The organism is Streptomyces pyxinicus (genome assembly GCF_024753135.1).
Lineage (GTDB): Bacteria > Actinomycetota > Actinomycetes > Streptomycetales > Streptomycetaceae > Streptomyces > Streptomyces pyxinicus.
The window spans coordinates 1-49,307 of record NZ_JANUGP010000042.1 but is presented as its reverse complement, the minus strand read 5'-3'; the positions used below and the strand labels follow the sequence as shown (position 1 = coordinate 49,307).

Below are 49,307 nucleotides of genomic sequence, written 5' to 3'. Positions count from 1 at the left end.
CCCTTGGCGCGGGCCTGCGCCGCGTCGTCGGTGATCTTCGCCAGCGCCGCCGCGTGCTCGGCGCGGGCCTTGATCTGCTCTGCCTTCGCCTTCGCGGCGGCCTCCCGGACGGGGGCCTGGTCCTCGAAGCGCTGGCGGCGGTCGCCCAGCCACTGGGTCATGCCGCGCAGGGCGGCAACCGCGATGCCGATGGCGACCACCATCGCGCCGCCGGCTCCCTCACGGCTGCTGCCCCCGGCGTCGCCCTCACCGTCGTCCGGGGCCTCCGACCGCATCACGACGGGGGCCGCCGAGGTGCGGGCGCCGGGCGGGCGGGGAACCGGCGTCGGCGGGACGGCCGGTTCGGGTACGGCGAGTACCGGGCGAGCGGGCGGCTCCTCGTCGGAGTCGCTCGCCGCCGGGGGCGGGGAGGCCGGCGGGTCCGGGGGCGCCGCCGGGGCGGGCGGCGCCGGGGGCCGGGGCGGTCCCGGCGGGGGCGGCGGAGGAGGCGGCGGGGCACCCCCGCCGGTCGGCCGGAACGGGATCACCCGGCCTTCGTCGTCGCTCATGAACCCTCCAAGGGGGTTGACAGACGGTGACCGCCTCGCGTACGCGCGCGCGTGTCCGCGCGCCCGCGTGTCCGCGCGTCCGCATTACGCGCGCGCGAGGCGGTCACCGCCGGGTTTGAACAGTGGATTGATTGACCCGGGTGGTCACCCTTCGTAGCGGGAGACCCAGGTGGAGATGGTGCGGGCGAGGTCGTTCCACGCCTCGGCGTCGCCGTTCTTCTCGCGCTCGGCGGCGACCGCGCGGGCCCGCTCCATCCACGACTCCGCCAGACCGCGCGGGCCGCGCTGGGCCCGCTCGGTCTGGCGCTTCTCGAAGTGGTCGAGCTGGTTGGCCGCGCGCCGCTCAGCCTTGGTCTGGGCGGCCACCGGTCAGGCTCCTCGCCGCAAACCGTCGAAGACGTCCCCGAAGTGGGACTTCTCCGGCGGCCCGGGGGCCGTGTCCGCCGGCGGGGACTCGATCGCCTGCTTCGCCTTGCCCTTGGCGAGGGCCTTGCGCTGGCGCTTGGTCTCGCGCTTGACCGGCAGGTCCTCGTAGGACTTCTGGAAGCGGCCGTTGAAGCTGATCAGGTCGGCAATTGCCTGCTCGACGTCGTCGGCCGCCTTGAACAGGGGGTTCGAGACGTACCAGGCCCGGAGGCGGGCCTGGCCGGGCAGGTCGCCCTCGATGGAGTCGTACTCCTTGACCTCCGCCTGCACCTCGCGGGCCAGGCGGCGCAGGTCGTCGACGATCGGCAGGAGCTGCGCCCGGCGCTGCTCCAGGTGCGTCGCCCGGTCCGCGGGGGACTGGAGCATGTCGGGGGTCCACTTGCTGGCGGCGCTCATGTGGAGGGTCCTTTCGTGTACGTGGGGAAGGGGAGCGGGTCCGGCCCGCGCCGACCGCCGTGCCGCATCAGCGGACGGCGCGGATCTGGTTACGGACCCACTCGGGGTCCAGGCCGCCGAACTCGGCGGCGAGGGCGGTGGGCGACGGGGTCTCGCCCGCCCCGATCAGCTCGGCGGCGCGGGCCCGTACGGCGGTGCGCTGCTCGGCGCTCGGGGCGCCGGGCCTGCTCTTGCCGGTGCGCTTACCGCCACCGGTACTGCCGGGCTTACCGCCACCGGTAGAGCGCGGCTTACCGCTACCGGTAGAACCGCCGTTACCGCTCGGGCTACCGCTACCGGTACCGCCGGGATTACCGCCCGCGTTACCGCTACCGGTAGGAGGCCGGTTACCGGTGCCCTCACCGCTTGCGGTGTCGTCCTCCGGCTCGTCCTCGGCGTCCTGCTCGGCGCCCTCCTCGTCGGCGGTGGCGTGGTCGTCCATGAGCTTGTGGACGCGCCACACGACCGCGACGAACATCAGGCAGACGGCGATGATCAGGAGCTGCTGGTCGTCGGCCTCGGGGGTGGCGAGGTGGTACGTGATGTTCGCGCCGAGCATCAGCAGCAGCGCCGGGTACACGTCCTTCTCGCGCTTGAAGGCGACGACGCAGTAGATGTCGATGCACACCGGCAGCAGCGGCGACCACGGGCCGAAGCCGACCATCATCGCCAGCTTGTACTCGCCGCTGGCGGCGAGCCCGATCGCGGCGAACAACGCCATCCAGACCATCAGGTCCCAGAACGTCTTCGCCCAGCCGATCCTGCGCTGGGCCCACGACTTCTTCCTCGCCGCCGCCCTGCGGGCCCGGTCCAGCTCGTCCTCGGCCCGGCGCTGGAGCTTCTCGGCGCGGGCGGTGGCCTCGACGGCGTCCTTCATCACCTCGGCCTTCTCCCGCTCGGCGCCAGCCACGATCTCGCGCGCCGCCCTGCGGGCCTCGGTCTCGGCGTTGCGCCGCAGCTCCGCCAGTTCGGCGGTCAGCGCCGCGCGCTGCTCCTGGCGGCGCCGCTCGTGCTCCTCACCGAGCTGTCGGAACTCCGCCTCCGTCTCGGCGCGGGCCGACTCGACCTCCTTGCGGTAGTCGTCCAGCTCGGCCTGGATGGCCGCGCGCCGCTCGGCGAGCTCCTCGTTCAACTCCAGCAGCGCGGTGCGGCGGGCGAGGCCGGTCTCGGCGGCGACCGCCGCGTGCGCGGCCGCCGTCTGGTTCGCCTGCTCCTGGGCCTCCCCGAGGATGCGCGCCGCGTCCGCCAGGGCGGTGCGGTACGCGGCCTCGGCGGAGGACCGGCGCAGCGCGGCCAGCTCGACCGCCTGCCGCTCCGCCTCGGCGAGCAGCGTGCGGGCCGCCTCCTCGGCGGCCGCCACCGTCTCCTTCGCCTCCCGCTCCGCGGCCGCCACGGTCTCGGCGGCCTCGGTGCCGGCGGCGTCGAGGCGGTCGGCGGCGGCCTGGTCGGCGTCGGCGCGGACGGCGTCCGCCCCGAGCCGGGCCCGGTGCAGCCGCTGACCGGCCTCCTCGGCGACCTCGACCAGGACCCGCCGGGCGTCGGCGGCCGCCGCCCGGCGGATGGTGCCAGCCGACTTCTCGGCGGCGGCGATCAGGCGGGCCGACTCCTCGGCGGCCTGTTCCCGGGCGAGGTCGAGGGTGTCGGCCGCCCGTTGGACCAGGTCGGCCGCCCGGTCGCGGGCGTCCGCGATCCGGGCCTCGGTCTCCTCCCGCACCTCCGGGCTCGGCGGCACGGGTGCCGGTGCGGCCGGTCGGCGCTGCGGCGGGGGTGTCGTCGTCTTCGCCGGCGGCTTCGCGGCCGCCGTCTTCTTCCGGGTGCTGCGGGTGCCGGTTCGGGCCGCCACGCCAGCTCTCCTTTCATGCGGGTGGCCGCCTCCCGGCGGCCACCTGGTGTGCGGGGCGGTCCGGCTCAGCTCCGGTGGAGACGAGCGGACAGGCGGTCGACCTCGCCGCGGACGCGGATGCCGACCCGGAGGATCTGCTGGCGGAACCGCAGGTCGCCGCTGTAGTGCAGGCGGGCGTCGGCCCGGCGGGCGGGTCCGTTGACGACGTAGGCCAGGTGGAAGCCCAGCCGCGTCATCTGCGGTCCGCGAATCGCGGACGCCACCTCGGTGACCGCGTACAGGACGAAGGCGTAGGCGAAGATGCTCGCCGCCGCCGTCCGGCGGGTGGCCCGGGCGCGGAGGTTGCCGATCGGCCCGTGGGCCAGGGCGATCTCCACCAGGTTCTGGTGGACCTCCCAGTCGACCGGGGACCAGGAGACGACGTCGCCGTGCTCCTGGCGGAACCGCTCGATGGCCAGGACGGGCCTGCTGATCAGGTCGGTGCTGCTCATGCGGTGACCTCTTCTCCGCCCCGGATCAGGGCCTCGCGTGCGGTGAGGATCTGGGCGGCCGCCGCCTCGGGCAGGCCGGTCGGGTCGATCTCCTGCAGGAGCTGCTCGGCGCGGGCCCGGCGCAGGATGTGGAGCTGGAGGTCGTCGACGACCCGGTCCAGGTGGTCGAGCGTCCGGGCGCGGTCGCCGTGGACGACCTGGAGGGCGAACAGGGCGGCCGCGGTGTGCACGGTCGCGGTGTCGACGCTGTCGGCCTTCGCGCGCAGCTCGTCGAGCTCGCGGGTCCGGACGATGCGGATCGGGAGACGCAGCTTCACCGTCGGCCCCCGATCCCGGACATCGCCTGGCCGTGACGCCGAAGGTCGGCCTCCGCCTTCCGCCGGGCCTCTTCCGCCTTGCGCACCGCCTCGTCGGTCTGGGCGCTCATGCCGCCCACTCCGTGTACTCGTCGCCGCCGGCGTACGCGTCGAAGTCGACGTCGACCGCGGCGACCAGGGCCTCGATCTGCTCGACGGTGATCTGCGAGCTGTCGATGATGATGCGCAGGCTGACGTTGCCCTGGCACATCGTCCCGGCGACCCGGAAGCCGGTCTTGGTCCGGGTGATGCCGCTGTTCTCCAGCTCCTTGACCAGGGCCGGGAGCAGGTGGGCGGCCTCCTTGCGGACGACCAGGTCGGCGAGGATCTCGCCGGGGCGGACGGTCACCTCGACCTCGATGCCGAGCTTCACGAGGTTCTGGACCTCACCGAACACGCTCCACGCCTCGGCGACGACGTCCTCGACACCGTCGGACACGGCCTTGGGGCGGATCGGGGCGGCGGTGGTGACTGCGATGATGGTCATGCGGATCGATTCCTTTGCTGGTAGATCCGTGGACCCCCGGCACATATGGCGTCTCCAGCGCCGTGTCGGGGGTCGCGTCGTTCAGGGACGACGCGGTGAGCGGACAGGGACTCGCACCCGTGGCCCCACCCCTGGGGCCCTCTGTAGATCCGCTCTCGGGCTGCCGTGCGGCCAGCCCCCCGCTCAAGACCCCACCGGCAACTGCCGGCGGGAGGGTCGTCTCGTCGTGATGACGGCGGGGGCGCCGCGCCCGAAGTTCAGGACTCTCTGTTGAGTTCTTCTCGCCGGTACACCGGGCTCGGTACAGCTCCGAGGAGGTCCGGTGTCGCCGCTCTTGCTGGTAGTACGGGCGCTGAAAACAGCGCTGACGTGCATGTATAGCCGACGCGACGGAGCGTTTTAGGGCGCTAAACCGACCGCGTACCGAAACCATAGGACTCCACTCCGCAGCGAGTCAACCACCTTGAACAGTTGCGGTTTAGTGGGGTAAACATGGAGCACGAAGGGAGGCACGGATGGAAAAGGAACGGCCCGACGCTGCTCCGCTGACCGAGCTACAGGAACAGCTCCACGCAGCGTTCGACGTCGCTTTGTCCCAGCTCAAGGAGCTGGCGGACCCTCTGCAGAGGGCGAAAGCCGCCCACACCCTCGTCGGCCGCGCGCAGGAATACGGCAACGAGGTCCAAGCGGTGCGCAACGAGGCCATGAACGAAGTTCTGCGAGTTGGGGAGCTGAACAGCACCCAGTTGGCCGGCGAACTCGGCATCAGCAAGGGCCGGGTGAGCCAGCTGGCGAAGGGCGCTCCGCCGGAGCGCCTGTTCCTGGGGTCGGGCAAGGTCATCGTGGCGCTCGCCGAGAAGCTCGAACACGGCAAGCTGCACGACGGCCGCGACAAGCGGGTGCAAGGCCCCGTGATCGCCACGGAGGACTTCCAGACCTACGAGCACCTGCGGGAACTGGCCGAGGACGTCGGCCTGGAGATCACGTTCGAGCGGATTCCGCTCGGCGGCAACGTGCGGCTGAACCGGAACAATCTGGTCGTCATCTGCGGGCCCCGGCTGTCGCCGCTGATCGAGCAGATCCTCGAAAGCGACCCCCACCTGCGGTTCGACAAGGACGACGAGGGCTGGTTCCTGACCGACCGGAAGACCGGTGAGGTCTACCGGTCGCCGATGGACCACGGGGGGAACAGCGACATCGCGTACTTCGGCCGGCTCCCGCGACCTGACGGACAGGGCACGTTCCTCTACATCGCGGGCATCCACGCCCGCGGCTCCGGTGGCGTCGTGCACTGGCTCAACCACGAGCTGGCGAACGTGCACCGCGAGCTGAAGGCGAAGCGCTTCTCGACGCTCATCTCCAGCACGTTCGACCCCGACACGCTGGAGATCACCTCCAGTAAGCGCATCACGCCGTTCTACCGCCCGGAAGGGGCCTGACGTGCAGGTATCCATGGCATCGACCCAAGGTGTGGGCACCGCGAACGAGGACATCGTCCACGTGAGCCCCACCGGAGTGGTCGTACTGGACGGCCTGTCCGCCCCGAAGGATCTGCCCATGGGGTGCATCCACGGCACCCCATGGTTCGTCCGACAGCTCGGCACCACCCTGATCAACCTGATCGGCGACGACGAGGTGTCCCTCCGGGAAGCCCTCCGTGTCGCCATCACCGAGGTCAACGACCTGCACCGCGACTCCTGCGACCTGGACCAGGAAGCGGTGCCGGCCTCGACCGTGGTGATGGTCCGCGAGCGCGGCGACGCCCTCGACTACCTGGTGTTGTCCGACAACGTCCTGGTGCTCGACCTTGGAGCCGACGGCATCCGTACGGTCGTTGACAAGCGGGTCGAAGAGGTCGCGGCCGACGAGATGCGGGCCGCTCTGCAAGGACCGACCGGCACTCCTGAGCACGCGGCCCGTGTGTCCCAGCTCGTCACGGTCCAGCGGCGCCTGCGGAACAAGCCCGGCGGCTACTGGGTCGCCGCCACCGACCCGGCGGCCGCCGACGAAGCGATCACCGGCTCCGTGGATCTCGCGAGGGTGCAGCAGGCCGCGCTGCTGACCGACGGCGCCAGCCGCCTGGTCGACTCCTTCGGTGCCCTCACCTGGCACGACCTGCTGACGCTTCTGCGCACCGAGGGCCCGGCCGCGCTGATCGCCCGCACCCGGGAGGCGGAGCTCGAAGACCCGGTGGGGGAGCGGTGGCCGCGGTTCAAGCGCTCGGACGATGCCACCGCGGCGTACGTCAAGCTCGGTCAGCCGGTCTCTCTCTCCTCCGCCGCGCAGCGGCTGGAGCGCGGGAAGTCCACCGGATCGTCGTGGGGGGCGGGTGAGCGGTCCGACGGCCATGCGGCCGGGTTGACCGAGGCGCCGCCGGAGGTCGCGGCCGCACTGGGCATCGAGGCCGGCGCCGAGGTGATCCGCCGGACGCGCGTCTACCGCGACCGGCACGGCATCGTCGCTCACTCGACGTCCTGGATTCCTCGGGAGTTCGCGCTGGTGGCTCCGGACCTCCTGCGTGGTGAGCGCCTGCAGGGCGGCACGTCGCTCGACGTCATCGCTCGTGCCACCGGCCGCCAGGCCGTGGAACGTGATGACGAGACCGGTGCTCGCGTCGCCACCTCGGAAGACGCGGTGCTCCTGGAGCTGGTCGACGGCGGCGTGCACGCGATCCTCGTCCTGACCGCCCTGTTCCGCGACCGCGACGGGCAGGCGCTGGAGTACGGCGTGGACCTCGGCGCTCCCGGCCGGACTCGCGTCGAGACCTCGGGCGTGGCCCTGTGACTCGTCCTCGCGCGCCCCGATGCGTCCTGATGGCGGGCCTTCCGGGCTCGGGGAAGACCACGCTGGCTCGTGAGATGGAGCGGCAGGGCTTCGTCCGCATGTGCCCCGACGAGCAGGTCTGGCAGGAGCACGGCCACTACGGGCGGGACTTCCCTCGCGGCGAGTACCGGGTCAGGGAGCGGCCCGTCCTCGACCGAATCGCCGCCGAGCTGCAGGCCGCACTGAGCGCTGGTCAGGACGTGGTTGTCGACCATGGCTTCTGGACCGTCGAGGAGCGGGAGCAGTGGCGCGCGCTCGGCGAGCTGGTCGGCGCCGACGTCCTGCTCGTCTACCTGCCCGGCGACCACGACACCCTCTGGCGACGGATCGACGAACGGAACCGGGCCACCTACGAGGACCCGAACTCCATGTACTTCACCGAGGCCGATCTCCGGCGGCACAGCAGCCGCTTCGTCCCGCCGGGGCCCGACGAGGCGCACCTCGTCTACGACGGCCGCCCGGCAACGGTCCTGACTGCCCTGGCCGGCGGCGACACTCCGCAATCCACCCGCTAACCCACGCTGATCGGCCGGAAGGAGGCAAGATGGCCCGCGAAACGCAAGCAGGCCCCCGGAGGGGCCTGCGGGTCGCGCTCGCCGGTTGTGGTGGTCGGCGCCGCGATCAAGCACCTGTCGAGGAGGTGCCTGCGATGGTCAGCAGGCTACGCGTGCCCATGGTCAGTGGGCCAGCGGGACACGGCGACACGCCGCCGGCGGCCCGCGCTTCCCGTGTGGCGGGACGCCTTCGCAAGTTCTCTCCCGGAGAACGGGATCTCGGAGTATCCGCGCCGGAAACCCGGTACAACACCACACCGGCGTCGTGCACGATCACCGGATGCACCGGCTTCTACCAGCTCATCGCCGGTTTCCCCAACCGGCGGAAGGACTCCACCATGGTCGCCATGACTGCCCGCGCCCCGTAACGCCGAGAGCCGCCCCTGCGCCAACAGGAGCGGCTCTCGACCTACACAACTTGACTCAGGTTCTGGCCTCACGAGCCCACAGCTTCTGAGTCGTACGTCGGCTGATGCCGGGTTCCCGACCCTGTCGGGCCCGGTCACCATCAGCCAGGGTAACCGCCTACCCGGGTTCTACGCAGCACCGCTGATAGGCCCGTCCGGTTACCTGGTGATGATCACCGACGTGCGACTCTCTACCCCGATTGGGAGAGATCGCACCCCATGCACCGCCCCCTCCGGCCCGCCTCCGCGAAGCCCGCGACGGTAACCGTCGCGGCCGCGTACGAAGGCGCCGTGACTAAGACTTCTGAGCTGAATCGCGCCGTGAGCTGCGCAAACGATGGTGTCCGCTTTGGCACGTACAACGCCTGGGTGACTAGCACCCCGGCGCCCACGCGCGTCTTCCCCGCCCTGTCCGCCCCGGCCGCGCCGGCGGTGGCCCGATGAGCACTCCCAAGCGCCCGAAGGCCCCGGTGGCGACCCCGGACCAGGTGGTCGAGCTGTACGGGCCCGACAACGACGGCTGGTACGACACCCGGGTCAAGGACTGGATCGCCCTGTGCGAGGACCTCAAGGACGGCGAGGTCCGCGGCTACCTGGTCCTGCGCGGCCTGGTGGTCGACAAGTTCAAGAACCACGTCCGCGTGCTCACGCTCCGGAAGCTGTGCGAGCTGATCCCCGGCCCGGGCAAGAGCAAGGGCCCGAGCAGCCTCACCCGGGTCCGGGGCATCCTCGACGGCCTCACCAAGGTCGGCCTGGTGACCACGCCCGAGGGCCAGCCCATCAAGACGTCCTCCCGTGAGAGCGCCCTCATGAAGCCCCTGCGCCTGCGCATCAACGATGACGCCCCGGTCGACTACGCGGGCTGGCGGAACTCCGAGGACAAGCTCAAGGCCCTCGGCATCGCCCTCGCCGAGCTCGTCGAGAAGGACGCCGACGAGGCTGACCAGGACGCCTCGAAGGCGGGTCGGAAATCCGACCCGGATGGGGAAGCGGGTCGGAAATCCGACCCGACGGGTCGGAAATCCGACCCACGGGGTCGGGAATCCGACCCGCTCACGGGGGGTGACCAGCAGGAACGCGATCTTCCTCTGGTGTCTTCCTCTGGATCTTCTCTCTCTCCCTCCGCAGGGGACGCAGCGGCAACGTCCGTCACACCGGACACCGAGACGGGAACGACGAGAGAGACGGCTGCGCCGGAAGACAACCCCGCTCCGGCTGCTGCTGGTGTCCCGGCTCCGCGCGACGGCCAGGCCGACGACGAGCAGCGCTCGGAGCTGCTGGAGATGCTGCTGGGCCTGCCCGGCCGGATGCACCGCGACGACGCGGCGGACCTGCTGCCGCTGGCCGTCGACGCTCTGGCGGAGGGCTGGACGGCGTCCCGGCTGCGGGACCACCTCGTTCGCCGGTGCGACCCGGAGCGCGCCTACGACGTGACGGCGATCTACCGCAAGCACCTCAAGCGGCTCCCGGCGGCCCCGGCCGGGGTGGGCGGTCACCCGGCGGCGGCCGCGCCGGCGTGCTCGAAGTGCAACGGGTCCGGCCTCGCCGAGGACCCGGAGACCTTCCTGCCGATCGGCCCGTGCGAGTGCCGCATGGCCCCCGCCTTCGCCGTCGCGTCCTGAACCGCCCGGCCTTCCCCGAACAGCAGCAGCGGCCGGAAACCTTGCCCGGCCCGGCCGCTGCCCGAATCTCGCGAACGGAGATCCACCCATGAGCGTAGCCACCGCCCCCGCCCCCTCCGGCGAGGACATCGACCCGCGCGACTTCGAGCGCCTCCCCCCGCAGGACCTGGAGGCGGAGCAGTCCGTCCTGGGCGGCATGCTGCTGTCGAAGGACGCGATCGGCGACGTCGTCGAGATCCTGCACGGCTCGGACTTCTACCGGCCGGCGCACGAGGTCGTGTTCCGGGCGATCCTCGACGTCCACGGCAAGGGCGAGCCCGCCGACCCGATCACGGTCGCGGCGCACCTGACCAAGACTGGCGAGCTGACGAAGATCGGCGGTGCGTCCTACCTGCACACGCTGGTCCAGCAGGTGCCCACGGCGGCGAACGCCTCGTACTACGCCGAGATCGTCTACGGGGCCGCCGTCGCCCGGAACCTGGTCGTGGCGGGTACGGCCATCGCCGCCAGCGGGTACGCCCGCGACGGCGAGACCGACGAGCTGGTCGAGCGGGCGCAGGAGCGCCTGTACGGCGTGGTCCGCCACCGCGGCGACGAGTCGCTGATGGACGCCTCGGAGGGCATGGACGAGACCTTTGACGACATCGAGGCGGCCGGGAAGCGCAAGTTCGGCGAGCTCACCGGCGTGCCGACCGGCTTCGCCGACCTCGACACCCTCACCCTCGGCCTGCAGCCCGGCCAGCTCATCCTGATCGCGGGACGCCCGGCGATGGGCAAGAGCACCCTCGGCCTGGACATGGCCCGTGCCGCCAGCTTGAAGCACGGGCGGACCAGCGCCTTCTTCTCCCTGGAGATGGGCCGCAAGGAGCTCCACATGCGGCTGCTGTCCGCCGAAGGCTCCGTCGCCCTGCACCACATCCGCTCCGGCCAGCTCGACGACGCGGCCTGGACCCGGATGGCCAAGGCCAAGGCCCGCGTCGACGCCGGGAACCTGCTCCTGGACGACTCCCCGGAGCTGACCGCCATGTCGATCCGCACCAAGGCCCGCCGGCTCAAGCAGCGCGGCAAGCTCGACCTGGTCGTCATCGACTACCTCCAGCTGCTCCAGTACGGCGGCGGCCGCCGCCCGGAGTCCCGCCAGCAGGAGGTCTCCGACATCTCCCGCCAGCTCAAGCTGATGGCCAAGGAGCTGGAGGTCCCGGTCATCGCGCTCTCGCAGCTCAACCGCGGGCCCGAGCAGCGCACCGACAAGAAGCCGCAGGTCTCCGACCTGCGCGAGTCCGGCTCCCTGGAACAGGACGCGGACGTGGTGATCCTGCTGCACCGCGAGGACCAGTACGAGAAGGAGTCGCCCCGCGCGGGCGAGGCGGACCTGATCGTCGGCAAGCACCGCAACGGGCCCACCGCGATCATCACGACCGCCTTCCAGGGCCACTACAGCCGCTTCGTGGACATGGCGCAGACCTGAAATCGAACGAATGTACGTTTTTGGCTCATCCTCTGCGGTCCCGCCCGGCGGGCCGCGAGGATGAGCCTCCGACGATCACCGGAGGGGAACCGATGACCAGCAGCGCCGACGGCCAGGAGCCGGAGAAGACCTACGCCACCACCGTCCGCCCCGCGAAGCTGCCCGACGTCGTGGTAGTGCCGAGGGAGCTGGTGGACGACGCCAAGCTCTCCCTGGCCGACCTCGGCCTGTGGGTGAAGCTCACCGGCTACACCCGCGTCGAGGCCGACCTCGACAAGTTCGTGGCGTGGCTCCTGGCCGGCCCGTTCGGCAGCCGGGTCGACGTCGACGAGGCGGGCCTGCGCGCCGGGGTCCAGCGGCTCATCGACGCCGGGTACGTCACCGTCGACACCGCCGGGGCGAAGAAGGCGCGGGCCGACCGGGGGGCGGCCGAGATGAACATGTTCCCGGTGTACCCGCCGCGGAGCTGAGCCCGCGACACTGACCGGTCCGGGTGGCAGGCTGCCGCCCGTCTAGTCACACAGACCGCCCCCGGCGCACCTCCGCGCCGGGGGCGCCGTGCGTTCCGGGTACCCCGGGTACCCGGGGTACCCACCGCCGGCCCGCCCGGCGCCCCGCGTTCCGGAGCCTGTTAACAGGCCGTTGCGCCCCCGTACAAGGGTGATGGGTGCGGCCGCTACCGCACCCATCACCCCAGCTCAGAGCCCTTCCTTGACCCACCATCGCGCGGACGATCTTGACCCCCTCGCGCTGGAAGCGGAGCGGTGACCTTGATTCGGGACGGCCCGATGGCCGGAAACAGGCAGGTCATGCGCCGGACAACACCCGCGAGTAATGAGCGCAAGGGCCTGTTAATAGCCCAGAGGGAGGGAGGCGCGGCCCGTCACCCATTCGGGTGACGGGCCGCGCCGTGGGGCTGACTCTGGGAGGAACGTGCAGGTCAGTACCTAGAAAGGAGCCCTTCGGGCACGACCTTCCAAGCCCCATCGGCTCCGCCGATGAACACAGACGCGCTTCGCGCGGCGACTACAAGAGCAGGGCGGCGTGTCCCTGTGTGGCCGTGTGCGGCTCTCGGGGGCTGATCGGCACTCCCCGACGGCGGTGGCCGGGCAGGCGCTCTGTGCCCCCTTCACGCCCCGTCTCGGGTCTGTTTCGCATGATCCCCGGGTGGGGTGCGTCGACATTCGGCCAGGCCACGGCGATGTTTGGCCTAGATCATCCGCATATGGGACGTTCACCCGGTGAACGCGTCGCCCGGCTCGTCCGCGATTCGCGGACACGGCCGGCGCGGTGGCAGGCTCTCCGGCCATGGCGAAGAAGATCGACCCCGAGGCCCGGCAGCAGGTGCTGGAGGCCGCCGAGGCGCTGCTGAGGGCGAAGTACGGCGGCGGCCGCGACTGGCACGACCCGGCCCGCGTGATGCACGCCGTACGCGCGGCCGCCGACCGCTACGGCCTCGACGACGCCGAGCAGGCGGAGGTGCCGGCCGACGACGTCCTCGCCGCGCTCACCCAGCTCGACGAGGCCCGCGCCGCGCTGGACACCTTGGAGCGCGACCTCACCCGGGCCGCCCGCCGGCGCGGGGCCTCCTGGCAGCAGGTCGCCGACTCCCTCGGGCTCGCCAGCCGTACGAGTGCCGAGAGCCGGTTCGTCCGCCTGGAGCGCGATGCCGCCACCTACCGCGGCGACCGGTACCCGCAGAAGCAGCGCGCCGAGCGGGCCCGCGACCGTGCCGGGGAAGCCTGGTGCCGGGCCAACGCGCCCCGGTTGCGCGCCGCCGTGTGGTCCCTGGCCTGCCTGAACGACTCCTGGGAGCCCCTGTCGCGCACCGCGCCCGCCGAGAAGCTGGTCTCCTGGCACCGCGAGCTCGACGGGCCCGGCCTCGCCGCCCGGCTGAACGCCCTGCGCCACGTCCTCGACTCCCCCGGCGTCGAACCGCCTGCCGTCGCCGCCGCCGCCCGCACCGAGGTCCTGGAGGTCTTGGCCGACCTGCGCGCCGCTCGCCACGGCGTCGAGGCCCCGGCGGGCGGTTGGACCCATTGACCCCAACGGGTCCGCCCTCGTGACACGCGCGCACGTAGGACGGTTCCACGAAGTTCCACGAAGTGTTCCTTTCGCAGGTCAGCGGCCTGCACCTCGTACGGCGGGCGGAACCGCGGTGCCGTCCGCCCGGGCCGCTCGTTGAGCGAGCATGAGCGACTTCGAGCAGTGGATGACGGCCGTCGAGGCGACCCCCGGCCCCGGCGAGGACCGCCTCGACCTGCTGCGGGACGGCGAGGGGATCGAGGGCCTGGACGAGAGCGAACAGGCGGCGTGGGTGCTGCGCGTGATGGTCGACTACACCCGCGAGCCCCAGGGGTGGCACGCCCGCGTCCTGGTCGGCCTCGCCGGACCGGAGTGCGCGGGGCCGGCCACCGGCTTCGGCCGGTTCAACGACACGGTCGTCGCGGTCATGGACCAGGCGCAGGCCCTCGCCGACGCCACCCGGCGGCCGGTCAAGGTGATCCACGGCGTCAGCGGCAAGCCGGACCGCTTCCTGCCCGCCCTGGCCAAGCACGCCCCCGGCCTGCGCGGCGTCGACTCTCCGGTGTGGGTCGCCTTCCCCGAGCCCCTCGCGGCCCCGGCGGCGCCCTAGGTCGGACCTGTTGGGTCTAACAGGTCCGACCGCCTCCGAGCTGTGCTCCGGTCATCCCCGGGCCGGGGCGGGCAGGTGGTGGTGGACGACGTCGGCCGGGAGGCCGCGGCCGGTCAGGATCTCGGCGAGCGCGTCGGCGACGACGACCGCGCGACGCTGGCCGTCCTCGTCGCCGACCAGGACCCGCAGCCGCAGGTTGCGCGCGGCGTTGGCGTCGAGCAGCGCCCGGGCCTGGTCGCAGGCGCGCTCCAGGACCGTGAAGGCCCGGGGCGAGGCGAGGACGTGCTGGACGGCGTCCGCGTCGGTGCCGTCGCGGCCGCGCAGGCCCGGCTCGTCGGCCGGGTCGTCGAGCGGGACGCCGCGCAGGTCGATCAGCAGGCACCCGGTGGTGCTCTGCGGGACGCCCCGGGCGAAGCCGAAGCTCTCCACCGTGATCCACGGGGACTCGCTGCTGCTGTAGTCGAACGCCATGGCTGGCTCCTCTGCCGGTCGGGGATGGCGCTCCCACGATCCCGTCCGGCGTCCGGCGGCGACAGGGGATCGGCCGTGTTGCCCGTTGCCTCTTCGGCCGCCGGTCGGACCTGTTAGGTCTAATGGGTCTAAACGGCCTCTACCTGGCCTTCCTCGTCCGGGCCCTCCAGGGGGCGGACGGGTCCGAACCGCGCTTCGGACTCCTTGACGATCCGGCCGGCGGGGACGAGGTCTCCCAGCTCGATCGCGAGCACGGCGCGTACGAACGCGGCGAGCGTGAGGGTGCCGTTGCGCAGCTCGAAGCAGCGCAGCACCCCGTCCGAGAACGCGGGACGGTGGCGGCACCCGGCGTGGACGCAGTAGCCCTCGACGGCCAGGGCGAGCCGCCGGAACGCGGCGTCCTTCTCCGGGGTGCACTGCGCGGGGCAGCCGAGATGGTCCAGCGTGATCCGCAGGTGCGCGGCGTTCGCCTCCGCCTTGCGGATGGTCAGCCGTCCGCCGCCCGGCGTGACGTAGCGCCCGGCCTCGACCGGGGCGTACGGGTGGATCAGCGGCAGCTTCACCTCCGAGCCGTGCAGGACGGGCAGTCCGTCGTATTCGATGTACGGGCCGGCGGCGCCGCGGTCCTCGGTCATGTAGCCCTCGTCTCCCCCGGCCGTTCGGCGGGCTCGTGGTCCTGGTCCTCGTCGTCTTGGTGGTCATCGGCGGGCCAGCGGCCGAACGGTCCGGCCCGGCCGGGGCCGGTGGCGCCGAGCTGGGCGGCGCCGCCCTTGAGGCGGTGGTGGGCCCGGATCACGGGCGGGGCCCCGCAGCCGGCGAGGCCGTGGCGGGCACGTTCCGCAGCAGCGCGGCGGTCATCGCCAGGAGCGTCTCCGCCTCGGCCCGGTCGTAGAGGAAGTCCTTGGTGACCGGGTCGTTGTGCATGGCGCCGGACGTCTGGCTGTAGAGAGCGTCCTGGATGCGCCACCAGCGTTCGGTCTGGTTGCACTGGTTGGCGAGCTTCTTCGACCCGGGCCTGTCCCAGTCCACGTTGTGCTGGACCCACTCCAGCGCCCGCCGGACCTCCAGGATCGACGCCCGGATCTCCCCCGTGGTCAGCAGCCGCTGCGCTTCCCGCAGCAGTCGGCCGACCTCGGCGCGCTGCGGGTCGCCGAGCGGGTAGGGCACGGCCATCTCGAAGGCCGCGGACGGCCCGAGCTGTGCGACCTGCTGTTCCCAGGTGCTCTTGGCGAGGGTGATGTTCTCCGTGGCCTGGGCGCACCCCGGGTACCCGGGCGCCTGCGGCAGGGTGGCGTTGAGGTCGATCTCGAACCGCACGTCGCCGGTGCGGGCCTCCTCGATGGCGTGGACCTGCAGCGACGTCAGCGGGAACACCAGGTTCACCCGGTGGACCGTGACGACGGGGGTGTACGCGAGGTTCGCCGTGATGCGGCCGAGCCGGGATCGCTGCGCCGGCGCGGCGTCGAAGCCGAACAGCTCCGCCTCCAGGGCGAGGATCTTCCCGGCCTCGTCGAACGGCGACACCCCGACGGCGAGCTGAACACTCAGTTCGTGGCCGCCCAGCGTGCGGCGCAGCCACGTCTGGTCACTGCTGACCGCCGTGGTGAACCGGATGTCGTCGAAGCGGAGTTCCTGCATGGCTCCCCCAAGGGCGTGAACGAACCGCCGATTCTGCCGGTCCGGTCGCCGCTCCACCGCCGGTTCCCCATGGGACTCACCCCCGCGCGCGTGCGTTGGACGGTCTCATAGGTTCCACGGATGTTCCTTTCCGCAGTTCAGGGCGCTGCACCCTGGTCTCACGGCGGACAGGCGAAGGCCCCGCTCGCAGGGCGGGCGGGGCCGGGTTGGACCTGTTGGACCCAATGGGTCTACAGCGGGGCGAGACGGGCGGCGCGGTCCAGGGCCCGCAGCAGCTCGGGCTCCCACCCGGCGCGCGGGGTGTCGTAGGCGAGCAGGCCGGAGGCGGAGAGCACGTCGAGCTGCACCTGGTGCTCGATGCCGAGCCGCCACGCCTCGCGCAGGGCCTCGCGGGCCCCGTCGCGGGCGGCGCGGCCGGCGGTGGCGGTGGAGCGGGCGTCGGGCAGGGCGGCGAGCTGGCGGCCGGCGTTCTCGAGCTGGCGCATGAGCGCGGCGGCCTTCTCGGCGTCCGGGCGGGGCGGCACGAGGTGGAGCTCGGGGGCAGCGACGCCTCGGCGCAGCTGCTCCATCCGCTCCGGGAGCGGGCTCCAACCCTCGGTGCCGCCGAGTTCGGCGTTCACCTTGGCGACCGCCGCGGCGTAGGCGCGTTGGGCACCACGCGCTTGCAGGGTGGTTCCGGCGGGCCGGTAGTCCGGGCCGCTCTCCTCGTCGGCGTTGCCGCCGTGGTTGCCGCGTACGGACACCCAGACGGCGTCGGCACTGCCGGTGACGTCGGCCATCAGCAGGCGCCGAACGAGGAACCAGCGGGTGAGGGCGGCCCGGGTCGCGCGGCGCAGCGGGTAGACCTCGACCGAGACCGGGTCGTCGGGTCGGGCGTTCTGCGGGCGGCGCACGATGCGGACCTCGGTCAGGGCGGGGGAGAGGTCCTCCAGGCGCAGCGCGCACAGCTCGCCGACCCGGGAGCCGGTGTCCAGGGTGACCGAGGCCATCGCCAGCATCCGCACCCACCGGGGGTAGCCGCGGGTGAGCAGGCCGCCCTCGGCGGTCCAGTGGGTGCGCCGGCCGATGTAGTCGGCCACCGTCTGCAGGCTGGTGCGCATCCGCTCGCGCCGGTCGACGTCGACCGGCTCCTTGCGCGGCTGCTCCTCCTGCTGGCGCAGGTGGAAGACCTCCAGGCCCAGCTCGCGCTGGAGCAGCACCATCACCCCGGAGCGGACGTTCGCCGTGGCCTCGGAGGTGGGCCGCTTCGCTCCCCGGTCGCGCAGTTCACCGGCGAGGGCCAGGCGCTCGTACGCCGTGAGCGCGTCGCGGTCGAAGACGTCCGCCAGGTCCGCGTCGACGTCGAGCGGGTGGTCGGCGTGCTGGAGGGCACGGACCAGCTCACGGGCGTGGGCGCGGATCTGCCGTTCGCGGGCCTCGGACGGCGCGGCGGCGCAGGCGGACTCGACCGCCTCCCGCAGCTCGGGCACCTCGTCGAGGACGTCGGGCTTCTTCTTCACGGATCGCACGGTAGCCACGTCCGGACAGCCGCACGGACCGAACGAGGAATTAGACCCATTAGGACCAACAGCCCCAACCGTCTCTGACGTGCAACGGGAAGGGCCTCGCCGGACGTGCGGCGAGGCCCTGGGGGACGCGTGGTCAGCCGACCGGCGGGCCGGTCTTGAGCTTGGCGTTCGGCCGGGCCGGGAAGCGGTCGCCGTCGTTGTACTGGGCCTCCGCCTCCTCGACGGCCGACTCGATCGCGGCCTCCACGAACGCGGAGAGGGAGACCGGCGGGATCTCGACCTTCGGGTTGCGCTGCAGGGCGACGACCGTGTCCCGCAGCCGCTCCAGGAGGTCGTTGCCGACGTAGGCCGGCACCTTGCTCTTGCCGCCGGGCGCCTGGCCGCCGCCGCCGATCAGCTTGCCGAGGATGCTGCTGCCGCCGACCGCACCGGCACCGCTGCCCTTGTCCTTGGCCCCGGGGTCGCCGGAACCGCTTCCACTGATCTTGGGCATCAGGCGGCGTCCTTCACGGGCAGGAGGGTGTGGGCGAGCTGGTTGTAGTCCAGAGCGGTCGTGGCCAGGGCCGACAGGGCGCGCAGGGGCAGGCCGCGGGCGGGAGCCGCCGCCGCCTTCACGTTGCGGCGGGCGGGCGAGATGATCGCGCCGGGGTAGTCCCGGCGGATCGTGGCGGCGATCTGCGGGACCAGGTTGGACATGCTCCAGTTGGTCATCACCGCGGCCGCGACGATCAGGTCGGGGTTCTCCACGCTCTGGACGCCCTCGATCGTCCGCTTGAGGTCGCTCAGCGCCTCCTTGTCCAGGGCGCTCACCTGCATCGGCAGGATGACCTCGTCAGCCGCCACCAGGCCGTTGATGCTGAGCTTCCCCAGCGCCGGCGGCGCGTCGATGATCGTGATGTCCACCGGCACCGTGGACTTGCGGATCGCGGCGCGCAACTGCTGGTCGCGGGCGGCCCGGCCGTCGAACTCGACGTGCTTGAGGTCCTCGAAGGACGGCACCAGGTACAGGCCCTGCACGGCCGTCTCGTACGTGCACTCGTCCAGCGGCTGGCGCCCGTACAGGACGTCGGTGAGGGTGTAGCGCTCCTTCTCCGGCACGCCCTCGAAGTTCGGCCGCAGCCACGCCCGGGTGACCGAGGCGTCCTGCGGGTCGGCGTCGATGATGCGGACCGTGTATCCCATGGCCACCCACGCGGCGGCCAGCTCGACCGACGTCGTGGTCTTGCCCGCGCCGCCCTTCTGGTTCACCACCACGTACGTGCGGTGCCCGGTGAGCGGGGCCGGCGGCAGGGCGTAGTGCGGCGGGACGAAGAGCTGCGGCCGGGCGTCGTCGCGGTAGTTCAGCAGCTTCGCGATGGCGGCCTCGACCGCCTCCTGCGGTTCCTCCAGGAACGGGATCAGCTCGTCGACGCGCCAGTCGCGTACGACGTCGAGCCGGGGGGCGGTGTCGGGCAACGGGCCCAGGACGGTCATGGACATGCGTTGCTCCTCATCGGCCGGTCCTCGGCGCTCCCGTACGGTTCACGCCCCGACCGTACCGCCTGCACCCGCCCCGATCCGGCCACCGGCCCGGGCCCGACTCCTTCGGGGAAACCGCAGGACAGGCGATGTTCGACCCGTTGGACCCAATGGATCTAGCCGGGCCAATGGATCTAGCCGGGCCGGGCCCGGCAGGGCGGAACCTGCTGGTGAGACCCCGCGCGCGCCCGCGTGGGTCTGTCGCACAACGCGCGATAAGGCCGGGACGGTAGCGGCCGGCGTCCGTACGGTGCGCCGACATGAGATCGAGCAACCGCCGCCACGGCCGCCCGGGTCGCCCCTGCCTGCTGTCCCCCGCGCGGGTCGACGCCATCGTCAGGGCCTCCGCCGTCGGGGCCAGCACCACCCTCGCCGCCGAGGCCGCCGGAGTTTCCCGCGCCACCCTCGCCCGGTGGCTCGCCCGCGGCCGCGCCGCCGCCGAGGCCCGTGAGGACGGGGAAGCCCCTGACGTCGAGGACGAGGCGTTCGTGGACCTGTTCCGACGGGTGGAGCTCGCCCGCTCGCAGATGGCCACCCGGGCACTCGCCCGCGTCCTGCAGGCCGGAGCCGGGAGTCTGGTCCTGGACGAACGGGTACGCACCTACCGCGATCCGGAGACCGGCCTGGACGTCGAGGAGCGCCAGACCCACTACCTGCGCGCGGACTGGCGGGCGGCGTCCTGGTGGCTCGCCAGGGTCTTCCCCGAGCACTACGGGCCCAACGCCAAGAGCTGGGAGGAGCAGCTCGGCGAGTTCACGGCCGGGGAACTGCGCGGCGAACGTGTCCGCGCCGAGTCCGCCGAACTCGCCGGCCTCGCCGCCCGCCTCCAGGCCGTCCTCGAACCGGCCGCCACCGACACTCCGTCCGCCGAACACCTCACCCCGTTCTCTCCCTCCTCCGCCTGATACTCCCGACCCCCCGTCACACCAGCCCCACCCGTCCCGAAACTGTCCAATTCTGTTGTCTGCTGCCTTCTCACGTACTTCCACGCTGTCCCGCACACCCGCTCCGACCTTCCTGACCAACTGAGATGAACCCACCCACTCCTTGAGGGACGAGGGGAGTGGGTGGGTTCATGTCTGGGGGGCAGGACGCGCAGGTCGGAGCGGGTGTGCGGGACAGCGCCTGTCACACCCTGGTTTACGGGTGGCTTTACACCCTGGGTGGGCGCCGGGAGTTGTCCGCCGGCGAACTCCTGGGGTTTCCCACCGTCCTCTTTCGGGCGGATCTTGCGCGTACCGGTCCCCGCCGTCGGCAGTGGGCGGTACCGTGCTGTGCACGGCCCTCGCACGGGCCCAAGCTAAGCCTCGGCCCATGACTGGGAGCTTTCTGAGGCGGAGGTGCCAGGACCGGACGGTCCCAGTGCATCAGTGCGGAGAGCAACACCGAGCTCGTCTCAACGAACTGCCGTATGCCCGCGTAGTCCTCACCGTTCTCGCGCGTGCATCGGGTCATGGGTAACCGCTGCACGCTCCGATGGGAGAACGCTGTGGTCAAGTCGCACGGGAAGAAGCAGCGCGCCAGGAAGAAGGCGCAGCGCACCGGAGCCGGGTACGCCTCGGCGGCCGCCGGCACCACGCACGAGCACACGCCGCTGCCGGACATGGCGGTCCTGGAGAAACTCCCGCACGTCGCCGGACGGGATCTCGATCTCGAACTCGCCGCCCGGCTCGTCGCCGCCTGCCGGAGCCGGTGCCGGCCCTGTCAGCGCACCCTCGCCGAGAAACTCCGCACCGAGCAGCGCCCGACCCTGACCGCGCTCGCCGCGGCCGTCTACGCGACGTTGCCCTCGCCGGGCTTCATCGCCTCGTCGACCACGCAGGGGTGGGCGCCGACCGCGCGGGCCGGGAAGGCGGACCCGGCGGCGGCCGCCGAGGCGCTGGCCACCGTGGAAGCGATGGACGACGCGGCCGCCTCCGACCTCCTGGAGGACGCGCTCGACCACTGGGCCGTGGGCGGGGCCTCCGCCGAGGAGATCGCCGACATGGTCACGGTCGTCCCCGAAGCGCCACCGCGCCAGCGCCCGGCCGACCCGATGGACCTCTTCCGCGAGGCCGGGGTCAAGGTGTTCACGCTCGATGACCTCGACCTCGGTGACGACGTCGACACCTACGCCCTCGCGCCGGCCTACGGCGTGATGCCGATGCAGACGAGCACCCCGGACGGCCAGCCGATGCCGATGCTCCTGCTGTACCCGGAGACCGACGGCGCCGGGATCGAGGACCTGGAGGCCCGCACCGACTGGGAGCACTGGGGACTGCACGGGATGCCGGATATGGACCCGCTGTGGCGGGTGCGTGCCCGGATCGCCGACCGGTCCCTCCAGGGCCTCGTCCACGTCGGCCCGGACGGCGAAGACGACGTCGAGCTATGGCGAGCCACGCAGTCCGTGAGCCTGCCCGCCGACTGGTGGGACCTGCTCGACCGCGTCCAGCACCTCCTGGTCGTCGGCCCGGTCGCAGATCCCGAAGCACCCGGGGCGATGGAGGCCGCGGGCGACGCGGGCGAGCTCCTGGCCGTCGTGGCCCGCGTGGCGTTCGTCTGATGGCCCGGCGTGAACGCCGCCCGCGCCAGCACCTGGCGGGGATCGCGGAGATCCGCATCACGGCCGACGAGGCCACCGTCGCGCTCGTCGTCGAGGCCCTGCGCCGCGAGTTCATCATCACGGAGCCGGAGCCGTACGACAGCGGCCACACCTATCTCAAGCTCGACGCCGGCAACACCGCCCCCGATCCGGATGACGGCTGAGACCGCCTCATTTCCGGTCGGAAATTTAGAACTTGCCCAGGTCACCGGCCACGGCCCCGGTGCCGTCCGGCGCGCACGCACCCGCACCACGGGAGCGCTGACCGCGCCGGTCGGTGCCGGGGGAGCGGGGGTCTGGGGGGCGGCGAAGCCCCCCAGCACCCACCGGCCCCGGCCCCGGCACATCTCGAAGGGAGACCCCAATGCCCCTGGAACCTCGACCCGACGAGGCGCCCCCGCTGATCGAGGCCCTGGCCGTGTGGGGGTGGGCCGTCGAGCACGGCGGCATCCCCGCGCGGTACGCGGCCATCATCCTGGCCGACCACCCGTGCTTCCTCAGTCGCTGGGACACCCGCGCCGAGCGCTACTACCAGGCCCGGAAGCACCTGGCCGACTGGGAGAACGTCGTCGTCTACATGGACTGGCCCGGCGACCAGGCCATCGAGGAGGAGCGCTGGGACCAGGACGCCTACTGGTGGCTGCGCGAACGCGCCCTGCGCGGCCTCGGCCTCGTTGAGAGCGACGAGACGACCGAACAGCTCACGCACCGGTACCTCCAGGAGCAGATCGCCGAGTGCGAGCGCCTGGCGGCCAAACAGGACCCCCGCCGCATCCGCCCCACCGACGAAGGGACCGACCGATGACGGACACCACGACCGAGAACACGCCCGCCGCCGAGACCGTGACCGAGGCCGCCGCGGCGATCCCGCAGCAGGAGCCGTACGTCCCCGAGGCCCTGGGGGCCACCCGGATCGCGATCCTGCTCGCCGAGCACACCGGCGAGCCGGTCACCCCGGACGACGTCGCCGAACTCGTCGCCCAGGAGCACCTGGAGGTGGTCGACCACTACAAGGGGTGGGCGATGTACTCCACGGCGGCCGCCCGCGAGCTCGACGTCGAGCTGGTGCGCGCCGTCGTCGGCGAGCGGGTGGCGTGGGAGGCGGCGAGCCTGCCCCGGGACGCGGCCGCCGAACGGATCGGCTGGCACTGGAGCGACCTGGTGCGCATGGGCGAGGAGGGCCGGATCACCACCGGGCGTGGCGGCCGGTACCTGATCACCGACCTGGACACGATGGCCGCCGAGGCCGACGGCGAGCAGTACGTCACCGCGCAGTACGCCGCCACGGACGTCCTGGAGATCCGCCTCAGCGACTGGAAGTACGTCGAGGCCGCCGGGTGGATTCGCCCCGCGCACGTCTACGAACGGGAGGTCGGCCGGCGCCGCACGGTCACCGTCTCGCTGTACCGGCTCGGCGACGTCCGCGCGGTCCGGGAGGTGCCCGGGGTCGACTGGGAGGCCGTCCGGGGCCTGCCCAAGGGAGCGCCGTCCCCGCTGCGCGAGTACGCCAAGCTCGCCCCGACCCGGGCCGCCGCCGTCCGCGGCTTCGCGCAGGCCCTGGCCGACCGGCACGGCGTGACCGTCTGGGCCTGGAACAGCCCCTACTCCGGCTGCTGGGAGCTGGACTGGGAGCGGATCGAGGACCTGCCCACCGAGGCCACCGTGCGCCGGGAGCTGGCCGACGACCCCGAGGCGGGCATCTACGCGGGCGAGATCACGCTGTGCCCGGCCTGGGGCGAGATCACCCGGGAGGCGAAGGAGCTGCTGGAGCCGGGCCGCGCGGTCGTCCTCGACACCGAGACCACCGACCTGCACGGCCACACCGTCGAGATCGCCGTCCTCGACGCGGCCACCGGCAAGAAGCTCATGGACACCCTGGTCAACCCGGAGGCCCCGATCAGCGACGGGGCGCGGTGGGTGCACGGCATCACGGACGAGATGGTCGCCGACAAGAGGCCGTTCGAGAAGGTGCTCGCCAGGCTCCGCAAGGTCACCAAGGGCCGGACCGTCCTCGCCTACAACGCCGAGTTCGACCGCTCCGTGGTCCTCCGCGACATCGCCCGAACCGGGAAGAGGCCGATGCACCTGGAGCCCTGGAGCAACTGGTACTGCCTCATGGAGGCGTACGCGGCCTGGGTCGGCTCCCACCGGTGGCTCCGGCTCGGCGGAGGTCACCGCGCCGCCGGCGACTGCGAGGCCGCCCGCCGCGTGCTGATCGAGATGTCCAAGGGGATGGGCACCGCCTTCACCCCCCGCCCGGCCGTGCCCGGCGATCCCGTCCCCGGGCCGCCGTCCGGCACGGCGCTGGCGAGGTCCAGCGCCTCCGAAGCCCAGTAGACCCGCCGACAGACCCGCTCACGAATCCGCAGACGGGCCCCTGTAAGACCTGTTAGCCCCAACAGGTCTAATAGGGGCCCGTCGCCGTACGAGCCCCGGCCGGACGTCCACAGGGCAGGCGCACGTCGAGAGGCCGGTGCACCACCGGGTAAACGTGGCCCCTCGCTCGTGAGGGTGAGCACTCGGGAGTTCTGCTCACCGAAACGCCCTTCGGGGCTACGGTGCGGCGGCATGGAGTCATCCGAGATCGTCGTCACCACCGCACGGATCGGGCAGCGCGGGCGCCTGCTCCTGCCCGTCCAGGCCCAGCGCGCCACCCGCATCGTCCAGGGCACCCAGGTCGCCCTGCGCACCGAGCCGAACGGGACTATCACCATCGAACCGCTGTGGGCGGTGACGAACCGCCTGCGCGCCGAATACACGGAGCTGCTGGACGGCCACCTGCCCGCCGGCCCGGCCCTGCTGTTCGCCGGCGGCCGCCCCGTCGACCCCGACGTCCTCACCGACCTCGGCCCGGTCTTGCACCACCTGCCCGACCGGGACCCCGGCACCGGCCGCCGGGTGTACCGGGACGATCGCGGGCCGGTCCTCACCTCCCGCGCCGTCCTCGCCTGGCTCACCGCCGACCACGGCACCCTCATCGCGGACGCGCTGCCGTACGGAGTCCTCCCCGACGCCGCGGTCACCGACCTCATCACCACCCTGGCGCGGGCCGGGGCCCACGAGCGCGCCGAAGCGCTGCTCACCGACCTCGGCGTCCTCGGCGTCAAGATGCCCGGCGCGGCCCGAAACCGCGCCGCGCTCGCCGGGGATACGGCGATGGCGCTGGAGCTGATCCGGACCGCCGACGCGGCCGGACACCTGCTCACCATGCCCGACGCCCTGTGCGCGGCCGCCGCGCACCGCCTGGAGGCCGGGCTGGTCGCTGCCGACCTCCTCACCCCCGCCGCCTCCTGAACCACCGGCTCAGGTGCCCGCCCGGATGCCCTGGAAGCCCGGCCCGAGGCCGCGGCGCTTCGGCGGCCTGCGAGCGGCGGGCACCGACGGCACGGCGGACGGCTTCGACTCGTCGACGGTGATGCCGAGGCGCCGGCGGGCACTGCCGGTCGCGGCCGCCACGGCGGCGAGGGCCTGCGCCAGCTCGGGATCGGCACCGCTCAACGCCTCGGTTAGGGTGTCGACCGCGTCGAGGACGTCCTCGGCGGCCGCCGCACTCCAGCCGTCCGGCCGCGCGATGTCCGCGAGCTGGCAGGCGGTCTCCACCGCCAGCTCGGCGTGCCGCTCCACCCCGGGCGCGGCCCGTCCCCACGAATCCACTGACCGTCCCGATGCCGTTCCCGTTGAACTCCCCGGCGGCGAGTGTCACACCGATCGATCTCCCGACACCTATAGCAGGTGAAGGAGAGCTCCGACCGGAGTTCTCATGATCGCCGAGGGAGCACCACCGTGTACGACAACACCGACAACGACCCCGAGGACACTGCACGCGAGGGGGCCTGTCAGCCGCCCGCCGACGGTTCCGCGTCCGGTGCGGGCGCCGGTCCCGCGTCCGCCTCCGGGGAGGACGACGAAACCGCAGGTCAGGAGCCGGTCAAGGGGGCCGGACCGGAGCAGGACACCTCTATCCCAGCACTCTTCCAGGCTCCTGCTGCTCCGAGGAAGCTCACCTCCACCGCCCAGACCCGGGGCCACCTGATGCTGATGCTCTCCCGCGTCCGGATCGCCACCGCAGCGCAGCTCGCCACCGTCCTCACCCGCGAGGGCACCGGCACCGGCTACATGCGGCGCGGCCTGCGGGACCTGCGGGCGCTGGGGTTCGCCGACCACGGACGGCACGGCCGGGAGCTGGTGTGGCACCTGACGGCGCTGGGTCAGCGAGCCGTGGCCGAAGGCGGCGACGTCGTCATGCGCCCGCATGCCGCGACAGGCGAGCGGGCGATAGCAGCCGGCCTCGCCCCGCACGGCCTGGCGGTCACCGAGGTCATCTCGCGGTGGGGTGGTCCGATCCTGGACTGGGAGGTCGAGGTGGACCACACGATCGACAAGGTCCGCCGGGTGGTCTCCGACGCCGTGCTGTACCGGCCCGCCCGGGGAGCGGAGGTGGAGTTCCTGGAGATGGACCGCTTCACCATGTCGGTCTCCCGGCTCGCACTCAAGCTCCGGGCGTACGAGGCGTACAGCCAGGCCCGCTACTTCGAGGGCGAGCGCGGCACGATCGGCTCGACGAAGTCGCTGTGGCGCCAGCGGTACCCGGACAGCTCGCTGTTCCCCGTCGTGCGCCTGGTCCTCGCCGGCACCGAGGACGTCGCCGCGCTGGACCGGCGGACCACGGCCCTGGAGAGGCGGATCAAGGGCATCCGGCTCCGGGTCGACGTCGCCGCGCTGCCCCGCCTGCAGCAGCAGCCCTCCAACGAGTGGATCTGGCGGCCGATCGGCCAGAACGACCAGCAGGCACGGGACGCGGCGTGACGGCGCGCGGTCCGGATCGTTGAGCCCGGCGTTCACGTAGACCGTGCACAGCGCGGGCCCGGGGCCTGTCATGGCGACGCCCCGGGCCCGCAGCCGCGCCGTACGCGGGTCGCGTCCTAGGTCTCGTCCTCGGTCGCCCCCCGGGTCTCGTCCTGGGTCTCGTCCTCGGTCGCGCCCTGGGTCGCACCGGTCTTGCCGGGCGCGGGCCTTGGACACCGGCCGCGACCTGCGTGTTCGGCGTGATTCTCTCTGACGTCGAACGCCGACTACTTGTCTGTGGCGTTGTGTCAGCGCACGCTGCTGCCCAGGATCTTCGAGGCCCGTGTCCGACGGGTCTCCTCCTTCTTCTGCGCCCGGTCGAAGGCGGAGCGCAGCCGGTTGGCCTCGCGGGCGGCCGGGTCGATGATCCGGGCCACGGTGGTCGGGTGCCACTTCCCGCCCCGCTTCGAGGGCTTCCCCTCCTCGTTGAGCCGCCGGCAGATGGCGCGGGCGCCCAGACCCTCCTCGTCGTGCCACTGGAGGATCAGGTCCTCGACCTCCTTCTCCGGGTCGAGGTCGACCAGCTCGTTGTCGACGGCCTGCTTGCCGAACGGCGGGGCGCCGAAGGCGTACCCGCCCTGCTCGCCCTTGGTGTCGCGGCCGTCGCGCAGCCGCTTGCGGATGAGGCCGCGGTCGAGCTGGTGGAAGACCCCGCGCATCTGCCTCATCGCCGTGCGCATCGGGTCGTCCTCGTCGTCCTCCAGGTGCTCGCCGTGGTCGGCGGTGAAGACCCGGCCGCCGAGCGCCCAGGTGTAGGCGAGGACGGCTTCCTGCACGGTCAGCTCGCGGGCGAGGCGGTCAAGGTTCGGGGCGAGGATGCCGTCGGCGCGGTCGTCGGCGATCCACTCCATGGCCTCCATGAGGCCGACGCGCTCGTCGATCGTGGACTTGCCGGTCTTGCCGCCCTTCTCGTCGCCGTCGGAGACGAGGTGGACGATCCGGTGCTGGCCGACCGCCCGGTTCCAGGCCCGGCAGTCGCGTTCCTGCGCGGGCAGGCCGTAGCCGTCGACCGCCTGCCCGGCCGTGGAGACCCGCAGGGCGATGATCAGGCGCAGCCGCTCGCGGCTCACCGGGGCTCCTGCGGGTAGGGGTCGACGCCGAACCGCTCCCGGAAGTCCCGGGCGGCGTAGATGCTCAGGTGGCCGCCCTTGATCCGGTCAGCGGCCCACACGAGGGCCTGGTGCCAGGCCGGGGCGTCATCGGCCGTGCTGGCGTTCAGGGCGTCGGCGTAGTCGCGCAGCACCGTCTCCGGGTCGAAGGGCAGGTGCTCCTCGCCCACGAGCCACTGCACGCCGGTCGCCGTCTGGTGGACGGTGTGCTCGTGCTTCGGCGGCAGGGTGCACGGGCGCTTGGCGTCTCCGCCGTACGGCGACCCGCAGATTTCGATGGGCGGGACGGGCTGGTACTCGGGCTTCGTCATGCTCCGAAGCGTACACATCTATAGGTATAGATGTAACACCCCAGCTCAGAACAATATTGCGCCGTACGGGGGACGCCGCCGCCGCCAGGACGCACCGTCCGCGAATCGCGGACGCTCGGCGCTCACGGGCCGACTCCGAGCGGAACCGCCCGCCGGGCGGGCCGAGGAGCAGTTCCCCGCTCGCCCGGCGGGAACAGGGCACGCTCCTCCCCGCGCCCGGGCGAGGCTCTCCCCGACGACATCCGCCGACCGAGAGGACGCCCCCCGATGACCGACAGCCCCCTTGCCGACCCCTCCGAAGCCGCGGCGGAACTCGCCCGCGTGATGCAGGCCATCGGGCAGGCCAGCGTCCACGGCCCGTACGAGGTCGAGGTGCGCGTCCGGGTGATCCCGACCCGCGTTGCCATGCGGCAGCGCCAGTTGCGCGCGGAAGCGGCCGAACTGCTTCGGCAGCAGACCGAGCCTTCGCCCTGGCGGGCGCGGGACCGACCCGGGCCGGGCACCGGCCGCTGACCCGTCCGCGCTTCGCGGACGGCTGCCGGACAGCCCGCCACCGAGGCCGGACAGCCGTCCCCCGGGGAGAACGCACGCCGCCCGCCGCCTTCTCCCCGCACCCCTCTTCCTCGACCTCCCAGCGGCCGGCCCGGGCCGCCCTTCCCGCCGTACACCTCATCCAGTGCGATTCGCCTCGCTCTCCTGTCCTCCACCGCCTCTCCCCACAGAGGGGGTGAAGGGCAGCACGTCCTTCACGGGCGGCTGCCCGACAAGTCGACGGGAGACGGCGATGGAGTGGATAGACACCGTGCGCGAGCTGGCGGAGGACCCGCTGGTGCGCACGGGAGCGGGGGTGCTCGTCCGGGGACTCGGGGTGCTCGTCCGGCGTGTGCGGCGCGGGCGCGGGTCGGCGGCCGCGCACAGTGAGGTGGTGCCGGCCATCCCGGCCGAAGCCACCGAGGAGATGGGGACGCCGATGACGAGCGCCACGAAGACGTCGGGCGAGCAGCTCGCCGAGGACCTGCTGGCCAACGTGGGCAACGAGGCCATGCAGGCGGCGACCCGGTTCCTCGGCGCGCACCGCGACGGGTACTGGCTGCGGCGCTTCGAGGAGGACCAGGAGCTCACGGCGGCGGCCGGGGGCCCGCTGATCGACCGGGATGGCCGCCACCCTTCGGTCGACTGGGGCGCGGTCGGCCGGCTGCTGAACCTGACCGGGTCGCCGGTCACCCGCTCCTCGCACAGCGAACTCCTGGTGCTGGAGTTCGCGGCCTCCATGGTCGGGGAGTGCCCCATCCAGCTCCGCTCGATGATCGCGGTCTTCGACGACTCCGAGTTCACGGCGGCGCTGCGGGCGCTGCGCGCGGCCCGGGGCGACGAGGACTGACACCCGACTGGAAACGGGGTGGCAACGGGTGTGAGCTGGGCTTTATCCACCCCGTAGCCGGGCGGCCTGCTGGGTTGCCCGGCGGGCCACGGCCGGGTCGACGGCGGTGAACGGCCGCACGCTCAGGTGCCCGACGACTCCGCCCTGGAGCTGGCGGGCGACCGGATCGGTGGCCAGGTAGAGGACGCGGCGCTGTGCCTGCCGGTAGGCCCGCAGGATCGCCTGGAGCGCGGCCGGGGCCTTCGGGGTGAGCTCGACCTCGACGGCGATCGGGAACCTCGGGGCCGGCTCGACGATGACCAGGTCGGGCCAGTGCACGGCGCGGGCGCCGACGGGCACCGCGAACGTCTCGCCGCGCCGGGCACCAGCGAGCACCCCTGGCACGCCCAGGGCCTCCAGGAGCTCCGCCGGGCGGCCCGGCACGGCTTCGGCCGCGTGGACCTCCCGCTCGGAGAACACGGTGTACCCGTGCGCCTCCAGGGCGATCCCGGCGTCCGCGACGGCCAGGCGGTGCAGCAGCCGTTCGCCCGGCGGCCGCGGGGCGCTCAGTCCGGTGCCGGCGACCCGCGCACCGCGCTCGGTGGTCCACACGACCGTCCGGGCCCACCGCACGTCCGCGCTGCGCAGCAGCAGCCCAGCCTCGGTCATCAGCCGCACCCGACGCCGGGCGGCCTCGATCCGTCCGCCCCAGCACGCGTATGCGGCCTGGTGAAGCGTCAGCGTGCTGTACCGGGTGGCCAGCCGGAGCAGCTGCTCGTCCTCCTTGGTTCGCTGCCACCCGTCGCCCCGGACCTCACCAGATCCCCGCGTACGCCGTCGGCGTTCCGCCCGCTCTCGGTACGTCTCCGCCACTCCCGGCCTCATCCTCGCCTCCACTGCCCTTCCCTCTCCCTCTACTTGGCGCGCGGCCACGGGGGCGTGGCGGCGCTGGAGGCAGGCTGACCTGCGAAGCGGACACCTCGGCGCACGAGATGGGTCCACCACCGCGTGGAGGACCTCATGGAGGATCTGGCGGAGGAGGAGACGGCAGAGCAGGCCGGTTACCCCTGTTGGGTCCAACGGAGGCAACCGGCGCTGATCAGGACGACATCCCGGCCGGGTCAGTCATCGGCGGGTAGCGGCTGGGCTGCTCCAGGCAGGCCGTGAGCCGTGCGCATGTGCGGGCACAGGAACGGCTTGCGGCCGTCCCCGAACTGCACGCCGGTGCTCCGGCTCATCCTCTGGAAGAACACCCTGCCCATGGGCTTCTGGACCGTCGTGGTCCACGCGTACCCCTCGCGGCCGCGCAGGGCGTAGCGCAGCATCCGTCCCGCGTAGCCGCGGCCTTGGTACTCGTCGGTGACGCGGACCGCGATGACGAAGCCGGTACGGCACGCCTCGCACACCTGCCAGTCGAGCCGGGCGAAGTCGTACCCGTCGGCGCGGGTCACCTGCATCTGTTCGCGGCCGGCGGGCTGCGCGGGCGGAAAGTAGTGCCAGTCCTCGCCGGGCACTTCGCGTCCCGACCACCACCACCGCCGCAGCCACCTCATCCCGGCTGCCCGGCGCGGGGGAGGGCGTCCAGCGCGGCCTGCCACGGGTAGGCATCGAGATTGCCCTGCTTGGGCTTGTGCGGGGTGAAGCCGCCCTCGCCGAGCAGCACGGTGACACCGGCCTCGCGCAGGAAGTCGACGTGCTTCTGCACGGCGGGGTGGGCGGCTTGGGCGTCGTTGAAGTGGGGCAGGGCGACGATCGGCACGAGCGCGATGCCCTCGGTGATCAGGCCGAGGGCGAGGGTGTCGGAGACGGCCGTCGCCCACTTCGCCAGGGTGTTGTTGGTGAGCGGGGCGACGAGGATTGCGTCCGGCGCGGGCAGTACGTCGGGTTGCGAGGGGAGCTTGTACCGCCAGCGGACGGGGTGTCCGGTCAGCTCCTCCAGGGCCTCGATCTCGCCCTCGGCGTCCTCGGTGAGCCATCGGTGGGCGGAGGGCGTGAGGATCAGGCAGACGTCCCATCCGGCCTGCTGGGCGGCACGGATCGGGACGTCGAGGCGGCGGGCCGGCGGGGCGGCGCAGGCAATCAGGTACAGGGTGCGGGTCTGGGTCACCCGGGCAGTCCACAGCGATCAGCCAGACCGCGCAAGCGCCCCTCGGCGCTGCCGGCTCCGAGGAGACGGAGGTCTTCGACGAGGCGCTTCGTACGGGGCCGGCACACCACCTCTTCGGGGGCGAGCTCCTCCGCCTCCAGGAGCGTGTCGACCGCGTCCTCGCGTCGCCCGGCCTGCTTCTCCCCGAGGGCGCGGTCGGTGAGCAGGTGGGCCCGGCGCTCGCGCGGGAGACCGGCGAGGGAGGCGGCCGGGATGTCCGCCGCGACCGCCACGGCGTCGGCGCCTTCGCTCAACTGGACGTGGGCCGCGACCCGGTAGAGCGCGACGTTGGTCGGGCCGAAGGAGGTCCACAGCAGGTTGTCGTCGCGCCCGAGGCGCTCGGCGTGCTCGTCGGCCTGGTCGAGGAAGCCGGGCACCGCGCGGGCGAGCGCGTCCGGGCTGCGGTCGTCCGCCTCGGCGGCCGCGGCCTGCGCCATCGCCGCCTTGAGCCACAGCATCCCGAGCACGCTCAGCCCTTCCGGGCCGCACCGCACCAGGTCGCCCTGGAGCCGGTTGGCCGCCGCGGTGACGAACGTGACGGCGGCCGCCGCCTGGCCGTGGGCGGTCATCGCGTCCGCGAGGTGCCGGGCGGCGCTCGCCATGATGACCGGGTCCTCGGAGCGCTCGGCGGCGACGACCGCGCGCTGGCCGGCGGTGACGGCGAGCTCGCTGGAGCCCCACTTGATGGCGGCCGCCTCGGTCAGCTCCAGCACCAGCGAGAGCTGCCGGTACGCCTCCAGCCGGTCGTCGCCCTCGTGCCGGGCGGCGGCCCGGGTGGCGTCAACGAGCAGTTGGGGGATCAGCGTGCCGAGCTTGGCGAAGTGCCCGGCCTGGAAGCCGGTGCGGGCGTACCAGAGGCTGCGCTGCAGGACGGTGACGGGCACCGGCTCGACGGAGGAGTCGTCGCACCGGCCGGTGAGGACGTCGTGGCGTTGCAGGACGGCGCGGACCGCCTCGATCTCCGACTCGGCGGGGCACAGCACCGCCGGGTCGTACAGCAGCCGGTCCAGGTCGATGCCCAGGCGCAGCGCGATCTCGGTAGCCACCGACAGGTTCGGGTCGGCCTGGCGGCGCCCGCCCTCCAGCTCCTCCACCCACCGCAGGGAACGGCGCATCAGCGCGGCGAACTCGACCTGGGACAGGCGGCGGCGTCCTCGCCAGTGGGCGACGCGGCGGCCGAACTGGATGCGGTCCATGGGCACTCCGAGACGGAGTCGAGAACCCACACACATCGTGTGGGCTACCTCGTGTATACCGCCCGTACGGTCCGGATATGGCCCAGTCCGCCGAGACATCCGCCCCGACGTGGCACCGGCTCGCACAGCCGTCTGACCGGCTCCGTGCGCAGTGGGTGCGCGGTGACAGCCGTACCCGCTGGGTGGCGTGCGGCGAGCAGTGGGACGCGGTCGCCGTCAGCTCGATAGCGCTCGGCCTGGACGCGCTGGTCGCGATGCGGGTGGGCCCGCGCCGGGGCTACCCGGTGCTCGCCGACCACCTCAGCGACCAGTTGTACGTCCTGGTACCTCCGGGCACGGGCCGCGCGGCCGCCGGCCTTCCCGGCGTACGCGTCCTCGGCACCGGCCACCAGCTCCTGATGCCCGTCACCGAGCACAGCAGCAGCGCCGCGGCGTACTGGGTCAGCCCGCCGCGCGCAGTCCCCCCGCCGCTGATCCGACCCGACCGGCTCGCCCACCATCTGCGAACCCTGGCCCGCGACCCCCGGAAGGCGGCCACCTGATGACGCACCACGTCCTGTACGACCCGGAGGGCCGTCTCACGGCGGAGCTCCCGCCCGACCGCGAGACGCACGAGCAGGCCGTCCGCACGGCCCTGGCGTGGTCCTCGCCGCTGGACGTCCCGGCCGACGACGTCGCGCAGATCGGCCACCTGCTCGCCGGGGCGGCGCGGGTGGTCGCCGAGGAGGTGCGCGCCTGCGCGGCCCGGCTCCCCGAGGACGACGGCCGCCGGCTGTTCGCCGAGCTGATCCTGCGGGAGGCCGAGGGGCCGCTGTCGCAGCCGTGCACGAGCCTGAACCGAGTGCACAGCCGGGCCCGGCTGATCCGCTCGCTGTACGAACGCCTGGACCGGGTACGGTCCGCCGCGCCCGCCGACGAGGTCACGGCCTCGTCCCCCTGAACCGTCTCCCGGCGCCTTCCCCCGTGGGCCCGGGCGACGTGAAGCCCCCGGCGGCTGCTCCTGCACCGAGCGCCACCGGGGGCTTCTGCATCCCTGCTCACGCCGTATTGGGCCTGTTGGACCCAACGGTCCTAGCGGCCCATGGACGGCCCACTGCGCCCCTGTGAGGGCGGCTGGCGGTGGTAGCCGGCCGACTCCTGCGCCCGGGCCCGGGACTGCTCGGTGGCCGCGCGCTTCTGCGCGACGATGTACGACTGGCGGGCCTTGGTCTCGACGTCGTGCAGCTCCGGGTACTTCGCGGCGATCGTCCGGCGCAGGACCTGCTCGGCCTGTCCGGTGGCGACGGTCCTGCGGCTCCTGGCGGCCGCGTCGGTGTACTGGGTCACCTCGCCCTGCAGGCGGGCCAGCTTCTGGGCGTCGCGGCGGTCCAGGCGCATCTCGACGTCGGGCAGCCGCTCGCGCATCGCGGCCAGCCGCGCGGTGACGACGTCGAGCTCCTTCGGCGCGGGCTTGTCGGCGCCGAGGTCGCGGAACTGCCCGGCGAAGTTGCTCTCGCGGACCAGGTCCCACGCCTCCAGCCGACGGTCGCGGGCGGCGTTCTCGGCCCGGTTCGCCTCCGTCCACAGCGCCGCGCGCTCGGAGGTGACCGTCTTGATGTCGGCCTCCAGCTCCTTGAGGGTGAACCCGACGCGGCGCCGCCCGAAGAAGCCCACGTCCCGCCTGGGCTCCAGGTACTCGCGCAGGTGGGTGTCCTTCTGCTCGGCCTCCTTGCGTGCGTTGAGGGCGCGGCCGGCCTCTTGGGCCGCCTCCTTCGCCTTGGCCTCCGCCTGGGCCAGCACGGTGGCGGCCTCGGCCACGTACGCCTGCCCGCGGGTCTGCCCGGACGCCTTCTCCTCGGCGAGGCGCTCTTCGAGGGCGCGGGCCTCCCTCGCCGTCTGCGCCGCGGCACGCTCGGCGTGGTCAGCCGCCTCGTAGGCCAGGCCGATCGCCCGGGCCAGCCCGGCGTCCGACCGCTTGCCGTACGGGCGGGTCTTCCAGGACTGCACCGACGCCATCTCGCGCTGCCGCTGGGCCTCCGCCAGACGCTTCTCGCTGGCGGCCCGTTCCCGGGCGTCGTCCTCGCTGCCGGGCGGGAGCTGCACGGCGGGCTCGACGGCGGCCGTGGTCTCCTGGCGCTCCTCGGCGGCGAGCCGCTGCGCCTGCTCGTACGCCTCGCGCGCACGGCCGGGGGAGACGGCGGTCGCCGCCCGGGCCCGCCGTAGTGCGGCCTCGGACTCCTCGCGGGCACGGGCGACGGCCTCGTCGTCGCGTACGGCCTGGACGGGCACGCGGGCGGGGGCCGGCGGTTCGCGCAGCAGGTCCGAGATCATCGAGTCCCCCTTGTCCTGCCCGAGGAACTTGGCGAAGGCCGTGACGGCGCGGTGCAGGCGTTCGGCCTCGGTGCGGGCCTCGCCGAGACGGGCCTGCGTGTCGTCGTCCTCGATGGCGGCCAGGGGGAGCCAGAGGTGGTTCTCGGCGCGGCCGCGGGTGATGCCCGGGTAGGTCGCGAACGCGTTGCTGCCGTGCCCGTAGAGCAGGCTGACCTCGCTGGTGAGTCCCTGGCTCGCGGCGACCGTCATGGCGTAGCCGAGGGACAGGGCGCCGGAGCTGATCGCCTTCGGCTCGTACCAGGCCGACACCGTGTCGTTGGTCTTCTTGTCGCGCCAGGTGATCTCGACGCGGTGGTCCTCGTCGATCGCCGTGACCACGGCGCGGTAGCCGTTGAGGACGTCGGGGCCCTCGCCGCGGCGGCTGCGGTAGTCGTTCTGGCGCACGCGCACCAGGTCGCCTACGGCGAAGTTCACCTCCGCGCCGCCGGACAGGGCGTAGCGGTGTTCCGCGCCGAGCTCGCCGCGCTGTCGGCGGATCTGCTGGGCTCCGAGGTTCAGCACGTCGACGTCCGCGTTCTTGGCGGCCAGCACGGTCAGCGACTCGATCAGGTCGTGCGGGTCGCTCCAGCGGGTGCGCACCTCGTCCCAGGTGGTCAGAATTTGGGTATGGGCCTCGATGGCGCTCTCGGTGGCGTGGACCCTGCCGGTGTCGGCGAGGATGCGCAGGGCCTGCTCGTGGTCGCCGGTGCGCCACACCTCCAGGGCGGCGCGTTCGGCATCGTTTCGCTGACGCCGGTTCTCGGTAAGGACCAGACCGCCGACGAGCCGGTGGACCTCCTTGAACCACCCGCCCGGGCCGATCGCCTGGAGCTGCTGCGGGTCGCCGATCGCCACGATCTTCGTGCCGGTGCGCTGCGCCTCCGTCATGAGGACGGCGGCCTGCCGGTCGTTGGACATGGTGGCCTCGTCGACGACCAGGACGTCGATGCCGGTGAGCCCCTGGCCGTCGCGGATCTGCCGGAGCCAGGAAGCGATCGAGCGGGCCGGGATGCCGGAGGCGTCGTCCAGCGACTTGGCGGCGACGGCGCTCACCGTGGCGCCGGCGTAGGTGTGGCCGGTGGCGTCCCACGCGATCCGGCACGCCTCCATGAGCGTGCTCTTGCCGGTTCCGGCCGCGCCGATGTGGGCGTCGATTCCGTGCCCGGCGGTCAGCGTCCGCTCGATCGCGGCGCGCTGCTCGTCGGACAGCGTGAAGCCGTTGGCCACCTCGAAGACGGACATGGCGGCCGCGGCCTGCTGGGCGGTGAGCTTCACCGTCCCCTCGTCGAACCGCGCCAGGGCCTGGCTGGTGACGATCTCCTCGGCGTCGAGGATGTCGCGGGTGGTGTAGCGGTCCATGGAGGACATGACGGTGGAGCCGATGTGCGGCAGGCGCACCGCGTACCCCTCGACGGCGAGGACCTGGTCCGCCAGCTCGTCCAGGAGGCCCGGCTCGCCACCGAGGCCGAACTCCATCGCCGTCGCCACGGCGGCCAGGAGCTGCGCGCGGGAGAACGACTTCTCCGACGCGGTCAGCCCGGTCTCGGGGTCGAACACGATGCGCGCGAGGTCGTCCGGGCCGGGCAGCCGCGGACCGATGCCGGGGCCGTCGATGCCCGCGCCGCCGCCGTCGGGCGGTCCGGGCGCGGCGGCCGCCACCATCGCGTCGACGTCGCCGACGACCGCCTCGGCGCGAGTGCGCCAACTGGAACGCATCCCGGACGCGTCGGCGTCGACCTTCGCGCGGCGGGTCTCGTCGGCGACGCGCTGCCGGTCCTCGCGCGAGGCGTCGGTACCCACTCGCTCGTCGAGTGCGATGTGCCGGCGGGAGAACGCGTCGCGCAGCTCCTCGGGGACGTGGCGGATCTCCCACGCGCGAGTGTCTGGGTTGTACTCGCGGCGCACGCCGAACGTCTCGTACGTCAGCTCCCGCACCCTGCTCTTGAAGTACGCGTCGAGCGCCTTGGCGTGACGGTGGAAGTCCTTCCCCGAGTTGGCGATGGCCCTCCACTCCCCGTCCTCGCACAACGCCATATTGGCGATCGTGACGTGGACGTGCAGATGCGGGTCGCCCGGTTCACCGGCCGTCACCGGACGTGCGGCGAGGTGCTCCACCGACCAGCCGAGCAGGCCGCCGTTGGCGATGCGTACCTTCTCCCCGCCCTCGCCGGTGACGGAGTAGCCGATCCACTCCTCGGCCTGGCGGACGGTGTCGTCCTTCGCCCGCTGCACCAGCTCCCGGAACGTGTGCTCGTCGAGGTCGCTCATGAGGCCGGACAGCGTGCTGTCGGACTTCGGCAGATCGAGCACGAGGTCCCATCCGCGCACGCGGGTGTCGATCCGTTTGCCCAGGCTCGCCCGCGCCCGTTCGACCGCCTCGGTGCCGTAGACGTCGACCAGGTTGAGGCCGGCCGCGCGGGCGAGCTTGTGCAGCGTGCCGACCTGGACCCGTTGCCCCTCGCCGAACCGGTGCACCATCCGCTGCTGGGTGGCGAGCTCGCGTTGCTGCTTCGGCTTGCCCGCGAGCAGGTCGGCTGGCTCGACACCCTTCTCGGCGGCCAGTGCTTCGATCGCCTCGGTCAGCCGCGCCACCGTCAGGTGCGCGTCGGGATGGACGCGCACCGAGGCGGTCGAGGCGAGCAGCCGGGCGCCGGTGGCGGGGTGGCAGCCGTTCATGATCCGGCGCGCGGCGTCCTTCGCTTCGTCGTCCAGGCGCTGGCCCGCCGCGTACCCAAAGGCGCTCATGCCGCTGCCGACCCACACCAGGTGGCCGTCGCCTTCCGGTCGCAGCCGGTAGTCGACGGCGGCGTCGACCGAGTCGTCCAGGACGGCGGTCTCCGAGGCGGTGGCCTCGACGACACCGCATCCGGCCTGCTCGCGCAGCCGGTACTCGACCTGCGCGTCCGCCGTGATCTTTGTCAGCCAGGCCATCCGGCCGCCCTCCCCGCTTGTGCGCTTGTGCGCTGTTCGGCCCGGCCGTGCCGGACCTCCCCCGCAGGGGGGAGGTCCCTTTGTGCCTAGGTCTTGTCTGATCTTGAACCTGTAGGTGAGCAGTCAGCTCATCCACAGGGATCTTTGACAGTAGCTCCAGATCGGCGGTTGCCGAAAAGGCGTTTGCCCTGGTGGGACTGCCGGGCTGGCGTCAGGTCTGCTGCTGGGTCTGTGGGCGGGCACATCGCTGGCTGCGGCGGGTGCGGGAGGAGCCGGGAGGGCGTCCGCGATTCGCGGACAGCCCTCGACGGCCCCGGTTGCGGACGGTGGTCGGCGGGCATCGGGGCGGCGCGGCGGGCGGAGCTCCCGGGGCGCCGCCGATGGCGGGCGCACGGGGCGGTTCGCGGTCCTCGGCGACGGCCCCCACGCGTCCGTGGCGCACCCGGACTTTGCTTGCTCTTGGCATTCTGCGGGGACCGCGATCCGCGCCTACTTTACTTACGCTTTACCCGCTGGTGAGGGCGGTTTCGCGGTCGTGTGGTCCCTGACGAGCGGTCACGGGGACGGTCCCCGAAACGACGAAAGCCCCCGACCGCTGGGTGCGGTCGGGGGCTTCGAGGGGTCCTGTGAGGGTGGCTCGGTCACCGGCTTCCGGTGACCGAGCGGGGGCGGCTGCGGTCGCGGTCCGGGTCATCCGGGGGCGTCACGGAGCCGTCCGCCGGCGGGCGCGGCGGAGGGTGAAGGTACGCCTCGCACGCGGCGGCGAAGATGACGGCGAACGTGTCGGTCGGGTCGTCCTGCAGGCACTCCCACCACGCCGTGGCGACCAGGTCGGCCAGCTCCTCGGCGTGCTCCTGGTCGACGCCGACGGCGGTGCCGGTCGCGCAGTGCGGGCCGCGCGCGGTGAGCCAGGCCGGGAGCGTTCCGGGCGGGTGGCAGACGTGCAGGGCGGCGTACACCGCGGCGGGCAGGGGTCTCAAGAAATGACCGCGCGAAGGATGTCGGCGTGGTCGAACGCCATCTGCTCGGGCAGGCCGTCCAGCGGCCACCAGCGCGCGGCGGCCGCGTCGTCCCCGGCGACGACCGGGGTGTCGGCGGAGACGACGGCGGCGTACGCGACGGTGACGTACCGGCCGCGGGAATCGCGCTCGGGGTCGTCCCAGACGCCGACCTGGCGCAGGTCTTCGGCGGCCACCTCGACGCCGGTCTCCTCGACCAGCTCGCGGACGGCAGCCGCCCGGCTCGACTCCCCGGGGTCGACGTGGCCGCCCGGCAGTGCCCAGGAACCGGCGTGCGGGGGCCAGCTCCGCTCGATCAGCAGGACGCTGCCGTCGGGAGTCAGGACCACCACGTCGGCGGTGTAGCGGATGGTCTCGACGGTCTCGTTATCGGTGTCGGTCATGTGTACCTCTCGGTAGGGCGGTGCGCACGGAGGACTGTGGCCGGCTCCTCTCGTGCGGCGGTGAACGGGGGACGACCGCGCCCCCGGCCGTGGTCGGCCGGGGGCGCGGGGTGGGGCGTGGCCGGTCGGGCTATCCGGCCCAGACAATGTCGATGACCCGGAGGTGACCGAGCGACCGGTTGACGAAGTAGACGACGGTCAGCGGGCCGACCGACGCGCGGCGCAGGTCCTCGCCTTCCGGGTCGGTGCGGTCCCACTGCGGCCAGGACCACGGGGAGCGCGAGGCGATGTCCAGCAGGTCGCGCACCATCTCCTGCACCGGCGGGTCGAGCGCGGCGAGGTAGGTGGAGGCGGGCGGGGCGAGCCGGGCGGGCCAGGTGTCGCCGGCGTCGCTCACCGGCGGGCCCCGAGGACGTCCTCCAGGGCGACGCTGTCGGTGTCGGCGTACCCCGACGCGACGAATGCGGCGACGGCGGGCGCGGTGTCCAGGCGGCCCTGCCACTCGCGTACGACCTCGTGCAGCGCGGTGAGGTCGTAGGTGGCGCGGGACTCCTCCAGGGCGCTGTTCCAGTCGCGCTCGAAGGCGGGGAGCCAGCGGTCGGCGGCCGGGTGCGCGGTGATCCGGGTGCGCAGCTTCGCCGCGGCGGCGGGCGCGGGGGCCGGCGGCGGGGCCGGGTTTCGGTGGACGGGCTGCGAGCTCATGCGGTGTGTCCCTTCCTCGGGTCGAGTCTGGCGGTGGGCGGGGGGCCGGGTCGAGTACGCGTCAGGGTGGATCACGGTTCGCGGACCTCGATCCCGGCACCGTCTCCGGGCGGGCGGGCGACGACGGACAGCCGCACCGTCGTGGCGTCGAGAGAGGCGAGCTCCACCGCGTGGTGCGCGCCGCGACCGTCGCCCAGGGCCTCGGGCTCGAACGCCTCGGCGGGAAGGTCCACGCTTCCGCCGTGGTGCATCAAGAGGGCGACCAGCGTGGCGTGGGACAGGTCCGCCGGGCTCGGCAGGCCGCTCACCAGTGACCGCCTTCGGCGCCGACCAGCTTGGCCACCATCGGCCCGGCGGCACGGTTGACGGCCTCCACGGCGACGGCGAGGGCCTGCTTGGCGTCGTCGATGAGCAGTTCCTCGACGGGCCACTTCCCGGCGGGCCGGTGCAGCGCCCAGCCGTCCGCCGGCACGCGCAGGGTGGCGGCCAGGAGCAACGCGGGCTTGGACTCGTCCTCGGGGGCCTGCAGGGGGCTGGGGCCGTCGGAGGAGTACGCGTACCGGTCGGTCTCCCAGTCGCGCACGACGGCGTACGGCGGGCGCACGTTCGGGGCGAGCTGGCCGTGCTGGACGGGGGTCTCGACCTCGACCAGGAGGCGGCTGTCCTCCTGCGACTGGATGAGGCGGACGGCGCCGACGTCGGGGCGGATGCGGACGTAGCCGGGGGACATGATCGGCCCGGTGGCCACGCGCCAGGCCCACGTCAGGAAGGCGGCCGGGTCGGTGCGGTCCTCGTCCCACAGGTCGTCCATGTGCTGGGCGAGGTAGCGGCCGAGACGGGAGTCGAGAGGGGCGTTGGTGTCGCTCATCTCGCGGTCGTAGTCGTCCGCGACGCGAACGAGGGTGGTGCTGGACCAGGGGGTCACGAAGGGCTCCTCGGGAGGGAGGCGGGGACGGTTTCGGCGGCCCCGCCTCGGATCGGTCGTGGTGGGTCAGCGGCGGAACGGGTTGCCCAGCTCGCCGTGCACGAGGGCCCGGACGATCTCGGCGACCTGGGAGGCGCCGGCCTGCGAGGCCGGGGCGGAGACCGACAGGAGCGGGGCTCCGTTCTGGTTGAAGGCCAGGTCCCATCCGGTGTTGGAGGAGATGCCGACGATCACGTTCGCGTCCCCGTGGAAGCCGCCGCGCGGGGTGCGGTCGCCGCGCTCGACGACGACGCTGGCGCGGGGGCCGGGCTTGGCACTCAGGCCGATCTCGTCGGACGTCAGGGCCTCCAGCAGGTGCCGGGCCAGGGTGAGGGTCTCCTCGACGGTGCGCTCCTTCTCCGGGCGCTCGTAGCGGCGGGAGACGACGTCGAGCGCGCCGCTGGCCAGGTCGACCGACCATCCCCACTCGGAGGCGGTGACGCCGTGGCGCTCGCCGGCGGACCACAGGTCGGTGAGCAGTTCGGCGGCCTGCTCCAGGACGCTCGGCGCGTACAGGGTGGTGCGGTGGGAGCGGCCGGCCTTCTCGACGGCGGCGTACGCCTCGGTGGAGTAGGCGGGGCCGTCGGCGGCGGTGGTGGTGTCGGTCATGGTTTCCTCTCGGTGAGCCCGGGGGCCGGTTTCGGCGGCCCCCGGGCTCATGCTGTCGTGCCGGGTGACGGTGCGGGCGACTTCCCCCGGACGTCACCGTTGGGGGTGTTAGGTCTAACGGGTCTGGTCGGTGCGGACGCGGTCGCGGCGGGGGTTCCAGCCGGAGCAGTGGGTGTGCTCCTGGCCGTTCGCGCCGCGCACGGTGATCTGCCAGACCGGCCACGTCCCGACGGGGCGCGGGCCCGGCTCGATGGCGAGGACGTCGTAGGCGCTGGCGTCGTCGCCGTGGTCGTAGCGGCCGCCGACGACGCGGGGCCCGATCTGGGTGGCGACCCACTCCTCGTACGTCATCTCGAAGCCCTCCTCCCGGTCGCCCAGGAGCTCGGCGGGCATCGTCCCCGCGCACTCGTCGCAGTCGCTGCGAGCGCTGGTGTTGACCGTGCCGCAGGCCGCGCAGGTCCACGAGGGGCGCTGGCAGGCGTGGCAGGCGTCGTACTGCGGCGGGTTGTCGGCGCCGCAGGTGCAGCCCCATGCGCGGCCGGCGCGCTTGGCGGCGGCCAGGTCCCGCTCGTAGGTCGAGGACGGGGCGGTGCCGTCGAGGACGGTCACCTCGTCGCGGCGGGGGAACTGGGGGCGGCCGTCGTCCATGCGGACGGTGAGGTAGTCGTCGACGTGGGTTCCCTGGATGACGCCCTGGTCGCCGATGTGGGCGACGCGGCCGAGCGACTCGACCTGGGCGGTCAGCTCGATGCGGTCTCCGATGTGCATGGTGTTCTCCGGTCAGATCAGGGAGGCGAGCAGGGCGGCGGCGAGGGTGACGAGCGAGGCGCCGGTGATGTCCCCGGCCAGGCGCAGCCCCCGGTACTTGCGGCGGGCGATCTGGCTGAGGTGGATGACGTGGGCGGCGCGGTCGCCGGGGTTGTTCAGGTCCTCGACCAGGGCTTCGGGCGTGCAGAGCGACCAGTAGAGGAAGGAGCCGCGGGCGGCGCCGGTCAGCCGGGGGCGGACGACCAGGAGGACGACGAGCATCGCGGCGACCAGGCCGACGGTGCCGGCCGCGACGAGGACGGCGGCGGCGGGCGGTAAGGCGTGTCCGGGCACCGCGGCAACCAGCGCGGCCAGCGGCAGGGAGAAGCTGGTGAGCAGGACGCCGGCCTTGGCGTCGGTCCTGCTGATCTCGGCGAGCACGGTGGTGTTGGCGGCGTCCAGACGGGCGTCGACGGGGGCGGTGGTGGTCATCGGTGTCCTTCGGTGGTCGGGGTCCAGGTCCAGGGCTCGGGGTCGGCGGCGGCGTTGGCGGCCGCGATGCCCAGGCGGGAGGCGATCTCGCGGTACGGCTTCCGCAGCCGCCGGTGCGCGGCCGCGCGGCGCAGCAGGACGGCGAGCAGGGCGGCCTGGCCGCTGTCGAGGGCGTGCTCGCTCTCGCCCGCCGCGTCCAGGAGCGCGGTGAGGGGCGGGTGGTCGTCGGTCGGCAGGACGCTGCGGACGTGCTGTCCGAACTCGCGCAGCTGGCCGACGGGGAGGATGTCGACGCCGAGGAAGTCGCTGCCGTGGCTGACGGTGATGTGGGTGGCGCTCAAGTCGGTTCTCCTGTCAGAAGCTGATGCGGGCGAGCAGGTCGGCGAGTCCGCCGGCGGCGGAGTTGATGGGCGCGGCCGCGCCGGTGGAGGCGAGGAAGAAGCCGAACCCGATCGCGGCCAGGGCGGGCAGGAAGCGCAGGGCGCCGTTGCGCAGCAGGACGAGGACGACGAGCGCCAGCAGGACGACGACGCTGAGGGACACGGCCACGAGAGGGCTCTCCTTGTCGGACGGAAGCCCTGTTAGACCTGTTGGGCCTAACAGGGCTTACGGGTGTTGGTCTGCGGTTTCGCGGGGCGGGGGAGAGTCAGCGGTGGAGCTCGTTGCGGGTGCGGACGAACAGGCCCCGGGGCTGGCTGGAGACGTTGGTCGTCTCCTGGCGGACCGGGCCGGTGAAGTGGTTGTGGACTTCCGCCGGCGCGGACGTCGCCTTGGCCCGGCCCACGGCCTTCAGGAGCGATCCGGCGGCGAGGACCAGGGCGACGGGCCCGGCGCCGCCGATGGCGAGGGTCACGGGGTCGACCTGGTCGAGGGTGTAGAGGACGAGCGAGGTGGCGCCGCCGACGGAGAGGGCGGCGACGCTGCCGGAGAGCATCAGGGCGCTGGCGTCCGTGGCGCGCTGGGACATCGGCGGTCGCCCCGGCTGGGCGACCGGCGGGGTCGGCCCGTACGCCGGGGGAGGCGTCGGGTCGCGGTGGAAGGTCTGCGTCGGCACGGGGGCCGGGCCCTCCTGGCGGTAGCCGTCCTCGATGAGGCGGCGGGCCTCGATCTCGGCCTCGGCGTCGGTCAGGGGCGTCTTGCGGGGGTCGGGCACGGGCACCATGGACGGTGCCTCCTTCCGGGATCAGTAGGTGGTGTGCGGAGTGACGGTCTGGCAGTAGCGGCAGGTGGAGCCCTGGGGCAGGTCCACGGTCATGCCGGTGCAGGTGGGGCACTGACCCCGTTCCAGGACCGGTCCCTGGCCCGCGACGCAGCCGGGGCAGGCGTGGCTGTAGTTGCCGGTTCGGCGCCAGCCGAGCGCCCGGGCGGCCCGTTCGAGAACGTCGGCTCCGGCGTCGGTGTCGGGGAGGTAGAGGGCCAGGCAGTTGTCGCGCTGGCAGGTGATGGTGGTGCGGATCATGCTGTTCCCTCGGTGACGCTCGTAGACGGGCGGGGGACGGCGAGGGCCCCGGAGTTCGGTCTCCGGGGCCCTCGTACGGTGTGTGGTTGTTGATCAGTCGTCCGGGGTGATGTTCGTGGCGTCGCAGTTCCAGCAGTCCCACTCGGCCGGTAATCGGTAGCGCTCGGTCCAGAAGCCGACCGGGCGGCCCCAGACTGCGTTGGTGATGCCGCAGCACCAGCAGTCGAACTCGAAGTCCATGCGGTCTCCTTCCGGGGACAGCATGGGACCACGGACCGACAGCGACTAGGACGGGTTCGGCAGGACCAGGCCCGATCCGTCCGGCCGGGGCAGCAACCCTTCCTTGCGCATCGTGCTGAGCGTGGTGTTCAGCGTGCCGCGCCGGACCGGGCGGGTGCTGTGGCCGTCGGCGTCGAGCGCCACCATGAGGTCGGGCACCGTCATCCCCTCGGGCGGGAGGAGCGCGAGGACCCGGTCGGCGATCGACTTCGGCGCGGTGGACGGCTCGGGCTCGGCGGCCGCGGCAGCGGCGGCGACCGGTGCGGTGGAACCGCCGGCGGGACCGGCGGCGCCTTCTCCGTCGTCGCTGTCGGCGAGGGCCTTGAGCTCCTTGGCCGTCACGTACGCCATCAGGTCGATCACCTCGCCCGGTGGGGCGCCGGGACCGTACAGGTCGAGGATCAGCGGGTCGAAGCCCGTGGTGGGGGCGACGGAGCCGACGACGAACGTCCTGGCCATGCTCATCGGGCGAGGCCCGGTGAGGTGGTAGAGCATGCCCTGGCTGTTGGCGTCCTCGTCGTCGTCGGTGGCGACCTCGTTGTACCGGCGGATGCGCTGGACCCGACCGATGACCTTCGGGATCGGCTGGAGGGCTTCGCCGCGCGGGACCAGGCCGTCGCCGACGAGCTGCTGCATCATGCCGCTGGACCAGCGCAGCAGGATGACCTCGCCCTCCTTGAGCATGGCGCGCAGCGTGTCGCTGCCGCCGAGCTCGTCGAGGTGGCCGGCCTGGGCGGCGATGATGATGCCGACGCCCACGGAACGGCCGGTTCGGCCCAACTCCTTGATGAGATAGGCGGCCTCGTCGCGGAAGGGAGCGTTCTTCTCCAGCAGCCGGTTGGCTTCGTCGACGATCCCGTACATCAGCGGGTCGGGGTCGTTGATGACGAAGCCGGAGCGGCCGCGGGCCGCGTAGTCATTCATCCGGCGTTCGGCCTCGGCGACCAGGCCGCGCAGCATGAGGATGGTCTCGTACTGCGTGGTGACCCGGGTGGCGACGTTCCCCGCGGCCTCGGGGACCGACTGGCCCGACTTGAGGTCGGCGAGGTGGACGACGATGCCGGACTGCTTGCAGGCGATCAGGATCGCCTGGACCAGCCTGGATTTACCGGCGCCCGTCGTGCCGAATACCGCGCCGCGCTGGGCATTTCCGGTCTTCGGGTCGAAAAGGCGGAACCACAGCGGCGAGCCGTCGTAGTAGGTGCCGAGGCGGATACGACCCCGGGCGTCCATCGCCAGGTCGTCCGGGCGCATCTCGCGCATGTTCATCAGCGGGTTCGACGGGTAGACCCGCACGATCGCCTCGCGGCCGACGCCCTGCTCGAAGATGACCCGCGAGCGGTCAGCGACTTCGAGCAGGTCACACAGGGCGTCGTGGTCGTATCTCTTCACGCCGCCGGGCGGGGTTTTCAGCACGTATTCCCGAACGCCCTTTTCCCTTACGTCCATCACGGGTCAGGTCAACTCCTTTCGGATTTCGTAGGTGTTCGCCTCGATCAATTCGACGCCCGGCATTGCGGTCGCCGCGATTTCCTTCCAGACCTCCTCGTCGCTCCCGGCGGTCTTCGCCTCCTCGGGGGGCTGGGGGCGGGGGCCGATCGTCAGGAGCCGGACGCCGGCGCCCCGGCCGGGCACGGGCCCGAGCTCGATCAGCTCCTCGGGCACGTCCAGGTGCGCCGACAGGCGCGGCTTGGAGATGTCGGGGACCGGTGTGCCGCGCTGCGCCGAGCCGACGACGAGGGCCACGCACTCCTCGCTCACCCGCTGGTGCTCCAGGAGCACGGTGCCGGGAGCGATGCCGCCCTCGCCGGTGAACTCCTGACGCCACCAGCGGGCCGCGTCGCTCTCGTCGGGGTCGACCTGGAGGACGGCGACCTCGGCGGCCGCCTTCTCCTCGGCGTCCTTGGTCGCCGCCGCGATCTCCTGCAACACGGCCTCGTCAACGAGCTCGCGGGCCAGGCGGCCGGGGCGGATGAACCAGGTGGCCCCGGTCCACACCGCGACGACGCTGGCCTGCACGAGCAGGGAGACGCCGTTGTCGGGCGCCAGGCGCTCACCGACCAGCAGGAGGGCGGTGCCCATGTGCGGGGAGGCGTAGACGCCGATGGCGGTGGCCTTCGCCGAGCTGGGGGCTTTCAGGATCTTGATGTTCGTCGCCAGGCCGAGACCGGCCGTGGTGACGGCGGCGGCGATGCCGGGGCCGGTGAGGAAGTCGGTGAACAGCCCTCCGGTGAGCACCGCGGCCCCGGCGGCGGTGGCGACGCGGCCAGCCTTCGCGCGGGCCCGGGCGTGCACGCGAGCGAGCATGAGGTCTACCTCCGTGTCTCGGACGGGCGGGGCGGCCGGTGCCCGCAGGCTCCGGCCGCCCCGCCCGGGGTGGGCTATCGGTTGCTGTAGTACGTCCGGTCGGCGATCTGACCGGGCTTGTTCGTCATCGCCTCGTGCACGGGGCCGTAGTCGGCCTCGTGCTCGTCCTTGGCGGTCCGGAAGTCCGAGGCCATCTCGGCGGCCTCGGTGGACAGGTCCTCGGCGTCGGCCAGGACGCCGCGCATGACGGTCGCCGCGTCCTGGTGGGCGCTGACGACCGCCGGGTCGACGTTGAGGCCGGAGGCGGTGTCGGCGAGGTGGTCGACCGACTTCGCACAGCCCTCGACGTACTTGAAGGCGCCGCGCACGGCCTCGCTGAGCGCGAGCATCGCCGTCGACGCGGCGGCCAGGCGCACCACGATGATGGTGAAGGTGACGCCGTCGACGATGGTGTCGGCGATCTTGCCGCCCATGCGTGCGAGATCCATTGCCATGGCTTCTACTCCTGGTGGTACGAGGCGTCGGCGGGTGCGGTGTGGCCCATGTCGCGGGTCACGTCGGCGGGGTGCTTGTCGTACTCGGCGGCGACCTCACCGGCGTGGGCGATGGCCTCCGAGGCGCCCGGCAGACCGTCGGCGAGCTTGGTCGCTTTGGTCTCCACGACCCCGGCCCGCTCGATCAGGCGGGCGCACCAGCCGATAAGGCGGCCGGGTACCGACTTGGCGGTCAGCTCGGCGTGCAGCGACTCCAGCGAGGTCACCAGGTTCTGGCACCGGTCGGCGACCATCCGGGCGTGCTCCGCCCCGGCGAGGATCTCCTGGGCCATGTCCGCGTCGGACTCGATGACGTCGTAGACCGTCAGCTCGGCGTCGGCGAACTGAACGTCCTCGACGCCCCGTACTGCGGGCGCTCCGCCCATGGGCCGCGCCTCCCTCCTGGGTGCGGGGACCGTGCCGGCCCCGGTGGTGGTCGTGCTGGAGCTGGTGGTCGAGGCGGTCGCCTCCGCCGCCGGTGCCGGTGCCGGCGGCTCGGGGTCCGTCCCGGCGGGGCTGCCCGCGGTGAGGGCGGCCGGGGCCTTGGGCTCGGGCGGCTTGGCCTCCGGCTCGATCCGTTCGAGGGTGACGGTGTACTCCGCCCTCATCCCGGGCGGCGGCCGCAGCCACTCCCCGCTCGCGTGCGGGGCGCTCCTGGGCGGCGGCGTGTGCCCCCGCGTACGGCGCGAGCGCGAGCCGGGCCGGGAACTCGTCGGGCCGCCGGCGCCCTTCGGCCCCCCGGCTCCGGTGCCCGCGCCGGTCGGCGCGGTCGTGGGCCCGGCCTTCGGCTTCTTCCGCTTCGGCCCCGGCTTCTTCTTGCGCCCGGCCTTGGGCGACGTCGCCTTCGGCGGGCTCGTCGAGGACCCCTTCGGCGCCTTGGGCTTCTTGGTGAGGTCCACCTTCACCGCCTTCGGCGGGGTGGCCGTCCCGCCCCTGGCCCCGGTGGACTTCTTCTTCGAGCCGGGCGTCTTCTTCGTCGCTCCGGCCTTTCCACCAGTGCCTTTGCCCTTGACCGGGGCCTTCTTCTTGGCCGGGGTCTTGGGCTTGGGGGAGGTGGCCTTCGGCGGAGCCGTCGAGGACCCCTTGGGGGCCTTCGTGGTCTTGCCGCCCTTGGCTGTTCCCGTACCGGTGGGCTTCTTCTTCGCACTGCCCTTGCCGCCCGGGCCCTTTGCCGGGCCGGTCTTCCCGGACGTCGGCTTCGTGCCGGAGCCCTTGCCGGTGGCGCCGCTGGAGCCGCCCGGCTTCGTCGTCCCGCCCTTGGTCGGCGTCGTCTTGCCCTTGCCACCGTCCGCCTTGGCCTTGGGCTTCGTCTCCGGCCCGGCCTTGTCGGTCCGGCCGCGACCGGGCCTGTTCTTCCTGGCCTCGGCGCCCTTCGACGACGCCGCGCCGCCCCCGGAGGACGGCTTGCCCTTGCCGGACGCGCCGTCCTTGCCGCTGGCACCGTCGCTCTTGCGGCGCATCCGCTCCAGCGACCCCTGCTTCTTGGCCTCCGGGCGGGCCCGGTCCTTCTTCGCCTCCCGGCGCGCGGCCGCCGCCTTCTGCGCGTCCGCGCTCTTCCCGGACGTCTTCGTGGCGGCGAGGTCCTTGGAGCCGGTCGGCTTGCCCTTCGTCTTGGTGTCGGCGCCCCGGCCGAAGGTGCCGCCGGGCTTCTGCCCGCCACCGGAGCGGCCTGCGCCTCCGGAGCCGGACTTCCCGGCGCCGCCCTTACCGCCGCCCCGGCCGGAGTCGGCCGACGACCGGTCGCGGCTCTTG

At 72.9% G+C, this 49,307-nt stretch carries 56 protein-coding genes and 3 pseudogenes; 19 read left to right on the top strand and 40 right to left on the bottom strand.

Annotation, left to right across the window (positions count from 1 at the left end):
• The 7 genes and pseudogenes from NX794_RS33250 to NX794_RS33220 form a co-directional block, all read right to left on the bottom strand.
• A pseudogene (locus tag NX794_RS33250) lies at positions 1 to 548 on the bottom strand (hypothetical protein); the annotation flags it as partial.
• A 144-nt stretch (positions 549 to 692) separates the two neighbouring features.
• On the bottom strand, positions 693 to 914 hold the full coding sequence (locus tag NX794_RS33245) for a hypothetical protein (protein WP_258783402.1): 222 nt from the start codon (positions 912 to 914) through the stop codon (positions 693 to 695).
• A 3-nt stretch (positions 915 to 917) separates the two neighbouring features.
• Positions 918 to 1,370, bottom strand: a complete 453-nt coding sequence (locus NX794_RS33240) for a hypothetical protein (RefSeq protein WP_258783401.1) — start codon at positions 1,368 to 1,370, stop codon at positions 918 to 920.
• 67 nt (positions 1,371 to 1,437) lie between these two features.
• Positions 1,438 to 3,252 (bottom strand): coiled-coil domain-containing protein, encoded by a 1,815-nt coding sequence (locus NX794_RS33235; protein ID WP_258783400.1) that lies wholly within the window; start codon positions 3,250 to 3,252, stop codon positions 1,438 to 1,440.
• A gap of 65 nt (positions 3,253 to 3,317) precedes the next feature.
• Complete coding sequence (locus tag NX794_RS33230; RefSeq protein ID WP_258783399.1) at positions 3,318 to 3,743, bottom strand: hypothetical protein; 426 nt, start codon at positions 3,741 to 3,743, stop codon at positions 3,318 to 3,320.
• On the bottom strand, positions 3,740 to 4,060 hold the full coding sequence (locus NX794_RS33225) for a hypothetical protein (protein ID WP_258783398.1): 321 nt from the start codon (positions 4,058 to 4,060) through the stop codon (positions 3,740 to 3,742). The genes NX794_RS33230 and NX794_RS33225 overlap by 4 nt, the downstream gene beginning before the upstream one ends.
• A 106-nt stretch (positions 4,061 to 4,166) precedes the next feature.
• Entirely contained in the window at positions 4,167 to 4,586 is a 420-nt protein-coding gene (locus tag NX794_RS33220; RefSeq protein WP_258783397.1) for a hypothetical protein, read from the bottom strand.
• A 515-nt stretch (positions 4,587 to 5,101) separates the two neighbouring features.
• Here NX794_RS33220 and NX794_RS33215 point away from each other — a divergent pair.
• The 8 genes and pseudogenes from NX794_RS33215 to NX794_RS33180 all read left to right on the top strand — a co-directional run bounded on the left by NX794_RS33215 (position 5,102) and on the right by NX794_RS33180 (position 14,095).
• Positions 5,102 to 6,025, top strand: a complete 924-nt coding sequence (locus tag NX794_RS33215) for a sigma-70 family RNA polymerase sigma factor (protein ID WP_258783396.1) — start codon at positions 5,102 to 5,104, stop codon at positions 6,023 to 6,025.
• Between the two features lie 13 nt (positions 6,026 to 6,038).
• Positions 6,039 to 7,370: a UTRA domain-containing protein gene (locus NX794_RS33210; protein WP_258783395.1), complete on the top strand. Its 1,332-nt coding sequence runs from the start codon at positions 6,039 to 6,041 to the stop codon at positions 7,368 to 7,370.
• Entirely contained in the window at positions 7,367 to 7,924 is a 558-nt protein-coding gene (locus tag NX794_RS33205) for a P-loop nucleotide/nucleoside kinase family protein (protein WP_309506057.1), read from the top strand. The genes NX794_RS33210 and NX794_RS33205 overlap by 4 nt, the downstream gene beginning before the upstream one ends.
• An 886-nt stretch (positions 7,925 to 8,810) precedes the next feature.
• On the top strand, positions 8,811 to 9,992 hold the full coding sequence (locus NX794_RS33200; protein ID WP_258783393.1) for a hypothetical protein: 1,182 nt from the start codon (positions 8,811 to 8,813) through the stop codon (positions 9,990 to 9,992).
• Between the two features lie 142 nt (positions 9,993 to 10,134).
• Positions 10,135 to 11,460: pseudogene (gene dnaB, locus NX794_RS33195) on the top strand (replicative DNA helicase); the annotation flags it as partial.
• Positions 11,461 to 11,552: 92 nt separating this feature from the next.
• Entirely contained in the window at positions 11,553 to 11,930 is a 378-nt protein-coding gene (locus NX794_RS33190) for a hypothetical protein (protein ID WP_258783391.1), read from the top strand.
• Between the two features lie 838 nt (positions 11,931 to 12,768).
• Entirely contained in the window at positions 12,769 to 13,503 is a 735-nt protein-coding gene (locus NX794_RS33185) for a thioredoxin domain-containing protein (protein ID WP_258783390.1), read from the top strand.
• A 148-nt stretch (positions 13,504 to 13,651) separates the two neighbouring features.
• A complete protein-coding gene (locus NX794_RS33180; protein ID WP_258783389.1) occupies positions 13,652 to 14,095 on the top strand; it encodes a hypothetical protein in 444 nt (147 codons plus the stop codon).
• A 51-nt stretch (positions 14,096 to 14,146) separates the two neighbouring features.
• On the opposite strand, the gene NX794_RS33175 is transcribed toward NX794_RS33180, so the two are convergent.
• The 7 genes from NX794_RS33175 to NX794_RS33145 all read right to left on the bottom strand — a co-directional run bounded on the left by NX794_RS33175 (position 14,147) and on the right by NX794_RS33145 (position 19,191).
• A complete protein-coding gene (locus tag NX794_RS33175) occupies positions 14,147 to 14,566 on the bottom strand; it encodes a RapZ C-terminal domain-containing protein (protein ID WP_258783388.1) in 420 nt (139 codons plus the stop codon).
• A gap of 128 nt (positions 14,567 to 14,694) precedes the next feature.
• Entirely contained in the window at positions 14,695 to 15,201 is a 507-nt protein-coding gene (locus NX794_RS33170; protein ID WP_258783387.1) for a DUF6420 family protein, read from the bottom strand.
• Positions 15,198 to 15,362, bottom strand: a complete 165-nt coding sequence (locus tag NX794_RS33165; protein ID WP_258783386.1) for a hypothetical protein — start codon at positions 15,360 to 15,362, stop codon at positions 15,198 to 15,200. Before NX794_RS33165 ends, NX794_RS33170 begins: the two co-directional genes overlap by 4 nt.
• Positions 15,359 to 16,204 (bottom strand): hypothetical protein, encoded by an 846-nt coding sequence (locus NX794_RS33160; protein ID WP_258783385.1) that lies wholly within the window; start codon positions 16,202 to 16,204, stop codon positions 15,359 to 15,361. The genes NX794_RS33165 and NX794_RS33160 overlap by 4 nt, the downstream gene beginning before the upstream one ends.
• 230 nt (positions 16,205 to 16,434) lie before the next feature.
• Positions 16,435 to 17,703, bottom strand: coding sequence for a site-specific integrase (locus NX794_RS33155; protein WP_258783384.1), 1,269 nt, complete (start codon positions 17,701 to 17,703; stop codon positions 16,435 to 16,437).
• Between the two features lie 142 nt (positions 17,704 to 17,845).
• Positions 17,846 to 18,205 (bottom strand): hypothetical protein, encoded by a 360-nt coding sequence (locus tag NX794_RS33150; RefSeq protein WP_258783383.1) that lies wholly within the window; start codon positions 18,203 to 18,205, stop codon positions 17,846 to 17,848.
• Positions 18,205 to 19,191, bottom strand: coding sequence for a ParA family protein (locus tag NX794_RS33145; RefSeq protein WP_258783382.1), 987 nt, complete (start codon positions 19,189 to 19,191; stop codon positions 18,205 to 18,207). The genes NX794_RS33150 and NX794_RS33145 overlap by 1 nt, the downstream gene beginning before the upstream one ends.
• A gap of 299 nt (positions 19,192 to 19,490) precedes the next feature.
• Here NX794_RS33145 and NX794_RS33140 point away from each other — a divergent pair, with 299 nt between their 5' ends.
• From NX794_RS33140 to NX794_RS33115, 6 genes are all read left to right on the top strand, one after another.
• The gene (locus tag NX794_RS33140; RefSeq protein ID WP_258783381.1) at positions 19,491 to 20,135 is read left to right on the top strand and encodes a helix-turn-helix domain-containing protein; all 645 of its coding nucleotides are present in this window, start codon (positions 19,491 to 19,493) and stop codon (positions 20,133 to 20,135) included.
• A gap of 584 nt (positions 20,136 to 20,719) precedes the next feature.
• Complete coding sequence (locus NX794_RS33135; protein WP_258783380.1) at positions 20,720 to 21,775, top strand: hypothetical protein; 1,056 nt, start codon at positions 20,720 to 20,722, stop codon at positions 21,773 to 21,775.
• Entirely contained in the window at positions 21,775 to 21,978 is a 204-nt protein-coding gene (locus NX794_RS33130; protein WP_258783379.1) for a hypothetical protein, read from the top strand. The genes NX794_RS33135 and NX794_RS33130 overlap by 1 nt, the downstream gene beginning before the upstream one ends.
• Before the next feature lie 200 nt (positions 21,979 to 22,178).
• The gene (locus NX794_RS33125) at positions 22,179 to 22,619 is read left to right on the top strand and encodes a hypothetical protein (RefSeq protein WP_258783378.1); all 441 of its coding nucleotides are present in this window, start codon (positions 22,179 to 22,181) and stop codon (positions 22,617 to 22,619) included.
• Complete coding sequence (locus tag NX794_RS33120) at positions 22,616 to 24,151, top strand: 3'-5' exonuclease (RefSeq protein WP_258783377.1); 1,536 nt, start codon at positions 22,616 to 22,618, stop codon at positions 24,149 to 24,151. The genes NX794_RS33125 and NX794_RS33120 overlap by 4 nt, the downstream gene beginning before the upstream one ends.
• A gap of 231 nt (positions 24,152 to 24,382) precedes the next feature.
• Positions 24,383 to 25,108, top strand: coding sequence for a hypothetical protein (locus NX794_RS33115; protein WP_258783376.1), 726 nt, complete (start codon positions 24,383 to 24,385; stop codon positions 25,106 to 25,108).
• Between the two features lie 9 nt (positions 25,109 to 25,117).
• On the opposite strand, the gene NX794_RS33110 is transcribed toward NX794_RS33115, so the two are convergent.
• Positions 25,118 to 25,468, bottom strand: coding sequence for a hypothetical protein (locus NX794_RS33110; protein WP_258783375.1), 351 nt, complete (start codon positions 25,466 to 25,468; stop codon positions 25,118 to 25,120).
• Positions 25,469 to 25,597: 129 nt separating this feature from the next.
• Between NX794_RS33110 and NX794_RS33105 the strand changes: the two genes are divergently transcribed.
• Complete coding sequence (locus NX794_RS33105) at positions 25,598 to 26,620, top strand: replication-relaxation family protein (RefSeq protein ID WP_258783374.1); 1,023 nt, start codon at positions 25,598 to 25,600, stop codon at positions 26,618 to 26,620.
• A 287-nt stretch (positions 26,621 to 26,907) separates the two neighbouring features.
• On the opposite strand, the gene NX794_RS33100 is transcribed toward NX794_RS33105, so the two are convergent.
• Complete coding sequence (locus tag NX794_RS33100; protein ID WP_258783373.1) at positions 26,908 to 27,729, bottom strand: recombinase family protein; 822 nt, start codon at positions 27,727 to 27,729, stop codon at positions 26,908 to 26,910.
• On the bottom strand, positions 27,726 to 28,079 hold the full coding sequence (locus NX794_RS33095; protein ID WP_258783372.1) for a hypothetical protein: 354 nt from the start codon (positions 28,077 to 28,079) through the stop codon (positions 27,726 to 27,728). The genes NX794_RS33100 and NX794_RS33095 overlap by 4 nt, the downstream gene beginning before the upstream one ends.
• A 267-nt stretch (positions 28,080 to 28,346) precedes the next feature.
• On the opposite strand from NX794_RS33095, the gene NX794_RS33090 reads away from it, so the two are divergent.
• Both NX794_RS33090 and NX794_RS33085 read left to right on the top strand, forming a co-directional pair.
• Positions 28,347 to 28,592, top strand: a complete 246-nt coding sequence (locus NX794_RS33090) for a hypothetical protein (protein ID WP_258783371.1) — start codon at positions 28,347 to 28,349, stop codon at positions 28,590 to 28,592.
• A gap of 271 nt (positions 28,593 to 28,863) precedes the next feature.
• Positions 28,864 to 29,460, top strand: a complete 597-nt coding sequence (locus tag NX794_RS33085) for a hypothetical protein (protein WP_258783370.1) — start codon at positions 28,864 to 28,866, stop codon at positions 29,458 to 29,460.
• A gap of 42 nt (positions 29,461 to 29,502) precedes the next feature.
• Here NX794_RS33085 and NX794_RS33080 read toward each other — a convergent pair whose 3' ends face one another.
• The 4 genes from NX794_RS33080 to NX794_RS33065 all read right to left on the bottom strand — a co-directional run bounded on the left by NX794_RS33080 (position 29,503) and on the right by NX794_RS33065 (position 32,781).
• Positions 29,503 to 30,108 carry a hypothetical protein gene (locus NX794_RS33080; RefSeq protein ID WP_258783369.1) on the bottom strand — a complete coding sequence of 202 codons (606 nt, stop codon included), beginning with the start codon at positions 30,106 to 30,108 and terminating at the stop codon, positions 29,503 to 29,505.
• A gap of 452 nt (positions 30,109 to 30,560) precedes the next feature.
• Positions 30,561 to 30,953, bottom strand: coding sequence for a hypothetical protein (locus tag NX794_RS33075; protein WP_258783368.1), 393 nt, complete (start codon positions 30,951 to 30,953; stop codon positions 30,561 to 30,563).
• A gap of 35 nt (positions 30,954 to 30,988) precedes the next feature.
• Positions 30,989 to 31,546 carry a flavoprotein gene (locus NX794_RS33070; protein ID WP_258783367.1) on the bottom strand — a complete coding sequence of 186 codons (558 nt, stop codon included), beginning with the start codon at positions 31,544 to 31,546 and terminating at the stop codon, positions 30,989 to 30,991.
• The gene (locus NX794_RS33065) at positions 31,543 to 32,781 is read right to left on the bottom strand and encodes a helix-turn-helix domain-containing protein (RefSeq protein ID WP_258783366.1); all 1,239 of its coding nucleotides are present in this window, start codon (positions 32,779 to 32,781) and stop codon (positions 31,543 to 31,545) included. Before NX794_RS33065 ends, NX794_RS33070 begins: the two co-directional genes overlap by 4 nt.
• Before the next feature lie 77 nt (positions 32,782 to 32,858).
• On the opposite strand from NX794_RS33065, the gene NX794_RS33060 reads away from it, so the two are divergent.
• Together NX794_RS33060 and NX794_RS33055 are read left to right on the top strand one after the other, a co-directional pair.
• On the top strand, positions 32,859 to 33,323 hold the full coding sequence (locus NX794_RS33060; RefSeq protein ID WP_258783365.1) for a hypothetical protein: 465 nt from the start codon (positions 32,859 to 32,861) through the stop codon (positions 33,321 to 33,323).
• Positions 33,323 to 33,721 carry a restriction endonuclease gene (locus NX794_RS33055; RefSeq protein ID WP_258783364.1) on the top strand — a complete coding sequence of 133 codons (399 nt, stop codon included), beginning with the start codon at positions 33,323 to 33,325 and terminating at the stop codon, positions 33,719 to 33,721. Before NX794_RS33060 ends, NX794_RS33055 begins: the two co-directional genes overlap by 1 nt.
• 131 nt (positions 33,722 to 33,852) lie before the next feature.
• Here the strand turns inward: NX794_RS33055 and mobF are convergent, their stop codons facing one another.
• From mobF to NX794_RS32960, 19 genes and pseudogenes are all read right to left on the bottom strand, one after another.
• The gene (gene mobF / locus NX794_RS33050; RefSeq protein WP_258783363.1) at positions 33,853 to 38,061 is read right to left on the bottom strand and encodes a MobF family relaxase; all 4,209 of its coding nucleotides are present in this window, start codon (positions 38,059 to 38,061) and stop codon (positions 33,853 to 33,855) included.
• A gap of 641 nt (positions 38,062 to 38,702) precedes the next feature.
• Positions 38,703 to 39,041: a hypothetical protein gene (locus NX794_RS33045; RefSeq protein ID WP_258783362.1), complete on the bottom strand. Its 339-nt coding sequence runs from the start codon at positions 39,039 to 39,041 to the stop codon at positions 38,703 to 38,705.
• Positions 39,038 to 39,463 (bottom strand): NUDIX hydrolase, encoded by a 426-nt coding sequence (locus NX794_RS33040; RefSeq protein ID WP_258783361.1) that lies wholly within the window; start codon positions 39,461 to 39,463, stop codon positions 39,038 to 39,040. The genes NX794_RS33045 and NX794_RS33040 overlap by 4 nt, the downstream gene beginning before the upstream one ends.
• Before the next feature lie 130 nt (positions 39,464 to 39,593).
• Positions 39,594 to 39,860: a hypothetical protein gene (locus tag NX794_RS33035; RefSeq protein ID WP_258783360.1), complete on the bottom strand. Its 267-nt coding sequence runs from the start codon at positions 39,858 to 39,860 to the stop codon at positions 39,594 to 39,596.
• Entirely contained in the window at positions 39,857 to 40,165 is a 309-nt protein-coding gene (locus tag NX794_RS33030) for a DUF6247 family protein (RefSeq protein ID WP_258783359.1), read from the bottom strand. The genes NX794_RS33035 and NX794_RS33030 overlap by 4 nt, the downstream gene beginning before the upstream one ends.
• A 71-nt stretch (positions 40,166 to 40,236) precedes the next feature.
• Positions 40,237 to 40,473, bottom strand: coding sequence for a pRL2-19 (locus NX794_RS33025; RefSeq protein WP_258783358.1), 237 nt, complete (start codon positions 40,471 to 40,473; stop codon positions 40,237 to 40,239).
• Positions 40,470 to 41,090: a hypothetical protein gene (locus tag NX794_RS33020; protein WP_258783357.1), complete on the bottom strand. Its 621-nt coding sequence runs from the start codon at positions 41,088 to 41,090 to the stop codon at positions 40,470 to 40,472. The genes NX794_RS33025 and NX794_RS33020 overlap by 4 nt, the downstream gene beginning before the upstream one ends.
• Before the next feature lie 66 nt (positions 41,091 to 41,156).
• The gene (locus tag NX794_RS33015) at positions 41,157 to 41,738 is read right to left on the bottom strand and encodes a hypothetical protein (RefSeq protein WP_258783356.1); all 582 of its coding nucleotides are present in this window, start codon (positions 41,736 to 41,738) and stop codon (positions 41,157 to 41,159) included.
• 114 nt (positions 41,739 to 41,852) lie between these two features.
• Entirely contained in the window at positions 41,853 to 42,506 is a 654-nt protein-coding gene (locus tag NX794_RS33010; protein ID WP_258783355.1) for a hypothetical protein, read from the bottom strand.
• A 12-nt stretch (positions 42,507 to 42,518) separates the two neighbouring features.
• Complete coding sequence (locus NX794_RS33005; protein ID WP_258783354.1) at positions 42,519 to 42,977, bottom strand: Pycsar system effector family protein; 459 nt, start codon at positions 42,975 to 42,977, stop codon at positions 42,519 to 42,521.
• Positions 42,974 to 43,318: a DUF7739 domain-containing protein gene (locus tag NX794_RS33000; RefSeq protein ID WP_258783353.1), complete on the bottom strand. Its 345-nt coding sequence runs from the start codon at positions 43,316 to 43,318 to the stop codon at positions 42,974 to 42,976. The genes NX794_RS33005 and NX794_RS33000 overlap by 4 nt, the downstream gene beginning before the upstream one ends.
• Positions 43,319 to 43,331: 13 nt before the next feature.
• Positions 43,332 to 43,526, bottom strand: a complete 195-nt coding sequence (locus NX794_RS32995) for a hypothetical protein (RefSeq protein ID WP_258783352.1) — start codon at positions 43,524 to 43,526, stop codon at positions 43,332 to 43,334.
• A 97-nt stretch (positions 43,527 to 43,623) separates the two neighbouring features.
• Complete coding sequence (locus tag NX794_RS32990) at positions 43,624 to 44,139, bottom strand: hypothetical protein (protein WP_258783351.1); 516 nt, start codon at positions 44,137 to 44,139, stop codon at positions 43,624 to 43,626.
• A 21-nt stretch (positions 44,140 to 44,160) separates the two neighbouring features.
• Positions 44,161 to 44,436 (bottom strand): hypothetical protein, encoded by a 276-nt coding sequence (locus NX794_RS32985; RefSeq protein WP_258783350.1) that lies wholly within the window; start codon positions 44,434 to 44,436, stop codon positions 44,161 to 44,163.
• A 93-nt stretch (positions 44,437 to 44,529) separates the two neighbouring features.
• Positions 44,530 to 44,676: a hypothetical protein gene (locus NX794_RS32980; RefSeq protein ID WP_158002859.1), complete on the bottom strand. Its 147-nt coding sequence runs from the start codon at positions 44,674 to 44,676 to the stop codon at positions 44,530 to 44,532.
• A 45-nt stretch (positions 44,677 to 44,721) separates the two neighbouring features.
• On the bottom strand, positions 44,722 to 46,107 hold the full coding sequence (locus NX794_RS32975; protein ID WP_258783349.1) for an FtsK/SpoIIIE domain-containing protein: 1,386 nt from the start codon (positions 46,105 to 46,107) through the stop codon (positions 44,722 to 44,724).
• Between the two features lie 63 nt (positions 46,108 to 46,170).
• Positions 46,171 to 47,022 (bottom strand): hypothetical protein, encoded by an 852-nt coding sequence (locus NX794_RS32970; protein ID WP_258783348.1) that lies wholly within the window; start codon positions 47,020 to 47,022, stop codon positions 46,171 to 46,173.
• A gap of 74 nt (positions 47,023 to 47,096) precedes the next feature.
• Positions 47,097 to 47,516, bottom strand: coding sequence for a hypothetical protein (locus NX794_RS32965; protein ID WP_258783347.1), 420 nt, complete (start codon positions 47,514 to 47,516; stop codon positions 47,097 to 47,099).
• Positions 47,517 to 47,521: 5 nt separating this feature from the next.
• Positions 47,522 to 49,307 (bottom strand): annotated as a pseudogene (locus tag NX794_RS32960) (hypothetical protein); the annotation flags it as partial.

Coding starts and splice junctions, on each gene's coding strand:
- NX794_RS33240 (WP_258783401.1), bottom strand. CDS start 1,370: ATGAGCGCCGCCAGCAAGTGGACCCCCGACATGCTCCAGTCCCCCGCG.
- NX794_RS33230 (WP_258783399.1), bottom strand. CDS start 3,743: ATGAGCAGCACCGACCTGATCAGCAGGCCCGTCCTGGCCATCGAGCGG.
- NX794_RS33220 (WP_258783397.1), bottom strand. CDS start 4,586: ATGACCATCATCGCAGTCACCACCGCCGCCCCGATCCGCCCCAAGGCC.
- NX794_RS33215 (WP_258783396.1), top strand. CDS start 5,102: ATGGAAAAGGAACGGCCCGACGCTGCTCCGCTGACCGAGCTACAGGAA.
- NX794_RS33210 (WP_258783395.1), top strand. CDS start 6,039: ATGGCATCGACCCAAGGTGTGGGCACCGCGAACGAGGACATCGTCCAC.
- NX794_RS33200 (WP_258783393.1), top strand. CDS start 8,811: ATGAGCACTCCCAAGCGCCCGAAGGCCCCGGTGGCGACCCCGGACCAG.
- NX794_RS33190 (WP_258783391.1), top strand. CDS start 11,553: ATGACCAGCAGCGCCGACGGCCAGGAGCCGGAGAAGACCTACGCCACC.
- NX794_RS33185 (WP_258783390.1), top strand. CDS start 12,769: ATGGCGAAGAAGATCGACCCCGAGGCCCGGCAGCAGGTGCTGGAGGCC.
- NX794_RS33180 (WP_258783389.1), top strand. CDS start 13,652: ATGAGCGACTTCGAGCAGTGGATGACGGCCGTCGAGGCGACCCCCGGC.
- NX794_RS33175 (WP_258783388.1), bottom strand. CDS start 14,566: ATGGCGTTCGACTACAGCAGCAGCGAGTCCCCGTGGATCACGGTGGAG.
- NX794_RS33170 (WP_258783387.1), bottom strand. CDS start 15,201: ATGACCGAGGACCGCGGCGCCGCCGGCCCGTACATCGAATACGACGGA.
- NX794_RS33160 (WP_258783385.1), bottom strand. CDS start 16,204: ATGCAGGAACTCCGCTTCGACGACATCCGGTTCACCACGGCGGTCAGC.
- NX794_RS33150 (WP_258783383.1), bottom strand. CDS start 18,205: ATGCCCAAGATCAGTGGAAGCGGTTCCGGCGACCCCGGGGCCAAGGAC.
- NX794_RS33145 (WP_258783382.1), bottom strand. CDS start 19,191: ATGTCCATGACCGTCCTGGGCCCGTTGCCCGACACCGCCCCCCGGCTC.
- NX794_RS33140 (WP_258783381.1), top strand. CDS start 19,491: ATGAGATCGAGCAACCGCCGCCACGGCCGCCCGGGTCGCCCCTGCCTG.
- NX794_RS33130 (WP_258783379.1), top strand. CDS start 21,775: ATGGCCCGGCGTGAACGCCGCCCGCGCCAGCACCTGGCGGGGATCGCG.
- NX794_RS33125 (WP_258783378.1), top strand. CDS start 22,179: ATGCCCCTGGAACCTCGACCCGACGAGGCGCCCCCGCTGATCGAGGCC.
- NX794_RS33120 (WP_258783377.1), top strand. CDS start 22,616: ATGACGGACACCACGACCGAGAACACGCCCGCCGCCGAGACCGTGACC.
- NX794_RS33115 (WP_258783376.1), top strand. CDS start 24,383: ATGGAGTCATCCGAGATCGTCGTCACCACCGCACGGATCGGGCAGCGC.
- NX794_RS33095 (WP_258783372.1), bottom strand. CDS start 28,079: ATGACGAAGCCCGAGTACCAGCCCGTCCCGCCCATCGAAATCTGCGGG.
- NX794_RS33090 (WP_258783371.1), top strand. CDS start 28,347: ATGACCGACAGCCCCCTTGCCGACCCCTCCGAAGCCGCGGCGGAACTC.
- NX794_RS33085 (WP_258783370.1), top strand. CDS start 28,864: ATGGAGTGGATAGACACCGTGCGCGAGCTGGCGGAGGACCCGCTGGTG.
- NX794_RS33080 (WP_258783369.1), bottom strand. CDS start 30,108: ATGACCGAGGCTGGGCTGCTGCTGCGCAGCGCGGACGTGCGGTGGGCC.
- NX794_RS33065 (WP_258783366.1), bottom strand. CDS start 32,781: ATGGACCGCATCCAGTTCGGCCGCCGCGTCGCCCACTGGCGAGGACGC.
- NX794_RS33060 (WP_258783365.1), top strand. CDS start 32,859: ATGGCCCAGTCCGCCGAGACATCCGCCCCGACGTGGCACCGGCTCGCA.
- NX794_RS33055 (WP_258783364.1), top strand. CDS start 33,323: ATGACGCACCACGTCCTGTACGACCCGGAGGGCCGTCTCACGGCGGAG.
- mobF (WP_258783363.1), bottom strand. CDS start 38,061: ATGGCCTGGCTGACAAAGATCACGGCGGACGCGCAGGTCGAGTACCGG.
- NX794_RS33040 (WP_258783361.1), bottom strand. CDS start 39,463: ATGACCGACACCGATAACGAGACCGTCGAGACCATCCGCTACACCGCC.
- NX794_RS33030 (WP_258783359.1), bottom strand. CDS start 40,165: ATGAGCTCGCAGCCCGTCCACCGAAACCCGGCCCCGCCGCCGGCCCCC.
- NX794_RS33015 (WP_258783356.1), bottom strand. CDS start 41,738: ATGACCGACACCACCACCGCCGCCGACGGCCCCGCCTACTCCACCGAG.
- NX794_RS33010 (WP_258783355.1), bottom strand. CDS start 42,506: ATGCACATCGGAGACCGCATCGAGCTGACCGCCCAGGTCGAGTCGCTC.
- NX794_RS33005 (WP_258783354.1), bottom strand. CDS start 42,977: ATGACCACCACCGCCCCCGTCGACGCCCGTCTGGACGCCGCCAACACC.
- NX794_RS32990 (WP_258783351.1), bottom strand. CDS start 44,139: ATGGTGCCCGTGCCCGACCCCCGCAAGACGCCCCTGACCGACGCCGAG.
- NX794_RS32985 (WP_258783350.1), bottom strand. CDS start 44,436: ATGATCCGCACCACCATCACCTGCCAGCGCGACAACTGCCTGGCCCTC.
- NX794_RS32980 (WP_158002859.1), bottom strand. CDS start 44,676: ATGGACTTCGAGTTCGACTGCTGGTGCTGCGGCATCACCAACGCAGTC.
- NX794_RS32970 (WP_258783348.1), bottom strand. CDS start 47,022: ATGCTCGCTCGCGTGCACGCCCGGGCCCGCGCGAAGGCTGGCCGCGTC.
- NX794_RS32965 (WP_258783347.1), bottom strand. CDS start 47,516: ATGGCAATGGATCTCGCACGCATGGGCGGCAAGATCGCCGACACCATC.